This window comes from Amycolatopsis sp. TRM77291 (assembly GCF_054166285.1).
The window spans coordinates 4,408,375-4,464,618 of sequence record NZ_JBSZHF010000001.1; the positions used below are offsets into that span (position 1 = coordinate 4,408,375).

General features: G+C 69.9%; 55 protein-coding genes (1 of these 55 only partly in view). 17 read left to right on the forward strand and 38 right to left on the reverse strand.

The window, feature by feature from the left end:
• The first annotated feature begins 42 nt into the window (after positions 1-42).
• Both ACXIZN_RS20255 and ACXIZN_RS20260 read left to right on the forward strand, forming a co-directional pair.
• Complete coding sequence (locus ACXIZN_RS20255) at positions 43-513, forward strand: group II truncated hemoglobin (protein ID WP_457956233.1); 471 nt, start codon at positions 43-45, stop codon at positions 511-513.
• Between the two features lie 38 nt (positions 514-551).
• Positions 552-1,994: an aromatic amino acid ammonia-lyase gene (locus ACXIZN_RS20260; protein WP_457956235.1), complete on the forward strand. Its 1,443-nt coding sequence runs from the start codon at positions 552-554 to the stop codon at positions 1,992-1,994.
• 228 nt (positions 1,995-2,222) lie between these two features.
• On the opposite strand, the gene ACXIZN_RS20265 is transcribed toward ACXIZN_RS20260, so the two are convergent.
• Complete coding sequence (locus ACXIZN_RS20265; RefSeq protein WP_457956237.1) at positions 2,223-3,707, reverse strand: amidohydrolase family protein; 1,485 nt, start codon at positions 3,705-3,707, stop codon at positions 2,223-2,225.
• Between the two features lie 165 nt (positions 3,708-3,872).
• Entirely contained in the window at positions 3,873-4,898 is a 1,026-nt protein-coding gene (locus tag ACXIZN_RS20270; RefSeq protein WP_034322513.1) for a 6-phosphofructokinase, read from the reverse strand.
• A 282-nt stretch (positions 4,899-5,180) separates the two neighbouring features.
• Here ACXIZN_RS20270 and ACXIZN_RS20275 point away from each other — a divergent pair, with 282 nt between their 5' ends.
• A complete protein-coding gene (locus tag ACXIZN_RS20275; RefSeq protein WP_457956238.1) occupies positions 5,181-6,257 on the forward strand; it encodes a 3-deoxy-7-phosphoheptulonate synthase in 1,077 nt (358 codons plus the stop codon).
• Between the two features lie 96 nt (positions 6,258-6,353).
• Here ACXIZN_RS20275 and ACXIZN_RS20280 read toward each other — a convergent pair whose 3' ends face one another.
• The gene (locus ACXIZN_RS20280) at positions 6,354-6,839 is read right to left on the reverse strand and encodes a polyadenylate-specific 3'-exoribonuclease AS (protein WP_016332795.1); all 486 of its coding nucleotides are present in this window, start codon (positions 6,837-6,839) and stop codon (positions 6,354-6,356) included.
• Positions 6,840-6,859: 20 nt separating this feature from the next.
• The gene (locus ACXIZN_RS20285) at positions 6,860-7,621 is read right to left on the reverse strand and encodes a lysophospholipid acyltransferase family protein (protein ID WP_457956240.1); all 762 of its coding nucleotides are present in this window, start codon (positions 7,619-7,621) and stop codon (positions 6,860-6,862) included.
• 214 nt (positions 7,622-7,835) lie between these two features.
• Between ACXIZN_RS20285 and ACXIZN_RS20290 the strand changes: the two genes are divergently transcribed.
• Genes ACXIZN_RS20290 through ACXIZN_RS20300 form a run of 3 tightly spaced genes read left to right on the forward strand, consistent with a single transcriptional unit; the run spans position 7,836 to position 10,269 of the window.
• On the forward strand, positions 7,836-8,606 hold the full coding sequence (locus ACXIZN_RS20290) for an alpha/beta hydrolase (RefSeq protein WP_457956242.1): 771 nt from the start codon (positions 7,836-7,838) through the stop codon (positions 8,604-8,606).
• On the forward strand, positions 8,603-9,106 hold the full coding sequence (locus tag ACXIZN_RS20295) for a hypothetical protein (protein WP_457956244.1): 504 nt from the start codon (positions 8,603-8,605) through the stop codon (positions 9,104-9,106). The genes ACXIZN_RS20290 and ACXIZN_RS20295 overlap by 4 nt, the downstream gene beginning before the upstream one ends.
• Before the next feature lie 20 nt (positions 9,107-9,126).
• Positions 9,127-10,269 carry a glutamate--cysteine ligase gene (locus ACXIZN_RS20300; protein ID WP_457956246.1) on the forward strand — a complete coding sequence of 381 codons (1,143 nt, stop codon included), beginning with the start codon at positions 9,127-9,129 and terminating at the stop codon, positions 10,267-10,269.
• A 63-nt stretch (positions 10,270-10,332) separates the two neighbouring features.
• Here ACXIZN_RS20300 and ACXIZN_RS20305 read toward each other — a convergent pair whose 3' ends face one another.
• Genes ACXIZN_RS20305 through ACXIZN_RS20335 form a run of 7 tightly spaced genes read right to left on the reverse strand, consistent with a single transcriptional unit; the run spans position 10,333 to position 15,434 of the window.
• Complete coding sequence (locus tag ACXIZN_RS20305; protein WP_457956247.1) at positions 10,333-11,205, reverse strand: NUDIX domain-containing protein; 873 nt, start codon at positions 11,203-11,205, stop codon at positions 10,333-10,335.
• A gap of 4 nt (positions 11,206-11,209) precedes the next feature.
• Positions 11,210-12,169 carry an ROK family protein gene (locus tag ACXIZN_RS20310; protein WP_034322536.1) on the reverse strand — a complete coding sequence of 320 codons (960 nt, stop codon included), beginning with the start codon at positions 12,167-12,169 and terminating at the stop codon, positions 11,210-11,212.
• 16 nt (positions 12,170-12,185) lie between these two features.
• On the reverse strand, positions 12,186-12,605 hold the full coding sequence (locus tag ACXIZN_RS20315; RefSeq protein WP_126734868.1) for a hypothetical protein: 420 nt from the start codon (positions 12,603-12,605) through the stop codon (positions 12,186-12,188).
• Positions 12,602-13,744: an ArsA family ATPase gene (locus tag ACXIZN_RS20320; RefSeq protein WP_457956248.1), complete on the reverse strand. Its 1,143-nt coding sequence runs from the start codon at positions 13,742-13,744 to the stop codon at positions 12,602-12,604. The genes ACXIZN_RS20315 and ACXIZN_RS20320 overlap by 4 nt, the downstream gene beginning before the upstream one ends.
• Positions 13,745-13,758: 14 nt before the next feature.
• Positions 13,759-14,199 carry an SRPBCC family protein gene (locus tag ACXIZN_RS20325; protein WP_125675560.1) on the reverse strand — a complete coding sequence of 147 codons (441 nt, stop codon included), beginning with the start codon at positions 14,197-14,199 and terminating at the stop codon, positions 13,759-13,761.
• A 27-nt stretch (positions 14,200-14,226) separates the two neighbouring features.
• Positions 14,227-15,015, reverse strand: a complete 789-nt coding sequence (locus ACXIZN_RS20330) for a metallophosphoesterase family protein (protein ID WP_410653378.1) — start codon at positions 15,013-15,015, stop codon at positions 14,227-14,229.
• Between the two features lie 8 nt (positions 15,016-15,023).
• On the reverse strand, positions 15,024-15,434 hold the full coding sequence (locus ACXIZN_RS20335; protein ID WP_192745515.1) for a polyketide cyclase / dehydrase and lipid transport: 411 nt from the start codon (positions 15,432-15,434) through the stop codon (positions 15,024-15,026).
• A gap of 125 nt (positions 15,435-15,559) precedes the next feature.
• Here ACXIZN_RS20335 and ACXIZN_RS20340 point away from each other — a divergent pair, with 125 nt between their 5' ends.
• Positions 15,560-17,350, forward strand: a complete 1,791-nt coding sequence (locus ACXIZN_RS20340) for an AMP-dependent synthetase/ligase (protein ID WP_457956250.1) — start codon at positions 15,560-15,562, stop codon at positions 17,348-17,350.
• 68 nt (positions 17,351-17,418) lie between these two features.
• On the opposite strand, the gene ACXIZN_RS20345 is transcribed toward ACXIZN_RS20340, so the two are convergent.
• The 4 genes from ACXIZN_RS20345 to ACXIZN_RS20360 all read right to left on the reverse strand — a co-directional run bounded on the left by ACXIZN_RS20345 (position 17,419) and on the right by ACXIZN_RS20360 (position 21,658).
• A complete protein-coding gene (locus ACXIZN_RS20345; RefSeq protein ID WP_143055316.1) occupies positions 17,419-17,799 on the reverse strand; it encodes a hypothetical protein in 381 nt (126 codons plus the stop codon).
• A 106-nt stretch (positions 17,800-17,905) separates the two neighbouring features.
• Positions 17,906-19,003, reverse strand: coding sequence for an FAD-dependent oxidoreductase (locus ACXIZN_RS20350; RefSeq protein ID WP_457956251.1), 1,098 nt, complete (start codon positions 19,001-19,003; stop codon positions 17,906-17,908).
• Positions 19,004-19,068: 65 nt separating this feature from the next.
• The gene (locus ACXIZN_RS20355) at positions 19,069-20,016 is read right to left on the reverse strand and encodes a ferritin-like domain-containing protein (RefSeq protein ID WP_192745518.1); all 948 of its coding nucleotides are present in this window, start codon (positions 20,014-20,016) and stop codon (positions 19,069-19,071) included.
• Positions 20,017-20,413: 397 nt separating this feature from the next.
• Positions 20,414-21,658 (reverse strand): aminotransferase class I/II-fold pyridoxal phosphate-dependent enzyme, encoded by a 1,245-nt coding sequence (locus ACXIZN_RS20360; protein ID WP_457956252.1) that lies wholly within the window; start codon positions 21,656-21,658, stop codon positions 20,414-20,416.
• Between the two features lie 177 nt (positions 21,659-21,835).
• Between ACXIZN_RS20360 and ACXIZN_RS20365 the strand changes: the two genes are divergently transcribed.
• Positions 21,836-22,309: a hypothetical protein gene (locus ACXIZN_RS20365; protein WP_457956254.1), complete on the forward strand. Its 474-nt coding sequence runs from the start codon at positions 21,836-21,838 to the stop codon at positions 22,307-22,309.
• On the opposite strand, the gene ACXIZN_RS20370 is transcribed toward ACXIZN_RS20365, so the two are convergent.
• The 13 genes from ACXIZN_RS20370 to ACXIZN_RS20430 all read right to left on the reverse strand — a co-directional run bounded on the left by ACXIZN_RS20370 (position 22,310) and on the right by ACXIZN_RS20430 (position 34,255).
• A complete protein-coding gene (locus tag ACXIZN_RS20370; RefSeq protein WP_457956255.1) occupies positions 22,310-22,804 on the reverse strand; it encodes a hypothetical protein in 495 nt (164 codons plus the stop codon).
• Positions 22,801-23,289, reverse strand: coding sequence for a hypothetical protein (locus ACXIZN_RS20375; RefSeq protein ID WP_457956257.1), 489 nt, complete (start codon positions 23,287-23,289; stop codon positions 22,801-22,803). Before ACXIZN_RS20375 ends, ACXIZN_RS20370 begins: the two co-directional genes overlap by 4 nt.
• The gene (locus ACXIZN_RS20380; protein ID WP_457956258.1) at positions 23,289-24,524 is read right to left on the reverse strand and encodes an MCE family protein; all 1,236 of its coding nucleotides are present in this window, start codon (positions 24,522-24,524) and stop codon (positions 23,289-23,291) included. The genes ACXIZN_RS20375 and ACXIZN_RS20380 overlap by 1 nt, the downstream gene beginning before the upstream one ends.
• Positions 24,521-25,726 carry an MCE family protein gene (locus ACXIZN_RS20385; protein WP_457956259.1) on the reverse strand — a complete coding sequence of 402 codons (1,206 nt, stop codon included), beginning with the start codon at positions 25,724-25,726 and terminating at the stop codon, positions 24,521-24,523. Before ACXIZN_RS20385 ends, ACXIZN_RS20380 begins: the two co-directional genes overlap by 4 nt.
• On the reverse strand, positions 25,723-26,904 hold the full coding sequence (locus ACXIZN_RS20390; protein ID WP_457956260.1) for an MCE family protein: 1,182 nt from the start codon (positions 26,902-26,904) through the stop codon (positions 25,723-25,725). The genes ACXIZN_RS20385 and ACXIZN_RS20390 overlap by 4 nt, the downstream gene beginning before the upstream one ends.
• Positions 26,901-27,932, reverse strand: coding sequence for an MCE family protein (locus ACXIZN_RS20395; protein WP_457956261.1), 1,032 nt, complete (start codon positions 27,930-27,932; stop codon positions 26,901-26,903). The genes ACXIZN_RS20390 and ACXIZN_RS20395 overlap by 4 nt, the downstream gene beginning before the upstream one ends.
• Complete coding sequence (locus ACXIZN_RS20400) at positions 27,929-28,966, reverse strand: MCE family protein (RefSeq protein WP_457956262.1); 1,038 nt, start codon at positions 28,964-28,966, stop codon at positions 27,929-27,931. Before ACXIZN_RS20400 ends, ACXIZN_RS20395 begins: the two co-directional genes overlap by 4 nt.
• Before the next feature lie 304 nt (positions 28,967-29,270).
• The gene (locus ACXIZN_RS20405; RefSeq protein ID WP_457956263.1) at positions 29,271-30,605 is read right to left on the reverse strand and encodes an MCE family protein; all 1,335 of its coding nucleotides are present in this window, start codon (positions 30,603-30,605) and stop codon (positions 29,271-29,273) included.
• Entirely contained in the window at positions 30,602-31,450 is an 849-nt protein-coding gene (locus tag ACXIZN_RS20410) for an MlaE family ABC transporter permease (protein WP_034322613.1), read from the reverse strand. The genes ACXIZN_RS20405 and ACXIZN_RS20410 overlap by 4 nt, the downstream gene beginning before the upstream one ends.
• A gap of 1 nt (position 31,451) precedes the next feature.
• Entirely contained in the window at positions 31,452-32,237 is a 786-nt protein-coding gene (locus ACXIZN_RS20415; protein ID WP_125675589.1) for an MlaE family ABC transporter permease, read from the reverse strand.
• 92 nt (positions 32,238-32,329) lie between these two features.
• Positions 32,330-33,091, reverse strand: a complete 762-nt coding sequence (locus ACXIZN_RS20420; protein WP_457956264.1) for a glucose 1-dehydrogenase — start codon at positions 33,089-33,091, stop codon at positions 32,330-32,332.
• Between the two features lie 16 nt (positions 33,092-33,107).
• The gene (locus ACXIZN_RS20425; protein WP_126734885.1) at positions 33,108-33,992 is read right to left on the reverse strand and encodes a 3-oxoacyl-ACP reductase; all 885 of its coding nucleotides are present in this window, start codon (positions 33,990-33,992) and stop codon (positions 33,108-33,110) included.
• Between the two features lie 71 nt (positions 33,993-34,063).
• Positions 34,064-34,255, reverse strand: coding sequence for a ferredoxin (locus ACXIZN_RS20430; protein WP_007033756.1), 192 nt, complete (start codon positions 34,253-34,255; stop codon positions 34,064-34,066).
• A 102-nt stretch (positions 34,256-34,357) separates the two neighbouring features.
• Here ACXIZN_RS20430 and ACXIZN_RS20435 point away from each other — a divergent pair, with 102 nt between their 5' ends.
• The 4 genes from ACXIZN_RS20435 (at position 34,358) to ACXIZN_RS20450 (ending at position 39,357) form a co-directional block, all read left to right on the forward strand.
• Positions 34,358-35,539, forward strand: a complete 1,182-nt coding sequence (locus tag ACXIZN_RS20435; protein ID WP_457956265.1) for an acyl-CoA dehydrogenase family protein — start codon at positions 34,358-34,360, stop codon at positions 35,537-35,539.
• A 9-nt stretch (positions 35,540-35,548) separates the two neighbouring features.
• Positions 35,549-36,622: an acyl-CoA dehydrogenase family protein gene (locus ACXIZN_RS20440; RefSeq protein WP_457956266.1), complete on the forward strand. Its 1,074-nt coding sequence runs from the start codon at positions 35,549-35,551 to the stop codon at positions 36,620-36,622.
• Positions 36,619-38,130: a long-chain-fatty-acid--CoA ligase gene (locus ACXIZN_RS20445; protein ID WP_457956267.1), complete on the forward strand. Its 1,512-nt coding sequence runs from the start codon at positions 36,619-36,621 to the stop codon at positions 38,128-38,130. Before ACXIZN_RS20440 ends, ACXIZN_RS20445 begins: the two co-directional genes overlap by 4 nt.
• 129 nt (positions 38,131-38,259) lie before the next feature.
• Complete coding sequence (locus ACXIZN_RS20450) at positions 38,260-39,357, forward strand: alpha/beta hydrolase family protein (RefSeq protein WP_457956268.1); 1,098 nt, start codon at positions 38,260-38,262, stop codon at positions 39,355-39,357.
• On the opposite strand, the gene ACXIZN_RS20455 is transcribed toward ACXIZN_RS20450, so the two are convergent.
• Positions 39,309-39,914: a TetR/AcrR family transcriptional regulator gene (locus ACXIZN_RS20455; protein WP_457956269.1), complete on the reverse strand. Its 606-nt coding sequence runs from the start codon at positions 39,912-39,914 to the stop codon at positions 39,309-39,311. The two genes, ACXIZN_RS20450 and ACXIZN_RS20455, sit on opposite strands and share 49 nt — an antisense overlap.
• Before the next feature lie 65 nt (positions 39,915-39,979).
• Here ACXIZN_RS20455 and ACXIZN_RS20460 point away from each other — a divergent pair, with 65 nt between their 5' ends.
• Complete coding sequence (locus ACXIZN_RS20460) at positions 39,980-40,414, forward strand: SgcJ/EcaC family oxidoreductase (protein WP_457956270.1); 435 nt, start codon at positions 39,980-39,982, stop codon at positions 40,412-40,414.
• Here the strand turns inward: ACXIZN_RS20460 and ACXIZN_RS20465 are convergent.
• Genes ACXIZN_RS20465 through ACXIZN_RS20475 form a run of 3 tightly spaced genes read right to left on the reverse strand, consistent with a single transcriptional unit; the run spans position 40,398 to position 45,169 of the window.
• Positions 40,398-43,091, reverse strand: coding sequence for a bifunctional acetate--CoA ligase family protein/GNAT family N-acetyltransferase (locus tag ACXIZN_RS20465; RefSeq protein ID WP_457956271.1), 2,694 nt, complete (start codon positions 43,089-43,091; stop codon positions 40,398-40,400). The two genes, ACXIZN_RS20460 and ACXIZN_RS20465, sit on opposite strands and share 17 nt — an antisense overlap.
• A 1-nt stretch (position 43,092) precedes the next feature.
• Positions 43,093-44,265, reverse strand: coding sequence for an acetoin utilization protein AcuC (locus ACXIZN_RS20470; protein ID WP_457956272.1), 1,173 nt, complete (start codon positions 44,263-44,265; stop codon positions 43,093-43,095).
• Between the two features lie 55 nt (positions 44,266-44,320).
• Positions 44,321-45,169, reverse strand: coding sequence for a sulfurtransferase (locus ACXIZN_RS20475; protein WP_457956273.1), 849 nt, complete (start codon positions 45,167-45,169; stop codon positions 44,321-44,323).
• A 108-nt stretch (positions 45,170-45,277) separates the two neighbouring features.
• Between ACXIZN_RS20475 and ACXIZN_RS20480 the strand changes: the two genes are divergently transcribed.
• The 3 genes from ACXIZN_RS20480 (at position 45,278) to galE (ending at position 48,381) form a co-directional block, all read left to right on the forward strand.
• Complete coding sequence (locus ACXIZN_RS20480; RefSeq protein WP_126734895.1) at positions 45,278-45,997, forward strand: metal-dependent transcriptional regulator; 720 nt, start codon at positions 45,278-45,280, stop codon at positions 45,995-45,997.
• Positions 45,994-47,175, forward strand: a complete 1,182-nt coding sequence (gene galK, locus ACXIZN_RS20485; protein ID WP_457956274.1) for a galactokinase — start codon at positions 45,994-45,996, stop codon at positions 47,173-47,175. Before ACXIZN_RS20480 ends, galK begins: the two co-directional genes overlap by 4 nt.
• A gap of 252 nt (positions 47,176-47,427) precedes the next feature.
• Entirely contained in the window at positions 47,428-48,381 is a 954-nt protein-coding gene (gene galE, locus ACXIZN_RS20490; RefSeq protein ID WP_371878894.1) for a UDP-glucose 4-epimerase GalE, read from the forward strand.
• Here the strand turns inward: galE and ACXIZN_RS20495 are convergent.
• The 3 genes from ACXIZN_RS20495 to ACXIZN_RS20505 form a co-directional block, all read right to left on the reverse strand.
• Positions 48,356-49,420: a DUF4192 domain-containing protein gene (locus tag ACXIZN_RS20495; protein ID WP_457956275.1), complete on the reverse strand. Its 1,065-nt coding sequence runs from the start codon at positions 49,418-49,420 to the stop codon at positions 48,356-48,358. The genes galE and ACXIZN_RS20495 overlap by 26 nt on opposite strands.
• 148 nt (positions 49,421-49,568) lie before the next feature.
• The gene (locus ACXIZN_RS20500) at positions 49,569-50,423 is read right to left on the reverse strand and encodes a M23 family metallopeptidase (RefSeq protein ID WP_126734898.1); all 855 of its coding nucleotides are present in this window, start codon (positions 50,421-50,423) and stop codon (positions 49,569-49,571) included.
• A gap of 432 nt (positions 50,424-50,855) precedes the next feature.
• On the reverse strand, positions 50,856-52,667 hold the full coding sequence (locus tag ACXIZN_RS20505; protein ID WP_457956276.1) for a Xaa-Pro dipeptidyl-peptidase: 1,812 nt from the start codon (positions 52,665-52,667) through the stop codon (positions 50,856-50,858).
• A gap of 82 nt (positions 52,668-52,749) precedes the next feature.
• Here ACXIZN_RS20505 and ACXIZN_RS20510 point away from each other — a divergent pair, with 82 nt between their 5' ends.
• Complete coding sequence (locus ACXIZN_RS20510) at positions 52,750-54,315, forward strand: DUF4139 domain-containing protein (RefSeq protein ID WP_457956277.1); 1,566 nt, start codon at positions 52,750-52,752, stop codon at positions 54,313-54,315.
• A 78-nt stretch (positions 54,316-54,393) separates the two neighbouring features.
• Here ACXIZN_RS20510 and ACXIZN_RS20515 read toward each other — a convergent pair whose 3' ends face one another.
• The 3 genes in view from ACXIZN_RS20515 to ACXIZN_RS20525 are tightly spaced (at most 47 nt apart) and all read right to left on the reverse strand, a layout consistent with a single transcriptional unit that may run on beyond the window.
• Positions 54,394-54,825 carry a CBS domain-containing protein gene (locus ACXIZN_RS20515; RefSeq protein WP_126734901.1) on the reverse strand — a complete coding sequence of 144 codons (432 nt, stop codon included), beginning with the start codon at positions 54,823-54,825 and terminating at the stop codon, positions 54,394-54,396.
• Between the two features lie 47 nt (positions 54,826-54,872).
• The gene (locus ACXIZN_RS20520; protein WP_457956279.1) at positions 54,873-55,355 is read right to left on the reverse strand and encodes a hypothetical protein; all 483 of its coding nucleotides are present in this window, start codon (positions 55,353-55,355) and stop codon (positions 54,873-54,875) included.
• On the reverse strand, positions 55,352-56,244 hold the 3' portion of the coding sequence (locus ACXIZN_RS20525) for a neutral zinc metallopeptidase (protein WP_457956281.1). It continues 40 nt past the right edge of the window; 893 of the gene's 933 nt are visible here — the last part of the coding sequence; its start codon lies beyond the right edge, outside the window; the stop codon is at positions 55,352-55,354. The genes ACXIZN_RS20520 and ACXIZN_RS20525 overlap by 4 nt, the downstream gene beginning before the upstream one ends.

Genomic DNA, 56,244 nt, shown 5'->3' on the forward strand with positions numbered 1-56,244 from the left:
CCTTGCCGGACCGGAAGATCAGCGCCGCTGGGAGGACCCTACGTGACCGAGACGCCGACGTTGTACGAATGGGCGGGCGGGCTGGCCGCCTTGCGACGGCTGACCACCGTCTTCTACGGCCACGTGCTGAAGGATCCGTTGCTCGAACCGGTCTTCCGCGACATGGACCCCGGCCATCCCGAGCACGTCGCGGTCTGGTTCGCCGAGGTGTTCGGCGGCCCGGAGACCTACAGCCGCGACCACGGCGGCCACCGGCACATGGTCGGGCGGCATCTCGGCCGCGCCATCACCGAAGAGCAGCGCCGCCGCTGGGTGAACCTGCTCTTCGACGCCGCCGACGAGGCCGGGCTGCCCGCCGATCCGGAGTTCCGCTCCGCGTTCGCCGCGTACGTCGAATGGGGCAGCAGGCTCGCGGTGATGTTCTCGCGACCGGGCCGCGAGGTCACCGTCCCCGAGCCCATGCCGAAGTGGGACTGGGGCAACCGGCCGCCCTGGCAGCCGCCCTCGGCCTGAAGGCGTTCATAGTGGGGCGGTCGTGAAAGGAGGCCGCCGTGATCCGGGTGGACGGCCGGACCCTGCGCTGCGCGGACGTCGTGACCGCCGCAGGCACTGAGGGTCCGCTGGGCATTGACGTGTCGATCGCCGCACTGCGCGGCGCGGAAAGCGCGTGGAAACTCGCCGACGAGCTGAGCACGCGCCGCATCGTCTACGGCCGCACCACCGGCGTCGGCGCCAACAAGGAGGACCCGGTCGGCGAGGGCGAATCGCCGGATCACGGGCTGCGGCTGCTGCGCAGTCACGCGGGTGGCAGCGGCGACGTCATGTCCCCCGGCCAGACCAGGGCGATGATGCTCATCCGGCTCAACCAGCTGCTGGCCGGACGTTCGGGGCTCAGCCCCGAGCTGATCGGGGCGCTGGCCACCGCCGTGCGGACCGGCGCGCTGCCGCTGGTGCACCGGCTGGGCGCGATCGGCACCGGCGACCTCGCGCCGCTCGCGGAGACCGCGCTCGCCCTCACCGGCGAACGGCCGTGGCTGGCGGGCAGCGTGCCTCCGGTGCCCGTGCGGGCCGGTGACGCGCTCGCGTTCATGAGCAGCAACGCCGCGACGCTGGCCGAAGCGACCCTCGCGGCGATGCGGCTCGACACCCTGACGCGGGCGAGTCACGTCGTCGCCGCGCTCACCTACATCGCACTCGACGGAAACCCGGAGGCCTACGCGACCCCCGTCCACGAGGCACGTCCGCACGCCGGGCAGGTCGCGTGCGCGGCGGAGATGCGGCGGCTGCTCGGGATGGAGGGCACGCCCAAACCCGGCAGGCGGATCCAGGACCCGTTCGGCCTCCGCGCCTTCCCGCAGGTGCAGGGGCCCGCGCTCGACGCGATCCACTACCTGCGCGACGTGCTCGCGGTGGAGATCAACGCCAGCACCGAGAACCCGATGATCTCCACGGTGCACCAGGACGCCTACCACCACGCGCATTTCCACACCGCGTACGTCTCGACCGCGCTCGACCAGGTGCGCGCGACCGTCCACCAGGTCGCCGAGCTGTCGGTGGCCCGGCTGGGCGACCTGGTGGAGCCGGAGTTCACCGGGCTGCGGCCGTTCCTCGCGGCCGGGCCGTCGGGCAGCTCGGGCGTGATGATCCTGGAGTACGTCGCGCACGACGCGCTCACCGAACTGCGACAGGCCGCGCTCCCGGCGACGCTGGGCACCGCCGTCGTCTCACGCGGGATCGAGGACCACGCGAGCTTCTCCACCCAGGCCGCGCGGGCGGCGACCGCGGCGGGCTCGGCGTACCAGCAGGTGCTGGCGTGCGAGCTGGTCGCGGCCGTCCGGGCGCTGCGGATGCGGAAGGCGGACCTCGTCTCCCTCCCCGCTCGGGACGCCTACGAGGCGGCCGCGGCGGTGCTCGATCCCAGCGTCGAGGACCGGCCGCTCACCGAGGACATCGCGCGCGCCGTGTCCCTTTTGGACACCCTCGCGCGGATCTGACTCCCCGCGTTTCGTCCTCTGGATGCGGTAGTTGGTATCACGAACTACCGCATCCAGAGGACGAAACGCGGGAGGTCAGATCCGCGCGAGGGTGTCCAAAAGGGACACGGCGCGCGCGATGTCCTCGGTGAGCGGCCGGTCCTCGACGCTGGGATCGAGCACCGCCNTCCTCTGGATGCGGTAGTTGGTATCACGAACTACCGCATCCAGAGGACGAAACGCGGGAGGTCAGCAGCAGCAACCCCGCCGGGCGAGGGCGTGGACCCGGGCGCTCGTGGCCGCCGTCGGCCGGTTCGCGGCGACCTCGACGGCGTCGAGCATCCGCCGTCGCTCCGCCCTGTCGAGGATCCGGCCGCGGGTGATCACCGTGTCGATCTTCGCGACGTTGCGGATGTCGGCGGCCGGGTTCGCGTCCAGCAGCACGAGATCCGCCTCCTTCCCCACCGCCACGGTGCCCGACGTCGCTTCCCGGCCGAGGAACCTCGCCGCGTCACCCGTGACGGTCTTCAGGGCCTGCACCGGGGAAAGCCCCGCTTCGACCAGGAAGGCGAGTTCCTCGTGCAGCCCGCTGCCGGGGAAGGTGTACGGGTTGAGGCAGTCGGTGCCGCCGACGAGCCCGACGCCCGCTTCGTGCGCGACGCCGACCAGCCGCAGCGTCTCCTGGTAGTAACGCTCATGCAGGACGACGTCCTCAGGTGTCTTGGGCGCGAACCGTTCGATGCCCTTGGCCCAGCTCTCGCGGACGTCGGCGGGCACGTACTTCAGCCGCGGGTCCTGCTGGTGGGTTTCGGCGGGCTGCGTGACCACCCGGTTGATCGTCAGCGTCGGCGAATGCCAGGTGCCGTTGCGCCGCAGCCTGCCGAAGTAGGACTGTGCCCGGCCGTGGTCATACGTGGTGACCGACTCGAACTCCAGCCGCCGTGCCAGGTCGAAGAAGGCACGCGGCGCCGCGGGGTCGTAGGGCGTCTCCGCCAGCCTGCCGAGGATCTCGTCGCGCCGGGACGAGCAGTGGATGGACACCCCGAAGTAGTGCTCGAGGCTGTGCTGGCCGAGGTCGCTCACCTCGAGGTGCGACAGCTTGTACGGCCAGTGCCCGGAGAACCGGAGGCCCTGCGCGCGGGCTTCGTCCGCGAGCGCGCGCACGGCGCCGGACCCGAGGTAGGAGTAGATCTTGACGAATTCGGCGCCCGCGGCCTTCTCCGCGCGGACGACGGCTCGCGCTTCGGCCGCCGTCGACACGTGGAGCACCGGTGGCGCCAGCAGCGTGACCGGCCCGTCGACGATCCCGCTCGCCAGCACCATGCGCGGGCCGAGCAGTTCACCGCGTTCGATCTTGGCCTTCGTCTCGCGGTTCTCCGCGTACCCCCACATCTCGCGGACGCCCGTGACACCGTGGATCAGGTGCAGGGGCGGGACGATGTCTTCGAGGTCCGCGCTGTGGGTGTGCATGTCCCACAGTCCCGGGACGAGGTATTTGCCGCGGCCGTCGATCACCCGCGCGCCACCGATTTCCGGCAGCTCGGCGGAGCCGCCCACCCGGACGATCCGGTCGCCGGCGAGCACGACCGAAACGCCCGGCCGTGGCGCGGCACCCGTGCCGTCGATCAGCGTGACGTCGGCGATGACGACGAGCTCGCCGAGGCCGGCGCCTGCCGTGCCGGGCAACAGCCCGGCGAACGCCATCCCGGTCCCCCCGGCGGCAAGCAATCTCAAGAACTCGCGCCTACTGGATCCCGCACCCGCCATGAGAACCGCCGTCCCTTTCACCCGGATCCCCAGATGGCCGATTCAACTTGCCGCGGCGGCGGGGCCGCAAGAAAAGGAAGGCCCCTTACCCGGATTCAGCACAAAGTAAGGGGCCTTCTCATCGAACCGGGCTCAGCCGAAGAAGACCTCGGCCTCTTCGTACCGCTCGACCGGGACGGTCTTCAGCTCGGCGGTGGCTTCGGAGAGCTTGACGCGGACGATGTCCGTGCCGCGCAGCGCCACCATCACGCCGAAGTCACCGTCGGCCACGGCGTCGACGGCGTTGAGGCCGAACCGGGTGGCGAGCACGCGGTCGTACGCCGTCGGGGTGCCGCCGCGCTGGACGTGCCCGAGCACGACCGCGCGGGACTCCTTGCCGGTGCGGGCGGCGATCTCGTCGGCCAGCCAGGTGCCGATGCCGCCGAGCCGGACGTGCCCGAAGGCGTCCTTCTCCCCGGTCAGCAGCTTCTCCTCGCCGCCCTCGGGCAGCGCGCCCTCGGCGACCACGATGATCGGCGCGTACTCCTTCTCGAACCGGCGCTCGACCCACGAGACGACCTGGTCGACGCTGAAGTGCCGCTCCGGCACCAGGATCACGCTCGCGCCGCCGGCGAGACCGGAGTGCAGCGCGATCCAGCCCGCGTGCCGTCCCATGACCTCGACGACCAGGGCCCGGTGGTGTGATTCGGCCGTGGTGTGCAGCCGGTCGATGGCCTCGGTGGCGATCGAGACGGCCGTGTCGAAGCCGAAGGTGTAGTCGGTGGCGCCGAGGTCGTTGTCGATCGTCTTGGGCACCCCGACGACGCCGACGCCGTCGTCGGTCAGGCGCTTCGCGACGCCGAGGGTGTCCTCGCCGCCGATCGCGATCAGCGCGTCGACCTGCTGCTCGGCGAGCACGGCCTTGATCTTGTCGACCCCGCCGTCGACCTTGTACGGGTTGGTCCGCGACGACCGCAGGATCGTGCCGCCGCGGGTCAGGATGTCCTCGACGTCGTTCAGGCCGAGCGGGCGGCTGTCCCCGGTGAGGGGACCGTTCCAGCCGTTGCGGAACCCGACGATGTCCCAGCCGTGCACCTCGATGCCCTTGCGCACCACAGCGCGGATCACCGCGTTGAGCCCCGGGCAGTCGCCACCGCCGGTCAGCACACCGACACGCATGAGAAGCCTCCGTCTTGTGTTCCGTAGAGATGACAGTCACATGTCCCGCCGCCAGCGTAGCGGGAGTTCTCTGGATCGGTGCAGGGCGGACCACCTCGGGAATCGGTCCACGCCCGCGGTGTGCTAGCTTGGCCCCGTGCAGCGCTATTTCTGGTTTACGAAGCCGGCCCCGGGTGGGCACGGCCGCGTGAACCTGCGCTGACCTCCACCCCGAGCCGGAATCACACCGGCTCGGCGAGTTCCCGCGGGTCGGTATCCCTTTCGAAAGGAACCAGACCCGCGATGTCTCCCTCCGCTGACACCCTGATCGCCCTCGACGGGCACCGCACGGCGGCCATCAACCCGCTGCTGTCGCCCGCGATGCTGCGGCACGAGCATCCGATGACGGCGGAAATCGCCGATACCGTCCTAGCCGGGCGGGCCTCGGCCGTCGACATCCTCGACGGCCGGGACGACCGGCTCCTCGTCGTCGTCGGGCCCTGCTCGGTGCACGACGCGGACGCCGCGCTCGACTACGCCCGCCGCCTCGCCGCCAAGGCCGAAGAACACCGCCGCGACCTGCACATCGTCATGCGGGTCTACTTCGAGAAGCCGCGGACCACGCTCGGCTGGAAGGGCCTCATCAACGACCCCGGGCTCGACGGCACGTACGAGGTCAACCACGGCCTGCGGATGGCGCGCAAACTGCTGCTCGACATCTCCGCGCTCGGCCTCCCGGTGGGCTGCGAGTTCCTCGACCCGATCACCCCGCAGTTCATCTCCGACACCGTGACCTGGGGTTCCATCGGCGCGCGGACCGCGGCGAGCCAGGTGCACCGGCAGCTGTGCAGCGCGCTGTCGATGCCGGTCGGGATCAAGAACTCGACCGAGGGCGACGTCCAGGTCGCCGTCGACGCCACCCGCGCGGCCGGCGCCAGCCACGTCTTCGCGGGTATCAACCCCGACGGGCTCGCCGCCCTGATCACCACGGCGGGCAACGAGGACTGCCACGTCATCCTGCGCGGCAGCTCGGCGGGCCCGAACTACGACCCCGCGACGGTGGCCGACACGCTGGCGCGGCTGGCGAAGTCGGGACTGCCCGAGCGCGTGATCATCGACGCGAGCCACGGCAACAGCGCGAAGGACCACGTGCGGCAGGCCACGGTCGTCCGCGAACTCGCCGATCGGATCGGTGCCGGTGAGCGGGGCATCGCGGGGCTGATGCTGGAAAGCTTCCTGGTGGAGGGGCGGCAGGACCTGACGCTGGGCTCGGCCGCTTCGCTGACCTACGGGCAGTCGATCACGGACGCGTGCCTCGGGTGGGACACGACGGCGGAGCTGCTGGACACCCTCGCGGAGGCCGTCGACTCCCGCCGGTAGCGACTCGCTGCCCCATGCCGTGAAGGCCTCCTTCCCTACCTTGAGCGTAGGGAAGGAGGCCTTCACGGACCCATCAAGCGGGCTGCCGGGAAGCGCCTACCGGTGCCAGTAGGACTCGATGATCTGCCACCGCTGGTAGTTGTGCCGCGCGTCGGCCAGCGCGTCGTGCTGGTCGTCCGGGGCCGAGGGCAGCTTCGGCTTGCCCGCGTCCTCCCAGCGTTGCCGCAGGTCACGCGTGAACCGCGGCAGCTGGCGCGGCAGCGCGGGCATCGGCCCCCACAGCTGCGCCAGCGCGACGTGGTCGTAAGCGGCGAACCAGGCCCACAGTTCGATCCCGCCGGGCGGTTTGCCGAAGAACTCGAGCAGATCCGTGCGGATCTTCTCGCGGCTGCGCCACGCCGGGTCGGCGGGCGACGGGAGTTTCGGGAGCACGTTGTCGCGAACCCAGGGGCCGGCCTTGCCGGGATCGAAATCGGTCGAGACCGCGTAGAACTCGCGTCCTCTTTCGTCCACGACACCGATCGACACCAGATCGATGGTCACGCCGTCCTCAATGAATTCGGTGTCGTAGAAAAAGCGCACCGGAGAACCCTAGTGGGGCCTCAGCCGACCTTGGTGTCCGGGATACGGGCGACGTCCTTGGCGGACGGCTGCGCGGGCACCTTGGGGCGGAGCCCCGCCTCCTCGGCGGCGAGCAGTTCCTTCGCCTTGGCGGCGTAGATGTCGACGTACTCCTGGCCGGAGAGCTCCATGAGCGCGTACATGATCTCGTCGGTGATGGACCGCTCGATGAAGCGGTCGCCGGCGAGGCCCTCATAGCGCGAGAAGTCGAGCGGCTTGCCGAAGCGGATCTCGAGGCGGCGCGGCCACCACATCTTCGAGCCGATCGGGTTGACCTTGTCGGTGCCGATCATGGCGACCGGGACCACGACGCCGCCGGATTCGAGCGCGATCCGCGCGACGCCGGTCTTGCCCTTGTACAGGCGGCCGTCCGGGGAACGGGTGCCTTCGGGGTAGATGCCGAGGAGGTGGCCCTCGCGGACCAGCCGGGTCGCGGTGTCGAGCGCGGCCTGCGCGGCGTTGCCGCCGGAGCGGTCGATCGGGAACTGGCCGACGCCGGTGAAGAACCACTTCTTCAGCAGGCCCTTGAAGCCCTTTTCGGTGAAGTACTCCGATTTGGCCGGGAAGGTCACCTTGCGCTTGACGCGCAGCGGCATGAAGAAGGAGTCGGCGACGGCGAGGTGGTTGCCGGCGAGGATCGCGCCGCCGTCGTCGGGGATGTTCTCCGCGCCGACGACTTTGGTGGGCCACAGCGCCTTGAGCAGTGGCCCGATAAACACGTGTTTCATGAGCCAGTACAGCACTGCGAAAACTCCTCCTAGCACCTCGACCCCCGCGCCCGATGGTCAAGACTACGAATCGCGCACCCCAGGCACAACGAAGTCCACCCGGTTACCCGCACCCAGCGACGGATCTCACATCCGATCCGGCCCGATTCCGCCGGTGGCCGGGGGCCCACAAGCCGCTCCGGTCGTGCGAACATAGGAGACCTACCCAGCTCTCACGGAAGGCGATCGCATGGCCGTCCTCGCCGGCGCGGAACCGTTCGCTCACACCGGTTCGACCGAAGCAGGGTTCCTGCTGTGCCACGGATTCACCGGCACCCCCGCGAGCATGCGGCCCTGGGGAGAGCATCTGGCCGAAGCCGGTTACACGGTGCGCTGCCCGCTCCTTCCCGGGCACGGCACCCGGTGGCAGGACATGAACCGGACCGGCTGGGAGGACTGGTACGGCGCGGTCCGTGAAGAGCTGCTGGCGCTCTTCGCGACCTGCGAGACGGTGTTCGTCGCCGGGATGTCGATGGGCGGGACGCTGACGCTGCGGCTCGCCGAGGAGTTCGGCGACCGGATCGCCGGCATCGTGCTGGTGAACCCGTCGATCCTGACGCTGCGCCGGGACGCCAAGCTGCTGCCCGTCCTGTCGAGGATCCTGCCGTCGGTGCCGGGCGTGGCGAACGACATCGCGAAGCCCGGCGAGACGGAGCTGGCCTACTCGCGGACCCCCGTGCGCGCCGCGGCCAGCCTGGCGAAGCTGTGGAAGCTCACCCGCGCGGATCTGCGCAAGGTGACCCAGCCGGTGCTCCTGCTCCACTCGGCCGTCGACCACATCGTGGAGCCGGTCAACTCCCGGGTGATCCTGGACGGGATCGGCAGCGACGACGTCACCGAGGTGGTGCTGGAGAACAGCTTCCACGTCGCCACGCAAGACCACGACGCGGGCCTGATCTTCACGCGTACGGTGGACTTCGCCCGGTCCGTGCGCCGGGCGGGACAGGTGGACGCCGGATGAGCAGAGGCAAGGACGGGCCGGAGGACGTCGACGCGACGTTCGCCGAGATCGTGGCCGACCTCCGTGCGGAGGGCGTCGGCCTGTTCCCCGACGACGACGTGGAGAAACCGGCCGGGAAGACGGCGGAGAAGCCCGCCGAGAAGACACCCCGGCCCGAGCCGTCGGAGGCCGAACCCGAACCGGGCTGGCGCGGCGGCGGCACCAGCTGGGACAAGACCCTCTTCGAGGACGACCCCGCCGGGCCGAGCGACGACGAGGGCCATTTCGTGCCGCCGGAGCCGCCTCCCCTGCCGCGTCCGCGCAAGGGCGCGTTCATCGTCCTGCTGTTCTTCGTGCTCGGCCTGCTGCTCCTGATCGCGCCCAACCTGATCGGCATGGGCACCCGGCTCGGCACGCCCCTCGGCATCCTCGCCCTCGCGACCGCGATCGCCCTGCTCCTGCTGCGGGTGCGTCAGGGGCCGCCGCCCGGCGCGGATCCGAACAACGGCGCCCAGGTCTGATCTGCCGGACAATTCGGAAGATGAAGATCGACTTCACCCCCTCGCGCCGGTCGACGGTCGGCGCGGAATGGGAACTCGCCCTCGTCGACCGGCGGACCGGTGAGCTCTCGTCGGTCGCGGAGCAGGTGCTCGACGCCGTCCGCCCGGACGGCGAGGAGGAGCATCCGAAGATCAAGCAGGAGCTGCTGCTCAACACCATCGAGGTGATCAGCGGGATCTGCGACACGATCGCCGAGGTCAAGGCCGATCTGAACGACTCGCTGGACGTCGTGCACTCGGTGCTCGACCCACTGGGCGTCGAGCTGTTCTCGGCGGGTTCGCATCCGTTCTCGACGTGGTACCAGCAGAAGGTCACCGACAAGGAGCGCTACGCCAAGCTCATCGACCGGACCCAGTGGTGGGGACGGCAGATGCTGATCTACGGCGTCCACGTGCACGTCGGCGTCGACCACCGAGACAAGGCCCTGCCGATCCTGGACGCGCTGCTCAAGTACGCGCCGCATCTGCAAGCGCTTTCGGCGTCTTCGCCGTACTGGGGCGCGGAGGACACCGGGTACGCCTCGAACCGCGCGCTGATGTTCCAGCAGCTGCCGACGGCCGGGCTGCCGTTCCAGTTCCGGAAGTGGACCGAACTGGAGAGCTACGTCGACGACATGTTCACCACGGGCGTGATCGACCACTTCTCGGAGATCCGCTGGGACATCCGGCCCGCGCCGCATTTCGGGACGATCGAGATGCGGGTGTGCGACGGGCTGCCGACGCTGGAGGAGGTCGGGGCGATCTCCGCGCTGACCCAATGCCTGGTCGACGATTTCAGCGCGCGCCTGGACGACGGCGAGATCCTGCCGACGCTGCCGCCGTGGCATGTCCAGGAGAACAAGTGGCGCGCGGCGCGCTACGGCGTCGACGCGATCGTCATCCTCGACGCGGCGGGCAACGAGCGGCTGGTCACCGACGACACCTACGACCTGCTGAACCGGCTGGAACCGGTCGCCCGGCGCCTGGACTGCACCGACGAACTGCGGTCGGTGGAGACGATCCTGGCTTACGGGCCCAGCTACCTGCGTCAGCGAGCGGTGGCGAAGCAGTACAACGGCAGCCTCCGCGCCGTCGTCGCTTCGCTCATCGCGGAGATGCGGGACGGAAAGATCGCGCGCCCCTGACCCCTCCCGCATTTAGTCCTCTAAATGCGGTAGTTGCCCACACAAAGGACCGCATTCAGAGGACTAAATGCGGGAGTCGAGGTGCCCCAAAAGGGTGCCGGGGCCGAAGGTCGTGGCGCCCAGAGCCTCGACGCGGGACCGCAGCTCACGATCCGCGGTCACCACGACGACGTGGTCGTCCGGGCCGGCCGTCCGGGCCTCCCGTGCGACCGCCACGATCCGGGAGTCCCCGTCGGACTCGGCGTCCACGACCTCGACGCCCGGCACGGCCGCGACTCCCCGCGCCTTGCCCTCGACGACCAGCACGACCTTCGGCCACCACGACCATCCACCGCCGCCGGGCAGCGCCGGATCGGCGAGCCCGGTCTCGGACAAGGTCGCGAGCTTGTCCCGCAACCGTTCCGCGGCGCCACGCCGGTCGCGCCACCAGCCGTCCGGCCGCGACCCGACGACGTTCGCGCCGTCGACCACCAGTACCAGCCTGCGATCCAAGTGTTCCCTCAATCCCGGCCACGCCGCCGCGAAATCCCGGTGCAGCCGGAAGTCCGCGACCTCGGCCGCCCGGACCCACCGCAGTTCCGCGCTCTCCGCACTCGTCACCCTGGCCGCGAGCGGGCCGATCGGCGCGGCCAGGACCGTGGTGTACCGCCAGTTCCCGTGGTCGACGTGCGACGCAGCCAGCGCGCGGACCCGCCCGGGCGGGATGTCGGCCTCCTCGTGCGCCTCACGGGTGGCGGCCTCGCGCGGGCTTTCCCCCGCCTCGACGGCGCCCCCGGGTAGCGCCCAGGTGCGTCCATGATGGACCCACCAGGCCCGCCGCTGCAGCAGGACACCGCGCGCGGGATCGGACAGCAACAACCCGGCGGCGCCGTTCAAACCCCAGTGAAGATGCCCGAAGTCGCATTTCACGAAGCCGTTGCCGTCCTGCCGGGTCACGGCTTCAGCCTGTCACACCGACCTCGGCGCCGGGAGCCTTCGCGGCGTCGACGGCGAGCGCGGCGGCACCGACGATCGCCGAATCGTCGCCGTGGTGCGCGGCCCGGATCCGCGCCAGCGGGCGGTGCCCGGCGCCGGTGATCTTGCCCGCGTAGCGTTCGCGCGCCTCGTCGAGGAACAGCGGCGCCGATTCGGACACCCCGCCGCCGATCACGATGATCTCGGGGTCGAAGACGTCGGCGACCAGGGCCAGGCCCTCGGCCAGCCACTTCGCCAGCTCCGTCATCGCGCGCTGGGCGATCGGGTCGCCGTCGCGGGCGGCACCGGCGACCCGGCGGCCGGTGACCGAGCCGGGGTCTCCCCTGGTCTCGCGCGCGAGGACGGTCGAGCGGCCGGGATGCCGCGCGAGCAGCTCCACCGCCGTGGCGGCCAGCGCCGTCCCGCTGCAGTACCGCTCCCAGCAGCCGTACTTCCCGCACGGGCAGGGCCTGCCGCCGGGAACGACGGTCAGGTGCCCGAGTTCCGGTGCGACACCGTACGCGCCCCGGTAGATCTTGCCGTCGAGCAGCAGTCCCGCGCCGATCCCGGTGCCCAGTGCGATCAGCGCGGCGACATGAGCGCCGCGGGCGGCCCCGAAGCGGTATTCGCCGACCGCGGCGGCGTTCACGTCGTGTTCCAGGGTGACCGGCAGGCCGACCCGCTTTTCGATGCGCTCGGCGACCGGCGCGGCACGCCAGGACAGATGCGGCGCGAACATCACCGTCCGCCGGTCCTTCGCGACGAACCCGGCGACCGCGAGGCCGACACCGGAGACGTCGTGCCGGTTGCGGAGGTCTTCGACGACCCCGGCGATGGCGTCCTCGAGCGCGTCCTCACCGCTGGGCGTCCCGACCCTGGCCGTGTCCATCAGCGAGCCGTGCTCGTCCACCACGCCGGCGCGCACACTCGTGCCCCCGACGTCCACCCCTACCGTCAGCAACTCAGTTCTCCCGGTCCGGCTGCCAAGCGTCGCGCCTGGTCACCGTGATGTGCTGGACCCGCGAAGCTCCCACCTGGACATCTTCGGCCGTGGGCTCCTTCCGCGCAGGCTGGAACCCCGGCATGTGCACGCCGGCCTCGGGTTCCCATCGATCGGCGAGCACCGCCCGCAGCAGCGCGACGAGCTGCGCGGCCTGCTCCATCAGGCGGGCCACGAACTCGGGCCGCTCCCCCCGGAAGATCCCGACGATCGCGCAGAGCGGGCACCATTCGCCGGAATCGTGGTCGGTGCAGCCGTGCCCGGCGGAGATCAGCCCCTCCAGCCACGGCGCGGCGTGCTCGACGACCAGCTCGACCAGCAGGCGGATCTCTTCGACCAGGTCGAGCGGCGCCGATCCGGTGTTCTCGTCGTTCTCGCTCACCCGGGTCCCCGGTTCCCGGCCAGGTTCACGACCAGGCCGTGCGCGTCGGATTCCGCACCGGTGATCCGGCACGGGCGCAGCATCTCCGGCAGCGCGATCAGCCGCCGGAAACCGTCCACGGTGACGGCGAGATCATCGTCCACTCTGGCCAGGTCCACTTCGGAGTCACGGTGCAGCGGCACCGCGATCCGCAGCTCGTAGCCACTGTCCGATTCGGACACCCGCAACAGCGGGGTCACACCTTTTTCGTCTCCCGCCAGGGGATCCAAGCCCTGGTAGAGCTCGTACGCGATCTCCCGCAGCGCCTCGATCCCCACCGGCTCGACCGCGCGATACTCGACGGGCTTCACCTGCCCGGGCCCGAAGCCCGCGTCGGCGAGTTCGGCGAGGACGGTGTTCTGCTGCGCGCGCCGGGTCCGCATCCAGGTGGCCGCCGCGCCGCGCCAGAACCCGGGCGCGGGCATCAGCCGGTTGACGATCAGGCCGTCGACCAGGATTCCGCGCAGGGCAAGGGAACTGAGGGTCCGGCGGGCTTCCGCGACGACTACGCGCTCCGGCGTCAGCACGAGCCGCACGGTCGTGGTGGCCGGGTCGGTCAGCAGGGAGCGCAGCGACTCCAGATGCGCGCCCAGCCGCCGCACCGCGGCCGCCGTCCGCCGCGCGCCCGGTTTGAACATCCTCGACAGGTAGCCGGAGACGGCTTCGGGCAAGGCCAGCAGGCGCAGCGTTTCCGCGGTCGGTCCACAGTCGACGACGACCGTCTCCCAGGGACCGTGCTCGGCGAGGCGCTGCACTTCGGTGAGGGCGAGGAGTTCGTCGACGCCGGGCACCACCGTGAGCTCTTCGGCGTCGAGCGAGTCGAGACCCGCTCCCGCGAGCGCGATCTGGAGTTCCTGCCGGAGTTCGCGCCAGGTGCTGTCGACGAGGCCGCGGGTGTCGATCTGGGCGGCGTGCAGAAGCGTGTCCACTTCGGACGGTTCGCCGCCGAGCGCGAGGCCGAAGGCGTCACCGAGGGAATGCGCCGGGTCGGTCGAGACCACGAGCGTCTTCCTGCCCCGCCCGGCCAGTGCCGCCGCCGTCGCCGCGGCCAGCGTGGTCTTGCCGACACCCCCCTTGCCGGTGAACAGCAGGATCCGCATGCCTACCCTTCGACTCAGGATGCTTCAGCGCGCTTCTTGAGCTCCTTGAGCGCGGTGTCCATGACCATCTTCTCGGCCTTGCGGCGCAGCAGCCCGATCATCGGCAGCGCCAGCTCGACGGACAGCGTATACGTGACCTTGGTGCGGCCGGCGCCCAGCGCTTCTAGGGCGTAGCGGCCGTTCTGGGCCTTCTGCATCTGCCCCTTGACCAGGTGCCAGCTGACTCCGTGGCCGTCGGCGTCCCAGTCGTACTCGAGGGTGTAGACGTCCTTGATGGGTCCGGCGTCGAGGGTGAGTTTCACCTGCTTGGCGCGGCCGTTGTCGTCCTCGGCGAGGACCTCGGTCTCCCGGACGGCCTTGGCCCATTCCGGGTACGCGGGGAAGTCGGCGATGACGGCCATCACCCGCGCGGGCTCGGCGTCGACCTCGATGGACTGCGTGGACTGCTCGGCCATGCCCCGAACTCTAGCCGGGACCGACCGTCACCAGCGAAGCACGTAGGGCTGAGAGGTCTCTTTGAAGTGACCGACGTTACGGCATTCGGTCCTGCCGAGCCTCGTCCGCGGGGTCAGCGGCTGGTGGACGTGCCCGAAGACCGACCAGCGCGGCCGCTGCTCGCGGATGAGATCCACCAGCGCCGCGGACCCGATCTCGGAGCGCCGGGCGATCACGTCGTAGGTCAGTTCCGGGACGGCGGGCGGGATGTGGGTGCACAGGACGTCGACGTTCTCCAGCCCGGCGACCGCGACGTCGTACTCCTCGCGGGTGCGCAGATACGGCCGCCAGAAGCCGTTGCGGCGCGGGACCACGTTCGGCGGGAGCAGCGCGCCGCCGATGAACCCGAAGCGGAGCCCGCCGAATTCGGCGACCTCGCCGTCGAGGACGGTGATGCCGTCGCCGGCGAACTCGGGCCACAGGGACGGGTCGTCGACGTTGCCGGGGGTCGCGAACGTCGGCGCGGTCAGCGCTCCGAAGAGGACGGCGTACTGGTCCTGGATCGCCTCGCCGACGGCGGCGGCGGGATCGGCCAAAGTGGCCCACAACGATCGCGAGAAGGCAACGGTCTCATCACGAGTGCCCTCACGCCGCAGCCGCGCGAACTCGCCGACCTTCTCGGCGCCGAACAGCGCGCCCATGATGCCTTTGTCGTGCTCGCGGTAGTCGACGAAGTCCAGCAGGTCGCCCAGCACGATCAGCGCGTCGGCGCCGTCGCCCGCGCGTTTGAGCGCGTCGGCGTTGCCGTGCACGTCCGACACCACGTGAACCCGCATGCTCTCCCCTACTCGGCCCGGGGACCGACCCCGGGCTCGCGCCCGTCCTCGAGGACCTCCTTGAGCCCGAGCGCGATCGCCTTGGCGGCACGGGCCCTGCGATCGAACTCCCGCCGCAGGTCACGGGCCTGGAGCGGACGAGGCTCCCCGTCCGGACCGGCGGGCGTGGCGCGCAGGAAGTAGTGCAGCAAAGTGCCGTCGAGCACCGGCTCGAGCCAGACCTCCATGGTACCGATCAAGGCGCCGCGCACGGTCCAGCGCAGTCCTTGGTCGCCACGGTCGGTGTAGACCTCCAGGACGAGGTCCGGCCAGTAACGTGACCAAGATCGCGGATCGGCGAAGGCGGCGGCGACGGTGGAGGGCGGGACCACGATGAAGGTCTCGTCGACGATGTCGAGAGCTGGCGGCGCCTGGTTCACAGCGGCAGAATGTCATGCCCTGGGTATGGCCGATTCGTCAGCATGGTCTTAAGGTGCACGGCACGCTAAGTTGACTGGCGGGTAACACCGGTCACACCACTTGCACGCGAACACGGAGGTTCCTCGTGCGCGAATACAGCGCCCCCGCCGCCAATCCGGTGACCGACGACGAGAATCTCGCCGACGTCGTCTGGGCGAACGCGGAGCGGTTCTCCGATGTCGTGAGTTTCCGCCGCCAGGTCGACGGTACCTGGTTGGACGTCACCGCCAAAGACTTCGCCGCCCAGGTTCTGGCCGTGGCCAAGGGAATGGCCGAGGCGGGCATCGCTCCGGGCGACCGGGTCGGGCTCATGTCCAAGACCCGCTACGAATGGACCCTGATCGATTTCGCGATCTGGGCCGCCGGCGCGGTCACCGTCCCGATCTACGACACGTCCTCGGCCGAGCAGGTCCACTGGATCCTCTCGGACTCGGCCGCGAAGGCCGTGTTCGTCGAGACCGACGAACACGTCGCGACGCTGGAGACCGTCAAGGGCCGTCTCGACGCCCTGGAGCACACCTGGCAGATCGAGGGAGGCGCCGTCGAGCGCCTCACCGAGCAGGGTGCCGGGCTCAGCGACGACGACCTCCACGAGCGGCGCCGCACGGTGAAGGCCGGCGACCTGGCCACGATCGTGTACACCTCGGGCACGACCGGCCGCCCCAAGGGTGTCGAGCTGACCCACCGGAACCTCCTCGCCGAGATCCGCGCCGACATCGCCGCGTTCCCGCAGCTGATGGAGCAGGGCAACTCGCTGCTGGTGTTCCTGCCGCTCGCGCACGTCCTCGCCCGCGCCATCGCGGTGACCGCGCTCAGCGCGCGGGTGACCCTCGGGCACACCTCGGACGTCAAGAACCTCGTCGCCGACCTCGGCACCTTCCGGCCGACGTTCGTCGTCGCCGTGCCGCGGGTGTTCGAGAAGGTCTACAACGGCGCGAAGCAGAAGGCGCACGGTGACGGCAAGGGCAAGATCTTCGACGCAGCCGAAGCCACCGCTGTCGCGTACAGCCAGGCCCAGGACACCGGCGGCGCCGGGCTGGGCCTCAAGATCAAGCACGCGCTGTTCGACAAGCTGGTGTTCACGAAGCTGCGCGCGGCCCTCGGCGGCCGGTGCGTGGCCGCGGTGTCCGGCGGTGCCCCGCTCGGCGTGCGGCTCGCGCACTTCTTCCGCGGTATCGGTGTCCCGGTGTTCGAGGGTTACGGCCTGACCGAGACGTCCGCCGCCGCCTGTGTCGGCACCCAGGACGGTTTCCGCGTCGGCACCGTGGGCCGCCCGGTCGCCGGCACCTCGGTGCGGATCGCCGAAGACGGCGAGATCCTGCTCAAGGGCGACGTCGTCTTCAGCGGCTACTTCAACAACCCCGAAGCGACCGCCGAAGCGCTCGAAGACGGCTGGTTCCACACCGGCGACCTCGGCGAGCTGGACCGGGACGGGTTCCTCAAGATCACCGGCCGCAAGAAGGAGATCATCGTGACCGCGGGCGGCAAGAACGTCGCCCCGTCCGGGCTCGAGGACACCATCAAGGCCAGCCCGCTGGTCAGCCAGGCGATGGTCGTCGGCGACCAGCGGCCGTTCATCGGCGCGCTGATCACCATCGACGAGGAGTACTTCCCGTCGTGGAAGTCGCAGCACGGCAAGCCCGCCGACGCCTCGGTGTCCGACCTGGCCGACGACGCCGAGCTGCGCGCCGAGATCCAGACGGCCGTCGATCAGGCCAACAGCGCGGTTTCGCAGGCCGAGGCGATCAAGAAGTTCACGATCCTCTCGAAGGACTTCACCGAGGCCGGCGGCGAGATCACGCCGAGCCTGAAGCTGAAGCGCAACATCGTGAACAAGAACTACGCGACCGACATCGAAGCCCTGTACAAGAAGTAGCTCTTTCGCACGTGAAGGCCCCCTTCGCTGCGTCTAGCGCAGTGAAGGGGGCCTTCACGTACTTCTGGCTACCAGTTCTGGTAAGTCCCGGTCTGCGGTCCGTTCGCGTTCGCGTCCTTCACGAGACCCCGGAAGCCGGCGCCACCCTTGTTGCACAGCGACTGCGTGTTGACCGAGACGCCGGTGGCGTTGGCGCGCTGCACATCGTCGTCGATGAGCAGCCCGCCGCTGACCACCTGCAGGATCACCTCGTCACCGTTGCGCATGCTCTTGCCCTGCGCGTGGATGCACCCGTTGTCGTTGTTACGCCACAGGTACACCTGCCTGCCGAACGAGCTCGCATAGCCCACCTGCGTGTACGTGGCGGCGTGTGCGGCCGGCGCGCTCACCACGGCCAGCCCCGTCACCGCGAAGGTGGCGAGCAGGAGCGCACGAACCTTGTTGTACATCATTGACCCCCAGGGGTGATTTGGTCGGTACGCCGCGTACCGTACTGATGATCAACAAGCGTCACCTGGGAATCTTGCGGCGTATGACCGGTATCACAGGGGTGGTTCACCCGGTGATCTTCGCGTCCCATTCGATGTGGTGCCGATAAAGCCAATTCCGATCCCGGTCGGACGTCGTCCCCGACGACACCGCCGCGCTGTTGGCCACCAGCTCCTCCACCCGCGCCCGCCGCAGCCGTTCGTAGGCCGCGAAAGCCGTTGGCGCGTCGGGAAGATCCCGCAGACACTGCGCCAGCACGACGCTGTCCTCCAACGCCATCGACGCGCCCTGCCCCGCGGCGGGCGAGGCCGCGTGCGCCGCGTCGCCCACGAGCACCATCGACTCGGTGAACCACACCGGCGTCGAGGGGACGTCATAGGAATGCCCGCCGAAGACGTCGTCTCCGGTGGACTCGATGATTTCGGCGGCGGGCAACGGTTCCCCCTCGAAAGCGGCGAAGGCGACCGAGCGCCATTCGGCCGGTGACAGGCCGGAGCGCACTCCCTCGGCCGTCGGAAGCCGCGCGAACCAGTACGTCGTGCCGTCGGGCGTGCTCGTGTAGCCGAAGAAAGCGTGCAGGCTCTGAATCATCCGATAGAGGGACGGCGCCTGCGGGATGCCGGGGTCGGTCGTGTAGCCGTAGACGACGTCGAGGCCTGTCGAGCGTGGAGGCGGGCAGTCCGGGTCGATGATGGTCCGGACGACCGAGCGCAGCCCGTCGGCGCCGATCAGGATGTCGCCCTCGGCCACGGAACCGTCCTCGAAGCGAGCGGCCCCCGGCGTGGCGGAGACCAGCCGTTTCCCGCGCTCGAAGGCGATCCCGCGCGAGATCGCCTCCTCCTGCAGCACGCGATACAGCGCCGCGCGGGTCATCGTGCGCGGCCCGGCGAGACCGTCGATGTCGAACGACCGCCGCTCGACGGTCCGCCCGTCCGGCGTCACCAACTCCAGGCCCACCGCCTCGAAGGACTTGTCGATCACCGGCCCCTCGGCGCCGATCGCGCGCAGGGCGTCCATGCCGTTGTGCATGATCGTCAGGAACGCGCCCGCGTCTTCGCCGCCGGACGGATACGCCTCGTGGACGCTCGCCTCGATCCCGGCCCGCTGCAACGCCATCGCGGTCACCGTGCCCGCGATACCGCCGCCGATGATCACAGCCTTCACCGCTGACCCCCTGTCGTGTCGCCGTCACCCGAACCTACCGGGAAACGGCGACCCGACGGAGAGGGTTACGCGCCGCCGCTGGCGACGATGTCGCCGTTGACCCCCTTGGGGAAGAACCCGCCCTCCTTCACCGGGCCGGGGTTCAGGTAGACCACGTTCAGCACCCGGTCCGCGCCGCGGCCGAAGCAGATGCCGTTGGCGTCGGCGGGCACGATGTTGGCCTGGTTGCCGAGCAGGATGCCCTGGTCGTCGTCGCCGGGACCGTCGAGGGTGTCGCGGGCGTTGGAGATCTTGGCCGCCGCGTCACCGAGGCCGCGGTCGAACAGCGAGGTCCGGATGGTGGCGGCGTGATAGGCCTCGGCCGCCAGGATGCCCGCGGCCGCGTCCAGGAACGTCTTGTTGGTGATCAGCGGCGCGGCGCCCTTGTAGGCCGTCACGCCGACGTCCTCGAACAGGAACGCCGCCAGCAGGAAGTTCTTCTCGTTGGCGAACGGGTCGAACTGCTGGTACTCGCTGATCAGCCCGGCCGCGCGGGCGGCGGCGGTGAAGCTGTTCTTCAGGTCGATCTCGGGCCGAGACACCGCGGCCTCGCCCAGCGCGCCGCGCAGGAACTTGACGTGCGCGACCTCGTCGCCCGCGATCTCCTTCGCGAACTGGTGCAGCGTCTTGTCGTGGAACATGACCTTCTTGCCGCCGACGACGCCACCCTGGGCGCCGACGCCGCCGGTGAGGTCGTCCGGCAGCCCGCGGCCGTGGACGGCGAAGGAATAGAACTCGGCTTCGAGGTACTCCAGGTTGAGCGCGAAGTTGAGCACGGCCGCGTCACTGGGGGCTTCCGCGGCGGCAGCGGCCTCACCCGTCGCCGATGCGGACGAAGTGGCCTGCACCCCGAGGTAGGTCGCGCCGACCACACCGAGCCCCGCCGCGCCCGCGGCCTTCAGGAACCGGCGGCGATCCGTGCGGTTCTCGGCGCTGCGCGAGATCAGGGTACGAACGAAGGGCTTTCCGAACACGAGTGGTTCCTCTCGTCTTTGCGGTGCACACCCACCCACTCGGACGTTCGGAACCACCCGTGACCCGGATTGGAGAAGATCTCGAACCTATTTCTTCGTCACCGTCTTGATCGAGAAACCCAGATCAAGGGCTCGCGAGTGGCCGCGTCACCTCAGCCGGTGTCGCGAAAGCCACTTTCGGGACGTCAGATGTCGCGAAAGTGGCTTTCGCGACACGCCACCCTTGCCTAGATCTCGAACTTATTTCTTCGTCGCCGCGGCAAGGCGGACGCAGACGGCGAGACCGCGGATGGCCTCTTCGACCTCGGCCAGCTCAGNGTCGCGAAAGCCACTTTCGGGACGTCAGATGTCGCGAAAGTGGCTTTCGCGACACGCCACCCTTGCCTAGATCTCGAACTTATTTCTTCGTCGCCGCGGCAAGGCGGACGCAGACGGCGAGACCGCGGATGGCCTCTTCGACCTCGGCCAGCTCAGGGTACGTCGGCGCGATGCGGATGACGGCGTCCTCGGGGTCGTCGCCGTACGGGTGGGTCGCGCCGGCCGGGGTCAGGGCGATCCCCGCCTCCTTGGCCAGCCGCACGACCTCCTTGGCGGTCCCGGACGGCACGGTCAGCGAGATGAAGTACCCGCCGGTCGGCTTGGTCCAGGACGCGAGGCCCGATTCGCCCAGTTCCTTGGTCAGGATCTCGTCGACGGCCGCGAACTTCGGCCCGATGAGCTCGGCGTGCTTGCGCATGTGCTCGCGGACGCCGTCCTCGTCGCGCAGGAACAGCGCGTGCCGGAGCTGGTTGACCTTGTCCGGGCCGATGGTCCGCTTGCCGATGAGGCCGGTCCACCAGGCCAGGTTCGCCTCGGAGGCGCCGAAGAAGCCGACACCGCCACCCGCGTAGGTGACCTTCGAGGTGGAGCCGAAGACGAACACGCGGTCGGCGTTGCCCGCCTCGGTGGCCAGCGCGAGCAGGTCCGCCAGCCGCGCCTCTTCGTCGGTGAGGTGGTGCACGGCGTAGGCGTTGTCCCAGAAGATCCGGAAGTCCGTGGCGGCCGTGGTCATCGTCGCCAGGCGGCGCACGGTGTCGTCGCTGTAGGTGACGCCGGTCGGGTTGCTGTACTTCGGCACGCACCAGATGCCCTTGACCGCGGCGTCCTCGGCGACGAGGCGCTCGACGACCTCCATGTCCGGGCCGGTCTCGGTGAGCGGCACCTGGATCAGCTCGATCCCGAAGCGCTCGGCCAGCGCGAAGTGACGGTCGTAACCCGGCACGGGGCACAGGAACTTGACGCTCGGCTCGTCGGCCCAGCGGCGCCCGGCGCCCGGGAGCTTGCTGAGGAAGGCCTGCACGATCGAGTCGTGCATCAGCTCCAGGCTGGAGTTGCCCGCGGCGAGCAGCTGCTCGGCCGGGACCTGCAGCGGCCCGGCGAAGATGCGGCGGAGCTCGGGCAGGCCCTTGAGGCCGCCGTAGTTGCGGACGTCCGTGCCGTCTTCGGCCTTGCGCACGTCTCCAGGGAGGGCGAGCAGCCCGTCGGCGAGGTCCAGCTGGCGAGGGGACGGCTTGCCGCGGGTGATGTCCAGGGAGAGGCCACGGTCGACGAGGGCCGCGTAGTCGCGGCGGGCGCTCTCGACATCGACAGGTGCAGTGGTCATGCCTAACGCTAAACCCGGGCGCGGTCCGCCGTGAGACGAGGGTGGTCCTAGGGCAGGCGCGCACAAGATCCGATAACGGTTCCGGCGTGTTTTTCAGCGATCGTAACGAGGCCAAATCCCCTATTTTCCCATCACCTTTTCCCGCATTCTCGGCAGTACGAGGAAAAGGGGAGGGAAATGGGAGCGAAGAGATGGGCGGCGGTGACGCTGATGGCGGCGGGCGCGCTGGCCGCGTGCGCGGTACCGAATCAGGGAACGGCACTGCCCGCCGTCACGGTGACCGCTCCGCCGAACACGATCGTGATCCAGCCACCCGCGGTCGCCGCCCCGCCGCGGACGGTTTATGTCACACCCGCGGTCCCCGTGGCGCAAACGGTGATCGCCTTCTACGACGCGATCAACCGGCGTGATTTCCTCACCGCGTGGAATCTCGGCGGGCAACGGCTGGCGAAAGGCGGCACTTATGCCTCCTGGGCCAGTGGATACGCGTCGACTTCCTGGGCCGCCGTCACCGTGCGGAGCGTGAGCGGGAACACCGTGTATGTCGACCTTTCGGCCCGGCAGACCGACGGTTCGCTGCGTACTTTTTCCGGTTCCTACACCGTTTCCGGCGGCGTGATCACCGGCGCGAACATGAAACGCCTCTCGTGATCACAGCGGAGTCAGCTGGGAGATCTTCCACCGGCCGTCCACGCGCTGCGCGGTGACCGAAAGCTGCGAGACCGTCGACTGCGGCGCGCCGCCACCGGCGGTCATCGTCTGCTGGTCGAGGAACAGCAGCACCTCGGCTTGGTCCCCGCGCAGGGACCGGACACCCAGCGACCGGACCGTCGTCGTCCGCACGAGCTTCTGTTCCTCGGCCCGTTTCCGCGCCGACGCGAACTGGTGCCGGTACTGCCCGGTCGCCTCGCCGGTCAGCACCTCGCCCGCGGCCCGCTCGGTGCGCGCGAGGTTGCTGTAGTCGTAGGAGAAGACGGCCTTCACCCCGGCGCCGACCTGGTCCGCGACCTCGGCCGTGGCGGCCTGGTCCACCAGCGCCGCGTTGCCGTCCGAGCCCAGTGAGGACGCCTGGAGGCCGAACCACACGGCGCAGCCGGTGGCCACCACGATGATCGCGAGCAGGATCCGCGGGATGCGTCCGGTCATGATCCCGCCGCCTGGACCGCGCTGACCTTCCAGCCGCCCTCGACCCGCTGGTAGTCCACGGTCAGCCTGCTCACCTTGGGTGCGGCCGAGCCGCCGCCGGTGCTGACCCGCACGTCCAGCACGGCCATCAGCCGCGCCGTCCCGGCGGCGGCGTCGAGTTCGGTGACCGCGGCCTGTTTGAGCTCGGCGGTGGCGACGGTCTTGCTCGCGTTCGCCCGGTCGATCTGGATCTGCCGGTCGCCGGTGAGGTCCTTGCCGAGCCGTCCCGTGGTGACGCCGAGCCAGCGGTCGACGTCCTTGGCGCCGCTGCGGTAGTCGATCGTGTTGAGCACTTCGAGCTGGCCGGACGCGGCGGCCAGGACGGCTTCGCGTTCTCTGCCCCTCGCCAGGCCGTCGTCCCGGGCGGCGCTCCACCACGACCAGCCGAACCAGGCGGCCGCGAGGACCGCCAGCGCGGCGACGACGGTGAGGGCACGGGTGAGCACTACTTGCCGCCCAGCAGCGCGCCGAGCCCGCCGGGCGCGGATCCGGAGAGCAGGCTCAGCACGCCCGGCAGCTGGGCGGATTCCGCCGCCTGCGGGGTCTGCTTCGGCCGCTCCGGAACCGCTGGCGGCTTCCCTGCGTACGGAGCGTTCTGTGAGCCGCGCACGCCGGTGGGGCTTCCCGGCGGCTCGGCGCAGTACGCGTGGGTGTTCACCGGCGCCTCGGTGGTGTCGTTGGCGGGACGCTGTTTCGTGCCCTCGTACCCCTTCGTGCACGAGACCGGGTCGAAGAAGTTGAACACCACGCCCAGGTGACCGGTGCCGTCCGGCGACGTCGAACGCGAGAACGCCGAGATGATCGGGTACGCGACGAGCAGTTCCTCGATCGCGTCGGTGCGTGCGGACGTGATCTGGGCGGTCGTGAGCGTGTTCGCGAACAGCACGCCGAGGTCCGTCCCGGAGACCGCGAGCACGTCGCTGATCTGGCGGCTCAGCTTCGGCGCCTCGTCGATCACGCGCCGCAGGTCCGGGTCGGAGGTCTTCAGCTGCGCGGCGATCGTCTTGAGCCCGCTGGAGAACTGGGTGATGTTCTCCGCCTGCCGCCGCTGGGTGTCCAGCACCGTCCGGGAATTGGCGAGCAGGCCCTGGGTGTCGGGCAGGTACTGCGTCGCGGTCGCGGTGAGCGAACCGGTGCTGTTCAGCAGCTGCCGCAGATCCGGGCCGGCGTTGGCGAACGCCTCGTAGGTCTCGTCGACGACGGTCTTCAGCGATTCCGGCTTCACGCTCGACACCAGTTTGTCCAAATTGGACAACACGGTCTCCGGCCCGAGCGGGATCGAGGTCTTGTCGCGTTTGATGACCGATCCTTCGGCGAGGTACGGCCCGTTTTCGTGCATGGGCAGCAGGTCGACGTACTGCTCCCCCACCGCCGACCGGTTCGCGACCGCGGCCTTGGTGTCCGCGGGGATCTTCGGCGCGCTCGAATCGATGTCGAGACCGAGGTCGATACCGTGTTCGGTGAGCGTCATCGACGCGACCTTGCCGACCGCGACACCGCGGTAGGAGACCTCGGCGTTGACGAAGATCCCGCCGGAGTCCACGAGCTGCGCGGTGACGAGGTAGCCGCGGGTGCCGAAGAGCCGGTCCAGCCCGGCGTACTTGCCGCCCGCGTAGACGACCGAAACCACCGCGATGACGACGAACGCCGCCAGCTGGATCCTGGTCTTGCGCGTGATCACCTGCCACCTCCGAGCAGCGGCCCGAGGATCCCGCCCAGTACGCCGCCGAGCACGTCACCCTGCGGTGTCTGCGGAGCCTGCGGGAGATCACCGGCGGGAAGCGGCAGCACAGGTGGCGCGGCACCGTTGTTGAACGGGATCGCGCCGGGTGTGCCCGTCCCCTGGGTGCCCGGCAGCTGGATGATCGGCTGCGACGAGTTGTTCATGTTCTCCAGGAACGTGTCCAGCTTCAGGTCGATCTTCGCTTCGACGTTCGCGTAGTCGCCCTTGATCACGTTGCCCGCGTAGTCCGGGAACGGGTACGTGAGCAGGATCCGCAGGGCCGTCGGCAGGTCTTGGCCGGCGTCGGCGAGCTTCTTCAGCGTGGGCTGCAGCGCGCGCAGGTTCGCGACCAGCGTGTCCTTGCTCGCGTTGATCGTCTCGGTCGCGACCCCGGACAGCGTGTTCAGCGATTGCAGCATGCCGACGAGCTGGTCCCGTTGCTCGGTCACGACCTTGAGCCCCGGCGAGAGGTTGTCGAGCGCGTTCGTGAGGTTCTGCGTCTGGCCGACGAGGGTCTTGGACAGCTTGTCGAGACCGTCGATGGCGCGCAGGATCTCGCCCTTGTGCCCGTCGAGTTCGGTGGCGAGCTTGTCCACTTGGGACAGCAGGGAGCGGACCTCGGCCTCGTTGCCGGTGAGCGCTTCGTTGAGTTCGTGGCTGATCTTCTGGATCTGCTCGACGCCGCCACCGTTGAGCAGCAGGGAAAGCGCGCCGAGGACCTCTTCGACCTCGGGGTTGCGGTTCGTGCGGTCCAGCGGGATCTTCGCGCCCTCGGCGAGCGTTCCCTCGGGTTTCTCGGGGGCGTGCAGGTCGACGAACTTCTCCCCGAGCAGGCTCGACTGCCGCAGCTCGGCACGAGCGTTCGCGGGCAGCGCGATGTCGCCGTTGACGACCATGCTCACCCACGCCGAGCGCGTGTCCGGCGCGAGATCGATCTTCTCGACGCGGCCGACCGGGACGTCGTTGACCTTCACACTCGCCTGCGGCACGAGGTCGAGTACGTCGGAGAACTGCGCGGTGAGCCGGTACGGGTGGTCACCGAGATCCGCACCGCCCGGCAAGGGCGTGTTGTACAGCCCCGAAAAACCGCCGTCACTGCAACCGGCGAGCACCAGGACGCCCGCCATCACTCCCGCGATCTTCTGCCGTTGACGCCTCATTTCGGGATTCCCTTGGTCATGACGTCGACGAGCGGGAGCGGCAGTGGTGGCAGCTCGCCGCTTTGCAGTGAGGCCAGTACCTGCGGCACCGACGGGAGTTTCAGCGTGCCGTCGAGGACGGGCGCGAGCTGCTTGCAGATGTTGCCCAGCGCGTCCGGGATCGGCTTCGGCGTGCTCGCGCTGATCAGGCGGCACACGGTGAGGATCGGCGGATGCGTCAGCTCGTTCAGGTTGTCCCGCACCGCGATCGTGCCGGACGCGGCGTCGTAGGAGTTGATGAAGTTGGTCGCGCCGGTGGGCGCGATGTCGATCACCTCGGCGAGCGAGGCCCGCTGGTCCACGAGCACCTTCGTCAGTCCCGCCAGTTTGTCCACATTGGACGAGAGGAGGTCCTTGTTCTCCGCGACGAACTTCTCGACGTCGCCCATCGCCGTCGCCAGTGAGGTCAGCGCGGCGCCCACGTCGGCGGAATCCGCGGCCAGGAAACCGCTCACGTCCGCGGCCCGGCGGTAGAACTCGTTGAGCTGCTTGTCGCTCTCGGCCAGCGCGCCGGTGAAGGAGTTCAGGTTCTGGACCGTGGTGAACAGGTCGCCTTTGGAACTGTCCAGCGTCTTGGCCAGCTCGGACAGCCGCGTGACCGTGGTGTTGAGGTTCTTGCCGTTGCCGTCGAGGTTCGCCGCGGCGGTGTCGAGCACGTCGGACAGCGCGCCGTTCTTGTTGGCGCCGTTGGGTCCCAGGCTGGTCGAAAGCTTGTCGAGACTCGTGTAGAGGTCGTCGAGCTCGGCCGGGGTCGCCGTCTTCTCCTTGGCGATCACCGTGTCCGAGGCCATTTCGGGGCCGCTCTCGTACGCCGGGGTCAGCTGGACGTACCGGTCGCTGACCAGGCTCGGCGCGACGACGACGGCACCCGCGTCGGCCGGGATGGGGGTGTCGCCGTCGATCCGCATGTCGACCCGGACCGCCTCACCCTGCGGTGTGACCCCGGTGATCTCCCCGACCTTCACCCCGAGCACCCGGACCGACGAACCCGCGTAGAGCCCGACCGTCTTCCCGAAGTAGGCACTGATCCGCGTCCCGCCCGGCTCCTTGAACACCAGCCACAATCCGGCGGTCAGGAGCAGCACGAGGACACAGGCGAACGCGACCCAGTCGTAGACCGTGCGGGTGCGAGTGCTCATCGTCCGCCCACCCCCTGGTTCGGTGCCGCGATCGGCGGGGTGCAGCCCTCCGGGTTCACCTGGAACGCGCCCGCGATGATCGTCGGCGGCAGCAGCCCGCACAGGTAGCCCTCGAACCAGCGCCCGTTGCCGGTCGCGTTGGCGCCGACGCGGGCGAACGGCGCCATCAGCGCGAGACTGCGGCTGAGGTTGTCCTGGTTACGCTGCAGGATGTCGGTGACCTTGCCGAGTTTCTCCAGTGTCGGCTTCAGCTGTTGCCGGTTGTCGGCGACGAGACCGGACAGCTGCGCCGAGACCTGTTGCGTGCCCTTGAGCAAGGTGCTGATCGCGTCCTTCCGGTTCTGCAGTTCGGCGAGCAGGAGGTTGCCGTCGTCGAGGATCCGTTTCAGCTGCGCGTTGCGGTCGGACAGTGTTTTGGAGACCTTGCTCGTGTTGGCCAGCAACGTCTTCAGGTCACCGTCGCGTGAGGACACCGTCCTGGACAAGGAGGAGAGCCCGCTCAGCGCGTCCTTGAGGTACTGCGGGCTGTCCTTGAGCGCGTCGGAAAGGACGGTGAAGCTCGTCGCCAGCTGCGCGGTGTCGATGTCGCCGACCGTGCCGGACAGCTCCTGGAACGCGTCCTGCAGCTCGAACGGCGTCCGCGTGCGGTCGAGCCCGATGGTCGTGTTCGGGTCCTGGCTGCCTTTGCCCTTCGGCGTGAGCGCGAGGAACTTCTCGCCCAGCAGCGTCTTGATCTCGATCGACGCGGCGGTCGCGTCGCCGACCCGGACGTCCTTGACCCGGAACTTCACCAGCACCTTCTTGCCCGCCAGCTCCACCGAGCTGACCTGCCCGACCTTGACCCCGGCGACCTGGACCTCGTTGTCCGGCGCCAGCCCGGCGGACTCGCCGAAGTACGCGGAGTACGTCGTCCCGCTGCCGAACAACGGGATCCGGTCGGAGAAGTACGTCGTCGCCGTGACCAGCACGATCAGGATGAGCGTCACGCCGCCGACCACGGCCTGGTTGCGTTCCTTGAGCGGCTTCACGGCCCGCACCTCTCCGGTCGCTGCGTGCCGGGCAGCGGCGTGATCGGCAGTTCGATGTCGAGCGACTTGATGCCGATGCTGCCGGAGATCCCGCACAGGTAGTAGTTGAACCAGCTGCCGTAGCTCAGCGTCCTGGTGAACTTCTGCAGGTTGCCCGGCAGCACCTGCAGGAGGTGGTCGAGCAGCTGTTCGGAATCGCCGAGGTTCTGCGACAGCGCGCCGAGCTGGACGACGTCGTCCTTGAGCGCCGGGCGCGCATCGGCGAGCAGGCCGGTCGTGGCGACGGTGAGGTCGCCCAGCGCCTTGACCGCCTCCCCGATCGGCTGCCGCTGCTCGGAGAGCCCGGTGACGAGCCGCTGGGTCTGGTCGATCAGCTCGCCCAGCTGCGGCGAGCGTTTCTCGACCGTGCCGAGCACGGTGTTGAGGTTGGCGATGACCTCGCCGATGATCTTGTCCTTGCCCGCGATGGCCGACGTGACCGACGCGGTGTGCGCGAGGAGGCTGGTGATCGTGCCGCCCTCGCCCTGGAAGACCTGGATGATCTCGTAGGAGAGTTTGTTGACGTCCTCGGGGTTCAGCGCGCGGAAGAGCGGCTTGAACCCGTTGAACAGCACGGTCAGGTTGAGCGCCGGTTTGGTGCGCTCGGGCGGGATGACCCCGCCGCGCGGCAACGACTTCTCGTCCCCGATGTCGGTGCCGAGCGAGAGATACCGCTGGCCGACGAGGTTGCGGTACTTGATCGTCGCGGTCACCGACGCCGGCAGCCGGTGCGAGGTCTGGACGTCGAAGTGGACCTGGGCGAGGTTTTTCTCGCCTTCTTCGACCTCGATCTTGCCGACCTGGCCGACCTTCACGCCGACGATGCGGACGTCGTCACCCTCTTTGAGGCCGGACGCGTCGGTGAACTTGGCCGTGTAGCCGGAGGTCTCGCCGAAGTTGGTGTTCGCGATGGTGGCGCCGAGGATCGCGGTGAGCAGCACCGTCACCACGGCGAAGACGAGGATCTTGACCAGATCCGGGATGAAGGACCTCATCGGGCGCCCCTCCCGTCCGCGGTGGGGTGAGCGCGTTGCGAAAGCCACTCACGACCCGCCGCAGCCACCACAAGCGTGTCGCGAAAGCCACTTTCGGGACACGTAACGTCCCGAAAGTGGCTTTCGCGACACGCTTGNGAACTGGGGAAGTCTGCTGGTGGGGCCGCTGTACCGCGGGGCGGAGGTGGAGCTGCGATGAGGGCTGTGCTGAACGTGGGGTCCGGGTCCGTGAAGGCCTCCTTCCCTACCTTGAGAGTAGGGAAGGAGGCCTTCACGGACCCGGACCCCACGTTCAGCACAGCCCTCATCGCAGCTCCACCTCCGCCCCGCGGTACAGCGGCCCCACCAGCAGACTTCCCCAGTTCGGCACCTGGTCCGGCGTCGTGCCCATCGCCGGCGACACGAGCAGGTCGATCAGCCGCTGCTCGTCCGGCGAGTTCACCACGGAACCACCCGCGTTCCCGCCCGCGGGAATGGTCCCGTTCGACGGCAGCCTGCCGTCGGGGTCGCGCGGCGGCGCGGGCTTCGAGGATCCGTCGTCGATGGCGCCGTCCGGCGGGTACTGCGGCCAGCGGCCCGGCGGCGGCACCTCCGGGTAGCACCGCGGCCCGCGTTTGTCGTTGTACTTCGGCTCGTCGACCCCGGGCAGGTATTTGCCCCGGCTCGGCGTGAACTCGATCGTCACCCGGCTGACCTCGGGATGCGCGGTGCCCTTGCCGAACGCGAGTTCCGCGCGCGGCACCGACCCGGCGAGCTGCTTGAGCAGGCACGGGTATTCCGGCGCGTATTTCGCGAGAACGTCCAACGTGGGCTGAAGGTTGGTGGTGAGGCGGATCAGGTTGTCCTGGTTCACCTTCAGGAAACTCGTCAGATCGATCGAGGCCGCGGTCACCGTCGAGTACACGTCGGCGAGCCCGCGCTGGCTATCGACCAAGGTCTTGCTCGTGGTGGTCAGATCCGAAAGCGCGGCCAGCAGATCCGGCGCGGCCTTGTCGTAGATCTTGGCGGCGTCGGCGATCCCGGTGATGTCGGCCTTCAGGTCGGGCAGCGACGGGTTCACCTTGCCGAGGTAATCCGAAAGCCCCGCCATCGTCGCGCCGAGCTGCTTGCCCTGACCGTCCAAAGCGGACGCGACGGCGTTGAGCGTGCTGGCCATCTTCTCCGGCTGGACGGCCTGCAGCAGCGGCATCACGTTGCCGAGCACGGTTTCCAGCTCGATCGCGCTGCTGCTGCGGTCCTGCGGGATGACGTCGCCCTCGGCGATGTGCCGCTCGGGCTTCTCCGGGATCTGCAAAGCGACGTACCGTTCGCCGAACAACGTCTTCGGCAGCAGCCGCGCGGACACGTTCGACGGGATGACCGACGTCTTGTCCGGCTGCAGCGCCAGATCCATCGTCGCCCGATCGCCGTGCGCCTGGATCGTCCGGACCTCGCCGACGACCATCCCCCGCACCTTCACGTCCGCGCCCTCGCGCATCTGGTTGCCGATGCGGTCGGTCTCCAGTTTCACCAGCGTCACCGTGGTGAAGGCCTTCTGGTAGAAGGCGATGGTGGTGACGAAGAACAGCACGACCACCACGAGGAAGATCAGCCCCAGCACCTGGTGCCGGAGCCGCTGCAGCAGAATCCTCCTGTTCACCCGGAAATCCTCACCGTCGTCGTGGCGCCCCAGATCGCGAGGCTGAGGAAGAAGTCGAGGACCGAGATCAGCACGATCGACGTCCGCACCGCGCGCCCGACCGCGACGCCGACCCCGGCGGGCCCACCGCTGGCGGTGTAGCCGTAGTAGCAATGCGAAAGGATCACGAGCACGCTGAAGATGATCACCTTGAGGAACGACCAGAGCACGTCCTCGGGCGGCAGGAACAGCGTGAAGTAATGGTCGTAGGTGCCCGCGGACTGGCCGTAGAGCCAGATGGTGATCTGCCGCGAGGCGAGGTACGACGAAAGCAGGCCGACGGCGTAGAGCGGGATGACGGCGGTGACGCCGGCGATCACCCGTGTCGTCACCAGATACGGCAGGCTCGGCACGCCCATCACTTCGAGCGCGTCGATCTCCTCGGAGATCTTCATCGCGCCGAGTTGCGCGGTGAACCCGCAGCCGACGGTGGCCGAGAGCGCGAGCCCGGCCGAGAGCGGCGCGACCTCGCGGGTGTTGAAATAGGCGGAGATGAACCCGGTGAGCGCGGCGGTGCCGAGCTGGTTCAGCGCCGAGTAGCCCTGCAGACCGACGATGAGGCCGGTGAACAGCGTCATCCCGATCATCACGCCGAGCGTCCCGCCGATCACCGCGAGCGCGCCGGTGCCGAAGCTGACCTCGGTCAGCAGGCGGAAGATCTCGCGGCCGTAGCGCCGGATGGTGCGCGGGGTCCAGGCCAGCGCGCGGAAGTAGAACGACAGCTGGCCGCCGAAGCCTTCCAGCATCGCGCCGGGACGCGCGATGATTTCGAGCGTCCGGTCGGAGACAGCGGGTTCGCCTGCCATGTCACATCGCCTTCGGCGGGACGATCCGCAGGTAGATCGCGGTCAGCACGACGTTGATCAGGAACAGCAGCAGGAATGTGATGACCACGGCCTGGTTCACCGCGTCGCCGACGCCCTTCGGCCCGCCCGCCGGGTTCAGCCCGCGGAACGCCGCGACCACCCCGGCGACGAAACCGTAGAGGAGCGCCTTGATCTCGCTGATCCACAGATCCGGCACCTGCGCGAGCGCGTTGAAGCTGGCGAGGTACGCGCCGGGGGTGCCGCCCTGCATGACGACGTTGAAGAAGTAGCCGCCGAGCACGCCGACGACGCTGACCAAACCGTTCAGCAGCACCGAAACCACGATGGCGGCGAGCACGCGGGGCACGATCAGGCGCTGGATCGGGTTGACCCCGAGGACTTCCATCGCGTCGATCTCTTCGCGGATCTTGCGGGCGCCGATGTCGGCGCAGACCGCGCTCCCGCCCGCGCCCGCAACCAGCAGCGCGGTGATCAGCGGGCTCGCCTGCTGCACGATCGCGAGGGCGCTCGCCGCGCCGGTGAACGACTGCGCGCCGATCTGCTGCGTCAGCGAGCCCAGCTGCAGCGCGATGACGGCGCCGAACGGGATCGCCACCAGCGCCGTCGGCAGGATGGTGACACTGGCGAAGAACCAGCACTGCTGGATCCATTCGCGGAACTGGAACGGGCGCTTGAAGATCGCGCGCAGGACCTCCCACGACAGGGTCGCGAGCCTGCCGACCTGTGTGAGCGCACCCGTACCGGGGACGGACACCGTCGCTCCCACAGAACCTCCCAGCTCGCCTGCCCCGAGTCTTACTCCACCTGTCAACGCCCCATTGCGTTAGCGGTGTTCACTTTGCTCTCGGCACCTCCGCGTCAGAACTTGAGAGCGTGCGTGGCCGTGGCGCCGCCATCGGCGACGAACTCGGCGCCCGTGCTGTACGAACTTTCGTCACTCGCCAGGAACAGCACGAGCTTCGCGATGTCCTCCGGCTGCCCGACGCGGCCGAGGGCGACCTTCTTGCCCACCCACGACATGTCGACTTTCTGCCCGCCCGCGGCGGCCGCGACCATCGGGGTGTCGATCGCGCCGGGATGGACCGAGTTGACCCGGATGTTCTTCGCGCCGAGTTCGAGCGCGGCGACCTTGGTCATCCCGCGGATCGCGAACTTGCTCGCGGTGTAGGCGACGAGGAACGGCATCCCGGCGAGCCCTTCGACTGAGGACACGTTGACGATGGAGCCGCCTCCGGCCCCGGTCATCGGTTCAACGACCGAACGCATCCCGAGAAACGCCCCGATCTGGTTGACCCGGATGACGCGTTCGTAGTCGGCGAGCGTGGTCCTGCCCAGTTCCGAGAAATGCAGGATGCCCGCGTTGTTGACCAGCACGGTCGGCGGGCCGAACTCCGAGACGGTGCGCTCGATCGCCGCGTCCCATTCGGCCTCGTCGCCGACGTCGAGATGCTGGTAGACCGCGGATTCACCCAGATCGGCCGCGAGTTTCTTGCCGTCGAGGTCGTTGATGTCGGCGATCACCACGCGCGCGCCCTCGGCGACGAACAGCCGCGCGGCCGCCTCGCCCTGCCCGCGGGCGCCGCCGGTGATCAGCGCTACCTTGCCGTCGAGCCTGCCCATCGTCATCTCCTCCGATTCACGGCAGCGACATGATCTCGGACGCGGAGAACATCCGTTCCGGGTCGCGGTCGGCGAAGTAGCCGCCCACGCTGGTGGCGAGTTCTTCGGGGGTCCAGGTGCCGTTGACGGTGTCGAACCGCTGTTCCACCGACGGCGGCCGCATCAGCGCGACCATCCCGCCGTAGACGAGGAACACCTGGCCGTTGACGCGATCGGCGTCCGGCGAGCAGAGGAAGGACACGAACGGCGCGACGTGGTCGACCGACAGCGGGTCGATCCCTTCCGGCGCGTCGGCTCCGAAGACTCCTTCGGTCATCGCCGTGCGGGCACGCGGGCAGATCGCGTTGGCGCGGACGCCGTACCGCGAAAGACCGCGCGCGGTGGAGACGGTGAGCGCGGCGATGCCCGCCTTGGCGGCGCCGTAGTTCGGCTGGCCGGGCGCGCCGAGCAGGAACGACTCCGACGCGGTGTTGACCACGCGGCCGTACACCGGCACTCCGTCCACTTTGGACTTATCGCGCCAGTACGCCCCGGCGTTGCGGGAAAGCAGGAAATGCCCGCGCAGGTGGACGCGGAGCACGGTGTCCCATTCGTCGTCCGACATCGAGAACAGCATCCGGTCGCGCAGCACGCCCGCGTTGTTGACCAGGACGTGCAGCCCGCCGAAGTGGTCGACGGCGGCGGTGAGCAGCGCGTCCGCGGTCGCGGACTCCGACACGTCGCCGGTGACCGCGACGGCCTTGCCGCCCTCGGCCTCGATCTCGTCGGCCACCGCCTGCGCCGCGGCAGACACGTCGTTGACCACCACCGACGCTCCCGCCGCGGCCAGCGCCAGCGCCTCGGCCCGGCCGAGTCCCGCGCCGGCCCCGGTCACGATGGCCGTCCTGCCGTCCAAGCTCACTCCAGGCCTCCTTACCTCTCCGCACACAGTAGAATCTGTTCTTGCTCGATGCAAGCAGCAAATAAACGGTGCTAACCACGTATGAGCAGGGCGTTTTTCGGGCAGCTCGCCACGGCCTGAGTAACACGTTCTACTTGGTTCTGCGGAACTTCCGCCGACGCGAGGACAAGCTCCTCGTCGTCGTCGAGATCGAAGACCTCGGGCGCGAAGCCGACACAGATCGCGTTCGCCTCACAGAGCGAGCGATCGACGTCGATCTCCATATTCCCTCCTCGCCGCCACACTGGTACAACTAGAACAGGTTCTACCTTACCGCCGCGAGCGGCCATGGCACCAGTAACGAGCACCGACGGCAGAGGTGACGGATGCGGATCGACTACACGCCGGAGCAGCGGGCGCTGGCGGCGGAACTCAGGGAGTACTTCGCCGGGCTGATGACCCCCGAACGCCGTGAAGCCCTGGCCGGTGACGGTGGCGAGTACGGCGACGGCCTGGTGTACAAGGAAATCGTCCGCGATCTCGGCAGCGCGGGCTGGCTCGCGATCGGCTGGCCACGCGAGTACGGCGGGCAGGACCGGCCGATGCTCGACCAGCTCGTCTTCACCGACGAGGCGGCCGCGGCGGGGGTGCCCGTCCCGTTCCTCACGGTGAACACCGTCGGGCCGACCATCATGCGCTACGGCACCGAAGAACAGAAGGCGTTCTACCTGCCGAAGATCGCCGCCGGCGAGCTGCACTTCGCGATCGGCTACTCCGAGCCGGGCGCGGGCACCGACCTGGCGTCCCTGCGCACCCGCGCGGTCCGCGACGGCGACGACTACGTCATCAACGGCCAGAAGATGTGGACGAGCCTGATCGAGTACGCCGACTACGTCTGGCTGGCCGCCCGCACCGACCCCGACGCCCGCAAGCACAAGGGCCTGAGCATGCTGATCGTGCCGACCTCGGCCCCCGGTTTCTCCTGGACGAAGGTGCACACGGTCGCCGGGCCGGGCACGAGCGCGACCTACTACGACGACGTGCGCGTGCCGGTCACCTCCCGGGTCGCCGGGGAGAACGAGGGCTGGCCGCTCATCACGAACCAGCTCAACCACGAACGCGTCGCGCTGACCTCGGCCGCCCCGATCCAGACATCGCTGCGCGAGGTGCGGAGCTGGGCGCAGACCACGAAACTGCCGGACGGTTCCCGCGTCATCGACCAGCCGTGGGTACGGCTGCACCTGGCGCGGATCCACACGCACGCCGAGTACCTGAAGCTGCGGAACTGGCGGATCGCCTGGGCGGCCGCGAGCGGCGACCTCGGCCCGGCGGAGGCGTCGGCGACGAAGGTGTTCGGCACGGAGTTCGCGACCGAGGCGTACCGGCTGATGATGGAGGTCCTCGGCGCGGGCGCCGTGGTCCGCGAGGGCTCCCCCGGCGCCCAGTTGCGCGGCCGGATCGAACGGCTGCACCGGTCTTCGCTGATCCTCACCTTCGGCGGCGGGACCAACGAGATCCAGCGGGACATGATCGCCGCGACCGCCCTCGGCCTGCCCGTCACGCGCTAGGAGATATCGATGGACTTCACGCTCACCGAAGCGCAGCAGGATCTCGCTTCGCTCACGCGCCGGATCCTGACGGACAAGGTCACTCCCGACGTGCTGGGGCCGCACGGTTCCGGCGGCTTCGACGCTCCACTGTGGACGGCGCTGGCGCAGGCCGGGGTGCTCGACGCGGCGCTGCCGCAGTCGGTCGGCGGTGGCGGGTTCGGGCTGCTGGAGCAGTGTTCCGTGCTGGCCGAGATCGGGCGCGCGGTCGCGCCCGTCCCGTATCTGACGTCCGTCGTGATGGGCGCGGCCGCGGTCGCGGAATTCGGCGACGGGCGGCTGGCCGAGCGCTGGATCGTCCCGGTCCTGCGCGGTGACCACGTCCTCGCGGTGGCGCTGCCGGACTACGGCGTGCCCTGCGGGTTCACCGCCGAGGCCGACGGTGACGGCTGGCGGCTGACCGGAGCGCAGACCGCGGTGCCGTCGGGGGCGTTCGCGCACGGGTTCCTCGTCGAGGCCGCCATCGACGGCGGACGGCAGGTGTTCCTGCTCGACCGGGACGCCGTGACGGTCTCGCCGCAGCGGACGGTCGACCACGCGGACGCGGCGCTCGTCGAGCTGTCCGGCGCGAAGGCCGCCACGTCCTTGGGCGACATCGGTGAATGGCTGCGGCTACGGGGCACGGTCGGCGTCTGTGCGCAGCAGCTCGGCGTGGTCGAACGGGCACTGGAGCTGACCGCGGCGTACGCGCGGGAGCGCAAGCAGTTCGGCAACCTCATCGGGAGTTTCCAGGCGGTGCGGCAGCGGCTCGCCGACGCCTACGTCGACGTCGAAGCCGTCCGGCTGACGTTGTGGCAGGCGGCCTGGCGGCTGAGCGAAGGGCTTCCGGCGGCCGAAGAGGTCGCGACGGCGAAATTCTGGACGGCCGAGGCCGGGCACCGGGTCGCGCACACCGCCGTGCACGTCCACGGCGGGGTCGGCATCGACGTCGACCACACCCTGCATCGCTACTTCGTCGCGGCGAAACGGCTCGAGTTCACGCTGGGCGGGGCGACCGCGCAGCTGCGGGGACTCGGCGACCTGCTGGCCGCGGACCCGGCATGACCCCCACGGTCACGGAACTCCTGCTCGCGCGGGCGGAGGACCGCTCGACCGGCCTGCTGTTCGAAGACCGGCGCTGGACCTGGGCCGAGCACGTCCAGGCCTGCGCCGGGCACGCCGCCGCGCTCGCCGGGATTCTGCGGCCCGGCGGGCACTTCGGGCTGCTGGCGGACAACGTTCCCGAGTTCTCGTTCCTGTTCGGCGGAGCGGCGCTCTCCGGCCACGTGCTGGTCGGCCTGAACCCCACGCGCCGGGGCGCGGCGCTGGCCCGCGACATCGCACTGGCCGACTGCGAGCTGGTGTTCGCCGAGGAGAAGTACCTTCCGCTGCTGTCCGACGCCGGTGTGCCGGTGCTGCCGCTGAGCGAGCTGGAGCCGGTGCCGTCGGTTGCCGAGCCGGTGGCCGCGAAGCCGGAAGACCTGCTCATGCTGATCTTCACCTCCGGCACCAGCGGGGACCCGAAGGCGGTCCGGTGCACGCACGACAAGATCGCCTATCCCGGCGAGATGCTGGCCACCCGGTTCGGTCTGTCCACACAGGACACCGTGTACGTGTCGATGCCGATGTTCCATTCCAACGCCATCATGGCAGGCTGGTCGGTCGGGCTCGCCGCGGGCGCGGGGATCGCGTTGCGGCGGCGGTTCTCGGCGTCCGGTTTCCTGCCGGACGTCCGGAAGTTCGGGGCGACGTACGCCAACTACGTCGGCAAGCCCCTGTCCTATGTGCTCACCACTCCCGAGCAGGACGACGACGCCGACAACCCGCTGAAACTGGTCTACGGCAACGAAGGCGCGGAAGCCGACCTCGCCGCATTCGGCAAGCGATTCGGCTGCCACGTGGTCGACGCCTTCGGTTCGACCGAGGGCGGCGTGAACTTCGGACGGGACGCCACCACCCCGGCCGGTTCGCTCGGCCGGCTGCTCGACGGCGTCGCCGTCCTCGACCCGGAGACCGGGAAACCCTGTCCCCCGGCGGAATTCGACGCGCGCGGGAAACTGCTCAATGCCGCCGAGGCGGTCGGCGAACTGGTCAACACCGGCGGCCCCGGCTTCTTCGCCGGGTACTACGGGGATCCGGCGGCCGAGGCCGAGCGGATGCGCGACGGGATGTACCACACCGGCGACCTGGCGTATCTCGACGCGGACGGCTACTGCTACTTCGCCGGGCGGCTCGGCGACTGGCTGCGCGTCGACGGCGAGAACCTCGGCACGGCCCCGATCGAACGCGCGCTCCTGCGGCATCCCGACGTCAGGGAGGCCGCCGTGTACGGGGTGCCGGATCCGCGGGTGGGCGACCAGGTGATGGCCGCCCTGGTCTGCCGGTCGCCGATCGACGCCGACGAGTTCGCGGCTTTTATTGCCGCGCAAGGCGATCTGGGGCCGAAGCAGCGGCCCCGGTTCGTACGGACGCTCGACGAACTCCCGCGGACCGCCACGCACAAGGTCCTCAAACGCGACCTGGCCGCCGACGGGACCCGCGACGCCCACGAGCTCCACTACCCCCGCATTTAGTCCTCTCGATGCGGTAGTTCGCGTTGGCAACTACCGCATCCAGAGGACGAAATGCGGGATGGATCTCAGGGTCGGGAAGGGTGATCTTCCCGATGCCCGGGGCCGGGCGCGCTGCCTACGTTCGGTGCCATGAAACGAACAACGCGCCGGATCGGCGTACTGGCGACCGCTCTCGCCCTGCCCGCCGTCCTCCTCGCCCCGCCCGCGTCGGCGGCGCCCGTCCGCTTGAGTCTTCCCGCGCCGACGGGCCCGTACGCCGTCGGCAGTACCGACCTCCATCTCGTCGATCACTCCCGTCAGGACCCGTGGGTTCCCGGTGTGCCAAGGGAATTGATGGTCACCGTGCGGTATCCGGCTTCGCCGAGCGGGAAGCCGAAGGCACCGTACATGGCACCAGGTGTCGCGAAGGTCGTGGCCGAGGGCGACGCCGTCAAGCTGGGTATGGCGGCGGATCAGCTCGACTACCGCTTCCCCACCCACTCCCGGATCGGCGCGCCCGCCATCGGCGGCAAGCGGCCTGTCGTGCTGTATTCGCCCGGCGGCACCTTGTCGCGTTCGCACGGCACCACCCACCAGGAACAACTCGCGAGCGAGGGCTACGTCGTCGTGGCCATCGACCACACCCACGAAGCGGAAGCGGTGGAGCTCCCCGGCGGCCGCGTCGCGAAGAAATCCTTGCCACCGTCGAGTATCGAGGTGTCGAAGCGCGTGATCGACACTCGTGTCCGGGACACGCGCTTCGTGCTCGACTCACTCGGACTGAGCCAGGCCGGCATGTTCGGCCACTCCGCCGGCGGGTTCACCGCGGGCGAGACGATGGTGAGCGACCGGCGCATCGTCGCCGGGGCGGATCTGGACGGCAGCATGGCCCACTCGCAGTCGCAGCGGATCTTCGGCCGCGTCGCCGACGAGGGGCTGGACCGGCCGTTCCTGTTGATGAGCGCCGGTGACCACAGCGCCGCGTCCGACGCGTCCTGGCAAGAGTTCCTCCGCAACCAGCGTGGCTGGACGCGCGAAGTGCGGTTGCCGGAGGGAGAGCACTTCAGTTTCACCGACTACCAGACGCTGTTGCCGCAATTGGGCAACGCCCCGGCCGCGTTCGTGGGCACCATCGATCCCGCGCGCAGCGTCGCCACGCAGCGCGCTCAGCTCTCGGCGTTCTTCGGTAAGACACTGCGTCACCGAAGCAGCGACCTGACCAAGGTTTCCTTGAGCCAGGCTTCGTAGTCGTCGTGACTCCACCCGGCCTCGGCGACGAGGCTGGTGTGGACGTCGGCGCTCATCAGGGCCACGGCGACGTCCGCGGCCCGGGGCACCACCGCGCGTCCGCTCTCGCGGATACGGCCGACGACCATCTCGACGCCGAGCCGGTTACGCCGGGCGCCTTCCGCCTGGGTCGCGGCGATGTCCGGATCGACGGCGGCGCCGGAGCTCAGCATCGCGACGATGTCACCGCAGCGTTCCCGGACCTGGCGGGCGACCGTGGCCAGCAGGCCGAGCAACGCGACCGGATCCTCGGTCCGCTGCGCCTCGGCGACGAGGTCGGGGATCCCGGCCTCGTCGTCGAGGAGGTCGACGAGCCCGCCGAGGACCCCGGCCTTCGAACCGAAGTGCGCGTAGATGGTCTGCGGGGACACCCCCGCTTCCTGGGCGATGAGGCGGATCGGTGTCCGCGCGTACCCGCGCTCGGCGAAGAGGCCGCGGGCCGCCGTCAGGATCGTGCGCAGCGTCAGCGCCTCACGGCGGTCGCGCAGCCGGACGATGCCGGGAAGGTCCGCGGGCATGTATACTCCTCGAAAGTTGGAACGTTGTTCTAACTTATGGATCGTCGTTACAGGAAAGGATAGCGATGACCACCGAGGAGATCATCACCGCGCTGGAACGCGCCTGGAACGCGGGCGACGGCGAGGCGTGGGCCGCGAATTTCGCCGAGGACGCGGATTTCGTCGACGTAGTCGGCCGCATCCAGCGCGGCCGCGCGACGATCGCGCGCGAGAGCCAGAACATCTTCGACACCGTCTACCGGGGCAGCACGCTGCGGATCCGCCAGGTGTCGAGCCGCCCGCTCGGCGGCGGGTTCGATCTCGTGCACACCGCCACCAAGCTGACCATCCCCGCCGGTCCCCTGGCCGGGGACGCTGAGGCGGTGCAGTCGAAACTCGTCCACGACGGGCTGATCGTCGCGTTCCACAACACGATCAGGCGGGATATCGCGGCGTTCGCCGGCCACGACGCGGACCTAGCGGCCCGCTCGCCCCAGGAGTGGCTCAAGCAGGGGCGTTGATCGGCCGCAGCCGTCGCGGCCCCGTGTCGGGCCGGGACGGTGGCGGGCCCAGCACGATCCTCGCGTTGGCGACGAAGGCACCGTCCGGTGACGCCAGAATCGGGTCGAGCGTCATCGAGCGGACCTCGGGATTGTCCTCGGCGAGCGCCGCGACGCGCAGCACGATGTCCTGGAGCGCGGCCAGATCCGCCGGTTCGTCGCCGCGGTACCCGGTCAGCAGCGGCGAAGTCCGCGGTTCGCGCAGCAATGTGGCGGCGTCGACGTCGGTGAGCGGGACCGCCCGGTAGGCCCTGTCCCCCAGCAGCGTGCTGACCAGGCCGGAGAGACCGAACGACACGAGCGTGCCGAACGACGGATCGTCCTGCAGCCCGACCACGCATGAAATGCCCTTGGGCGCCATCCGCTGGACGTAGACCTCGTCGTCGCCGGAGATCTCCCGCAGGTCGAGATACGCCCGGCGCACTCCGTCCACAGAGGACAGATCGAGCCGCACGCCCGCCAGGTCCGGCCTGCCGCGCAGCCGTTCGTCGACGGCTTTGAGGGTGACCGGGAAGCCCAGCTCCTCAGCCGCCTTCACCGCTTCGTCCGCGGACGTCACCACCCGGAACGGGACGACGTCGATGCCGTAGCAGCCCAGGAGCCGGACCACGTCGTCGTCGGACAGCAGCGTCGTCTTGCCGTCCTCGCCCGCCAGCAGTTCGGCGACGATCACCTGCGCCTGTTCGGCGTGCAGCCCGGCGGGACGCACCAGGTTTCCCTGCGGCCGCTGCCGCCAGGCCGCGTAGCGCACGACCCGCGCGAGCGCGTTCACCGCGCGTTCGGGGCTCGGGTACGACGGGACCGAACCCCGCGTCGGCACGCCGTCCTCGGACAGCACGGCGAGTTCGTCCGGCACGCCTTCGACGGCGAGGAAGGTCGACACGATCGGCTTGTTCTTGTCCATCTCGACGACGGCCTCCCGCAACGCGCGGGCGTACGCGGTGCCAGGGATCGCGAGCGGCGGCACGAAGACCACGACGAGCGCGTCGGTCTCCGGTGAGTTGAGCGCCTCGCGTACGGCCGCGGCGAATTCCTCCGGGCTCGCCTGCGGCCCGACGTCGACCGGGTCCGAGGTCAGCCGGAGGCCGTGCGCCCGCGCGGTGTCCGCGGCGAGCAGCCCGATGGCGCTGGAATTGCCCACGATGGCGATCCGCGGCCCGGCGGGAAGCGGCTGGTGGGCGAAGACCAGCGCGGTGTCGAAGAGCTGCGCGAGCGTGTCGACGCGGACGACACCCGCCTGCTCGAACAAGGCCTGGACGCTGGACTCGTCGACCTCCGCCGACGTCGCGGCGAGCTGCGGGCGGACCGCGTGCCTGCCGGATTTCACCGCGACCACCGGTTTCGTCCGCGCCAGCCGCCGGGCGAGCCGCGCGAACTTGCGCGGATTGCCGAACGATTCCAGGTACAGCAGGACGAGGTCGGTCGCCGGATCGGTCTCCCAGTACTGGAGCAGGTCGTTGCCGGAGACGTCGGCCCGGTTCCCCGCCGAGACGAACGTCGACAACCCGAGGCCGCGCGACTCGGCGTCCGCGAGGATCGCGGTGCCCAGCGCGCCGGACTGGCAGAAGAACCCGGTGCGGCCGCGCGCGGGCAGGCGGGGCGCGAGGGTGGCGTTGAGGCGGACCGAGGCGTCGGTGTTGAGCACGCCCAGCGCGTTCGGGCCGACGACCCGCATCCCGTGCGCCCTGGCCTCACCGACCAGCCTCAGCTCGGCGTGCAGCCCGTGCGGCCCGGCCTCGGCGAATCCGCCCGAGACGATCAGAAGGGTCTTGACCCCCTTGGCCAGCGCACCGTCCAAAACGGACTCGACGGCCTCGGCGGGCACGGCGACCAGCGCGAGGTCGACGTCCTCGGGGATGTCCACGACGGACGGATAGGCACGGACGCCGCGGACGGACTTGTGCTCAGGGTTGACCGGGTAGACGGTGCCGGCGAAGTCGGCGCTGAGCAGGTTCGTGAGGGCGACGTAGCCGATCTTCGTCGGATCGGTGGACGCGCCGATCACCGCGACCGACTTCGGGTGCAGCAGATTGTGCACGCTGCGCGCCTCGGCGGCCTGTTCCCGGGACCGGGCGACCGCGAGCGACTCTTCGGTCGGGTCGATGTCGAACTCCAGGTGCAGCACGCCTTCTTCGATCTCGCGGCTGACCTGGTAGCCCGCGTCGCGGAACACGCGGACCATCGCCGCGTTTTCGGCGAGTACTTCGGCGACGAAGCGGCGAAGCCCGCATTCCGAAGCGGCGGCGGCCAGATGTTCCAGCAGGATCGACCCGAGCCCGCGGCCCTGGTGGGCGTCGTCGACGACGAACGCGACCTCGGCCGACGGCCCGTGTTCGAGCCGTTCGTACCGGCCGACCGCGACGATGTCGTCGCCCAGCAGCGCGACGAAGGCGACCCGGTCGTGGTGGTCGACGACGGAGAACCGTTCGAGGTCGCGCTGCGGGATCCGCGGATAGGCGCCGAAGTACCGGAAGTAGCGGGTCCGTTCGGACAGCCTGCCGTGGAAGGCGACGAGCCCGTCGGCGTCGCTGGGGATCACCGGGCGCAGGTGCACCGTGCCGCCGTCGGAGAGCAGGACGTCGGCCTCCCACTCGCGCGGGAAGTCGTACGGGTCGCGTTTGGTGTCCTCACTGGCCATGTCAGTCCCTCGGATCGTCCGGATCGAGGCCGTGCAGCGGGAAGATCGCGCGGCGGGTGTCACGGATGGCGATGTCGACCGGCTCGTCCGCTCCGTCTCCCCACGGGACGAACGTGGTCTCGCGGCCGTCGGACATGCCGGCCGGAAGCTCTGCTCGCGGCGCAGCCCTGGAGATCGACGCGACCCAGTTCGGCGGCAACGAGGTCGCCGGGTCGACGTCACGGCCGAGCACGGTCGCGAGCAGATGGGTCCAGGAGCGCGGCACCACCCGGATCAGCTGGTAACCACCGCCGCCCACGGCGAGCCAGCGGCCACCGGCGTGCGCTTCGGACAGCTCACGCAGCCGCCGGTAGATCGCGCGATGACCGTCCACCGACAGCGAGAGGTCGGCCAGCGGGTCTTCCTCGTGCGAGTCGACGCCGCACTGGGTGACGAGGATCTGCGGCCGGAACTGTTCCAGCAGCGACGGCACCACCGCCTCGAACGCCCGCAGCCAGCCGCCGTCACGGGTGCCGGGCGGCAGCGGGACGTTGACCGCCATGCCCTCGGCCCCGCCCTTGCCGATCTCCGCCGAATAGCCCGTTCCCGGCCACAACGTGAAGGGATGCTGGTGCAGGGAAACGGTCAGCACACGCGGATCGTCGTAGAACGCGGTCTGCACGCCGTCACCGTGGTGCACGTCGGTGTCGACGTAGGCGACACGGTCGAAACCGTGGTCGAGCAGCCACGAGATCGCCACCGAGCAGTCGTTGTAGACGCAGAACCCCGACGCCTTGCCCGGCATCGCGTGGTGCAGCCCGCCGGCGATGTTCACCGCCCTGGTCGCCTCGCCCTCGGCGATCTTCCGGGCGGCCAGCAGCGTCGAGCCCACCACCAGCGCGGAAGCCTCGTGCATCCCGGTGAACACCGGGTTGTCCTCGGTGCCGAGCCCGTGCGCGAAGTCGGCACCGGTCATCGGCGCCTGCCGCACGGCCTCGATGTACTCGCCGAGGTGCACGCGGCGCAGCTCGTCTTCCCCGGCCGGGCCGGGGACGAGCAGCTCTACGCCGTCGAGCACGCCGAGCTCGGTGGCGAGCCGGATGGTCAGTTCGAGCCGCACCGGATTGAACGGATGCTCGCCGCCGAGGTCGTAGCCCAGCAGCGAGGAGTCCCATACGACGGCCGGTGCTCGCATGGTCCGAACTCTAGTGCCCGGACGCGGCTCGTGCGTCGTTCCGGACGCCCGCGGGTCAGCCGGGCAGGTCCCCGGTGGCCACCGGGCGCTCCGGATCGCGCGACCAGTGCGACCACGAACCCGCGTACAACGCCGCCGGCTCCGGGTGGCCGGCGACCTCCAGCGCGAGCACGACGGACGAAGCGGTGACGCCCGATCCACAGTAGACACCGACCGGGGTCTCCGGGGCCACGCCGAGACCTTCGAACCGCTCGGCCAGTTCCGAGGCGTCGCGCCAGCGCCCGTCCTCGCCGAGATGCCCGGAGAAGGGCGCGTTGACCGCGCCGGGGATGTGCCCGGCGCGCGGGTCGATCGGCTCGGTCTCCCCCGCGTACCTGGGCCTGGCCCGCGCGTCGAAGAGCAAGCCGTCCCTGGCGAGCGTGGCCGCCTCGGCCGCGTCCAGCACCGGCATGCCGCCGGGCTTCACGACGATGTCCCCCTCCTCGGGCGAAGGGACCTCGTCGGTTACGGGGCGCTCCTCCTCGACCCAGGCCGCGAACCCGCCGTCCAGCACGGCGACCTCGGCGTGCCCGGCCCAGCGCAGCAGCCACCACGCCCTGGCCGCGACCGAACCATCGGCGTCGTCGTAGACCACGACCGGGTGACCGGTGCGGACCCCGGCCGCCCGCAGATGCCGCTGCAGCGTCTCCGGCTCGGGAAGCGGATGACGGCCGCCGTCGCCCGGCTCCCCGGCGAGCGCCGTGTCGAGGTCGACGTACACCGCGCCCGGGAGATGCGCCTCACGGTAGGAATCGGCGCCGGGCGGGCCGGCGAGCCGCCACCGGACGTCGAGCACTACGGAGCGTGCCGATTCCGGCCCGGAGAGCCGCGCGGCGAGTTCGCTGGTGGTGATCATGGGGCGCATGGGGCCATCTTCCCGTGCCTCACGGCTCCCCGCCCAGCTTGGGGGACTTTTCCCGCCTCGATGCTTGTTCTCCCCACGCCTGCGTCGCTGTCGGTGCCAGCGACTACGATGAGCAACGCGGACGAAGGGGACAGCGTGAACGATCTCATCGACACCACAGAGATGTACTTGCGTACCATCTACGAGCTCGAAGAAGAAGGTGTCGTCCCGCTGCGGGCCCGGATCGCGGAGCGGCTGCAGCAGAGCGGCCCGACCGTGAGCCAGACCGTCGCCAGGATGGAGCGCGACGGACTGGTCGTGGTCGCGGACGACAGGCATCTGCAGCTGACCGAGCACGGTCGCGAACTCGCCATCGCGGTCATGCGCAAGCACCGGCTGGCCGAGCGCCTCCTGGTCGACGTCATCGGCCTGGAGTGGGAGCACGTCCACAACGAGGCCTGCCGCTGGGAACACGTGATGAGCGAGGCCGTCGAGCGCAAGCTGGTCAAGCTGCTCGACCACCCCACCACGTCGCCCTACGGCAACCCGATCCCGGGGCTCGACAAGCTCGGCGACGGCGAACCCGCTCCGCCCGCCGAAGCCGACCTCGTGCGGCTCGACGAGTTCGCCCGCATGGGCGGCGGCGAGGTCGAGATCCGCCGCATCGCCGAACACGTGCAGCTGGACGAGACGCTGATGACGGAGCTCAAGTCGGTCGGCATCGTGCCCGGCAGCCGGGTCAAGGTCGGCAAGACGGCGCCCGGCGGCACCATCGAGGTCACCGGCGGGAGCAGCACCGCGCAGGTGCCCGTGTCGGCGCTGCACGCCGTGCTGGCGCAGGCCAGGTGAGCGCCGCGTCCGACGCCGCGGAGACCTTCCGGACCCTCCACGGCCGGGCTCCGGCCGGGGTCTGGTCCGCACCGGGCCGGGTGAACCTGATCGGTGAGCACACCGACTACAACGACGGTTTCGTGCTGCCCTTCGCCCTCCCGCACCGGCTCGCCGCCGCGGCGACGCCGCGTGAGGACGGTGTGCTGACCGTGGCCACGCTCGGCTCGGACGGCAGGGTCCAGGAATCCGGCCCGCTCACGGTCGCCGGCCTGCGGCCCGGCTCGGTCGAGGGGTGGGCCGCGTATCCGGCGGGAGTCGCGTGGGTCCTGCGTGACCAGGGCCTCGGCGGCGGCGCGGACGTGGCCATCGCGGGGAACGTGCCCTCGGGGGCGGGGTTGTCCTCCTCCCACGCGCTCGAATGCGCCGTCGCGCTCGCCCTGCTGGGGCTGGCGGGTACCACTCCGGGCACCGGCGGGGTTTCGCCGAGCCTGCACGAAGTGGCCCGCTGGGTGCAGCGTTCGGAGAACGACTTCGTCGGGGCGCCGACCGGCCTGCTCGACCAGACCGCTTCCCTGTGCTGCACGGAATCGAACGTGCTGTTCCTCGACGTCCGCTCCGGCGAGCTGGAACAGGTGCCGTTCCCGCTGGAGGAATCCGGCGTCCGGATCCTGATCATGGACACCCGCACGAAGCATTCGCACGCCGAGGGCGGCTACGGCGAACGCCGCCGGGGCTGTGAACGCGCCGCCGAACTGCTCGAGGTGAAGGCGCTGAGGGACATCGACGTCGACGGGCTCGACGCCGCGCTCGGCAAGCTGCCCGACGAACTCGTGCCCCTGGTACGCCACGTGGTGACGGAGAACCAGCGCGTCCTCGACACCGTGGACCTGCTGCGGGCGGGCCGCATCACCGAGATCGGTCCTCACCTCGACGGCTCGCATGCGAGCATGCGCGACGACTACCGGATCTCCACCCGTGAACTCGACCTCGCCGTCGATTCGGCCCGAGAAGCCGGGGCGCTCGGCGCGCGGATGACCGGCGGCGGCTTCGGTGGTTCGGCGATCGCGCTGGTCCGCGAGTCCGATGTGGACGCCGTCGGGCGAGCGGTGAAGGCCGCGTACGAAGCGGCGGATCTGCGCCACCCCAGGCTGTTCACCGCCGTGCCGTCGCGCGGCGCGGGCCGCGACGAGCTCTAGCGAGGGGTCTGCCCCGTGATGCCGAGGCGTGCCGCGAAGGCCGCTTCGGCGTGACTCGCGTGTCCAGGCCCGCAACACGCGTGCTTGGGGACGTAACTCGCGTGCTTGAAGGCGTAACACGCTGAGGCCGGGCTCCGTGGACCGCACCCCGGGGCGCGGCCGGTGGCCGGGGGCGAGGACACTGAGCCGCGACCGCATCCGCAGCAGAAAGGCGCGAACGTGACCGACGAACCGACCAAGACCCTCAAGCTGATGGTGACGGGCGGAGCCGGTTATGTGGGCAGCGTCTGCGCGGCCCGCCTCGTCGAGGCCGGGCACGACGTCACCGTGGTCGACGACCTCTCCACCGGGCACGCCGACGCGGTGCACCCGGACGCCACCTTCGTCGAGGGCGACGCGGCCGAGGTCGCCCGGCGGATGCTCGGCGACGGCTTCGACGGTGTGCTCCACTTCGCCGCCAAGTCGCTGGTCGGCGAGTCGATGACGGATCCGGCGAAGTACTGGGAAGGCAACGTCCTGACCTCGCTCCGCCTGCTCGAAGCGATGCGCGACCACGGCACGAAGCGGCTGGTGTTCTCCTCCACCGCGGCCACCTACGGCGAGCCAGAGTCCTCCCCCATCCCGGAGACGGCGCCGACCCAGCCGACCAACACCTACGGCGCGACGAAGCTGGCCATCGACCACGCGATCACCTCGTTCTCGCGTGCCCACGGCATCGCCGCCGTCAGCCTGCGCTACTTCAACGTCGCCGGCGCCTACGGCTCCTTCGGCGAGCGGCACACCACCGAAACCCACCTGATCCCCCTCGTACTCCAGGTCGCCACCGGGGATCGCGAGCGGATCCAGATCTTCGGTGACGACTACCCGACCGCGGACGGCACCGCCATCCGCGACTACATCCACGTGGTCGACCTCGCCGACGCGCACCAGCTGGCCCTCCGCCACGCGGCCGAGGGCGAACACCGCATCTACAACCTCGGCAGCGGCACCGGTTTCTCGGTGCTCGAGGTGATCGAAGCGTGTCGCCGCACCACCGGCCACGAAATCCCCGCCGCGGTCGCTCCGCGCCGGGCGGGTGACCCGTCGGTGCTGGTGGCCTCCAGCGAGCGGGCCGGGGACGAACTCGGCTGGAAGCCCGAGCGCACCGACCTCGACGGCATCGTCGCCGACGCCTGGGCGTTCACCCGGTCCCGCCGGAACGCCTGAGGCCGATTTCGGGCGGTCCTCCGGCTCGCTGCCGCAGGACCGCTCCGGACAGCTCGGACGGCGCCACCATCGCGTGCAGGGCCGCGGTCAGCAGCCTCGCCAGCCCGTGATCTGGGTCCGCTTCGGTGGCCCTGGCCAAGGCGATCCCGGCGGTCGCCAGGTCTCCCCGGACATAGGCGGCGTGTGCCTTCAGGACGAGTGCCTCGGCCATTTCGGGCGCCGGGAGTTCCCTGGCCAAGGTGAGCCAGAGGTCCTCCGCGACGCGGGCGAGCCGTGAGTCCGCCGGCGCGGCGGTGAGCACACAGGCGTCCCGGACCTCGACCAGGGAAAGCGCCCAGGCCAGCCGGACCGCCTGGTCGTCGGTGATCGCCAGGTCGCCGCCGTCCGCCCGGGTGAGCGCGGCGTTCACCTCGGCGACTCCCGCCTGGACGGGATCCCGGCCTCGCCACGGCGGGTCGGCCATCCTGGTGAGGAGATCGGCACGCCGGGCGAGCGTCTCCGGCGCGACGGGATCGAAGAGGCGCTCGAGCTCGTCCCGGCTCGCGTGGGTGATCTGCCCCGCACCGGTGACGACCGCGGCGGCCACCGAGTCGCGCGGGTCCGGCAGGAGTCCACCACAGGTCTTTTCCTGGTAGCAGCCCCAGCGCACGCCGGGGGCGATCCGCGGCGTCCACACCGAATGCTTCAGCGAGATCTCGTACTCGGCCAGCACGGCTTCCAGGCGCCGGACGAACCGCCGGCGTGGTGGCCGCCCGGCCTTGTTCGCGGTGCCACCGCCGATCACCGCGACGGTGGCACCGGTGTGGCCGGTCACGGCGAGCCTGACCGCGAGTTCACGGGCCTCGTCGTGTTCCAGGCCGGGCGGCGGCAGGTCCGCTCGCATGACGAGGCCCTGCTGCATGCGTCCCGGGCCGCGCAGGCCCAAGACGACGACGGAGTCCTCGGGGTGGAAGCCGAGGAGGTACGGGATCGCGGCGAGCAGGTCCGCCGGATCCGTCAGATCGACCTTGGTCCTGCCGGTCGGAGTGGATGTGGTCATGCCCCCACCCTGCGGCGGGAATGGGGCCGCAGGGTGGGGGCACGACAATCTGTGGACAGCCGGGACCGTTGTGGACAACCGACGCGGGCCGGGCGCGGGGACGCCGATCCTGTCGGTGGGGTGATCTACAGTGCCCGGCCCCGCTGGGTCAGCCGCAGTGTTCGAACGGGCTCTCGTAGGTGTTCGACCCGACCGAGCCGCCCCACTTGACGCAGGTCGCGGCGGCCGTCTTCTTCACCGGTCCCGCGTAGTAGGTGAAGCTGCCGGAGTCGGTCACGCGGGCCGAACCCTGGACTTCGAGGAACGCCGAAACCGGCGAAGCGGTACCGAGCGAAACCGCCTTCAGCGTGGTGACGCAGTTGGCCTTGGTCGACGCGTTGTAGAGCAGGTACGCGGTGCCGGACCCGTTCGCGAGCGCCTGCGAGTCGACGACCGAGAACCCGCTGCCGCACACCTCGGTGGCCGAGTACGGGTTACCACCGCACGAGTTCTTGCTGGTGAAGTTGGTGTGGCCGTAGTACGGCACCGCGACCCCGTGCAGCACCGCCTTCTGCGCGACCCCGTTGAGCCGCTGTTCGAAGTGCAGGTGGGGGCCGGTCACGCCGCCGGTCGCCCCGGCCGTGCCGATCTGCTTGCCGAGGCTGACGGCCTGGCCTACCGAGACGGACTGGGTCGACAAGTGCGCGTACCGGGTACGCCAGCCGCCGCCGTGGTCGATTTCGACCCAGCGCCCGTAGCTCGTGCTGCCCTCGTTGGCGACCCGGGTGACGGTGCCGCCCGCCGACGCCAGCACCGGCATCCCGGTGATACCCGACTTCTGGAAGTCGACCGAGTTGGCCGGGCTGTGCCCGCTGAACGTCGCCGCCGTGACCGTGACGCCGCATTTGAACGGGACCTGGAAGTTCGGGGCGGCCGACGCCTGCGTCGTACCGGCGAGGGTCAGGCCGAGCGCGGGGATGACGGCGGCCGCGGCGAGCACTGCGAAACGGCGCAACCTGGACATGGAGACCTCCATCAGGTGGGGAAGCCGGACGGCCCGAAGCAAAGCCGGAGGAAATACATTTTCCGTACAAGCGCGAGGTCGGGTCGGGGTTTTCCGGCAGCCACGCGCCCGCATCGCGTGTCGCGAAAGCCACTTTCGGGACATCAGGTGTCGCGAAAGTGGCTTTCGCGACGCCTGCGAGGCCGTCGGTCAGGCAGTGCACACGGCAATGCCCGTCGTCGGCCGTGCGTGTTCCGTGTCGTCCGGGCTTGGTTACCCAGTGGATTCTGGCTGGGGTCGGTGGCCACGGTGTGACGTTGCGAAAGCCACTTCCGCAACGCTGGAGGTTGCTTTCGCGACACGCCCTCCGCCACAGCCGGGGCGTGACGTAGTGAAGGCCTCCCTCCCTACCCTCAAGGTAAGGAAGGAGGCCTTCACGGAAAGCCGGCCCGCTCAGCCGAAGGCGGCTCGCAGCGCGGGCTTGCCACCCGCCACCGGCAGCACCAGCGAACTGCGGTTCAGCTCGACCGAGACACCGGCGCCCGGCTTCGGCCGGAGCGTGTAGTCGTGATCGCTGGACGCCACCAGGAACTCGATCTTGTGCCCGGCCGCGAGCAGGTAGTCCTTCGCGACCAGTTCCACCTCGACCTTGTAGTTCTCACCGGGGGTGATCGGGTCGGTGCGGGCGGGGTCGCGCCGGTTCTGCGGGTCGGTCCAGCCGCGGGTGATCACCTTCGCCGTCCCGTCCGGAGCACGGTCGAGGAGTACGGCGGTCACGTTCGCGGCCGGCTTGCCGAAGGACAGCGACAGGTCGGTCTTCACGGTTCCGGAAAGCCGCACGGGCTGCTTCGCCGCGGTGGTCGAGTACAGCAGCCGGTTGCCCGACGAGGCCGCGGCCGCCAGCTGTTCGATCGTCTTGCTCGCGTCGTCCGCCAGCGTCTCGACGGCGGCCTTGCCCGGAACGGGGTTGCGCGTGTCGAGCTTGCCCTTCGAAGAGCCGCCGGGCCACGGGTAGAGCTTCACGTCCTGGGTGCCGGGCAGCGGCCACTCCGGCTCGTCCACCCACGACTTATCCTCACGCTGGATGGTGGCCTTCGGCTCGCGCTCGATGCCGTTGTCCACGTCGTAGAGGTAGTGCGACATCCACTTGTTCAGCGTGGCGAGCCAGACGTCGCGGCGGAGGCTGTACGGATCGGAGTGCCCGGCCTGGTGCAGCCAGATCTTGTGCTCGACGCCGCGCGCCTTGAGCATCTCGTACCAGCGGGTGCCCTGGTCGGTCTTGACGTTCCAGTCGCCGAGGCCGTGCACCACGAGCACCGAGGCCCGCACCTTGTTCACGTCGTTGCGGTAGTTCCGCGCGTCCCAGAAGGGGCTGTAGTCACCGGTCACCCGGTCCTGGTCGACCGCGATGCCGTCGATGAGCGGACGGCAGACGGCGCGATCCTGACGCGTGTAGACGTAGTCCGCGAGCACGTCCGCGTCCTCGCCCTGGAACCCGCCCGCCGCGACGACGGCGCCGTCGTTGCGGTAGTAGTCGTACCAGCTGGAGATCGCCGCGATCGGGACGATCGTCTCCAGCCCCTCCACGCCCGTGCTGGCCACCGCGTTGGGCAGCGTCCCGTTGTAGGACACGCCCATCATGCCGGTCTTGCCGGTGCTCCAGTCCGCGACCGCGGCCTTGCCCGCCGCGTCCCGTGCCGTCGCGCGGCCGTTCAGCCAGTCCACAATGGACTTCGCACCGATGGTCTCGTTGACGTCGCCGCTGCTCGGGCAGCCGGTGGACTGGCCGCTGCCGAGCGACTCCCCGTACACCACCGCGAAGCCGCGGGCGGTGAAGTAGTCCTGGTAGCGCCAGCTGATCGGCGCCGCGTTCGGGCCGACGGTCTTGGTCGCGATCCGCGGGCCCGCCGGGGGACGCTTCGCGCCGGGCACGTACAGCTCGACGTCGACGTTGTGGTTCGCGACGTCGTTGCCGCCCGCGTAGTACGGGCTGGCCTGATAGACGACCGGGACCTTCATGCCCTGCTGCGTCGCGCGAGGCCGCACGACCTCCGCGTGCACGAGGTCGTCCTTGCCGTCACGGTCGCTGTCGACCGGCGCGGTGACCCAGACGTTCTCCCGGATGACGTCCGCCGGGTCGAACACCGGCTGGGCTTGGCCGCCGGAGAAGACCGGTGACGGCGGCGCGTCGGCTTGAGCGGGCAACGCCGTCGCCGGAAGGACCAGGACGGCGGTGAACAGGGCAGCGAGCCTGGCGACTCTCACAGGACCCCCAATGGCGGGCGGGCAAGACCCAGGTGAGGTTTCCGGCCACCCGAACAGGTGTCAAGAGACTAACGTCGGAGGCATGCCGAGCACCCTGGAAGCACCGATCGTCGCCGTCACCGTCTACCCGCACCATGCCCGGATCACCAGGCGGGCTTCGGCTGCCCTCGACGGCGAAACGCGCTTCGCCTTCGCGGGCCTGCCGTGGAACCTGGACACCGACTCGGTCCGCGTCACCGGTTCCGGCCCGGCGGTCATCGCCGGGGTCGACGTCGCCGTCGAGCGCCATCCCGCGCCCGCGGACGCGTCCCTGCGCGCGTTGACCGAGCAGCGGCGCGCCGATCAGGCGGTGGTCGACGAGGTCACGGACGCCGTCGCCGCGGAGACCGCGAAGGTCGATCTGCTGACCGGGCTGGCGACACGCAGCGGCAAGAGTTTCGCGAAGGCGCTCGCGGCGGGCACGGCGGAACCGCCCCGGGTCGCCGAAGTCACCGACGCGCTCGGCACGCAGTTGGCCGAGGCGCTCGGGAAGCGCCGCGAACTCGGCATCCGCCTCGCCCGGCTCCGAGACGACCTCAAGGCGCTCGACCGCGAGATCGAGGCGAAACAAGGAACGTCCGAAGTGGACAGCGCGACGGTCACGGTGGAGCTGGAGCCCCAGGAGGACGGCGCGGAGATCGGCCTCGAACTGTCCTATGTGGTCGCGAACGCGAGCTGGGAGCCGGGTTACGACGTGCGCGTCCGCGGCGAGGACGTCTCGCTGACCTGGTACGGGCGGATCACCCAGCACACCGGTGAGGACTGGCCCGAATGCGAACTGGCCCTCTCCACCGCGCGGCCGGCGAACACCGTCGAGGTGCCCGAACTCGACCCGTGGTTCCTCGACCGCGTGCGTCCGGTCCAGCCGTTGATGGCGCGCGGAGCGTACGGCGGCGCGTCCCCCGCGGGCGGGGGAATCCCGGAGTCCGTGGGCATGGCGGCTCCCCCCGCGCCCGCGATGGCGGCGCGGACCGCGTCCGTCGAACAGGGCACCACCGCGGTCACCTACCGGCCCGGCCGCCCCGTGGCGGTCCCCTCGGGGGCGCAAGGTCACCGCACGACGCTCGCGCAGCTGGAGCTGACCGCGAAACTCGGTTACGTCACCGCTCCGGTGGTGTCGCCGGAAGCGTTCCTGCGGGCGACCGTGGTCAACACTTCGGAGCACACGCTGCGGCCGGGGAAGGCGTCGGTGTTCCACGAGACGGAGTTCGTCGGCATCACCCGGTTGGACGTCTGGGCGCCGGGCGAGGAAATCGAACTCGCCCTCGGCGTGGACGACCGGATCCGGGTCGAGCGCGAGCTCACGCACCGCACGGCGAGCAAGGCGACGCTGTCCGGGGTCCGCAAGCGGGAAGCCGCCTACACCACGACGATCGTCAACCACAGCCCGCGCGAAGCGGTCGTGACCGTGCTCGATCAGGCGCCGGTCTCCCGGGACGACGCGATCACCGTCCGGGACGTGCGCACCACGCCGGAGCCGGCCGAGCGGACCGAGCTGGGCGAGTTCACCTGGCGGCTGACGCTCGCTCCGGGCGCGAAGAGCGTCGTGACGCTCGGGTACCGGGTGGACGTCGCGAAGGGCGTCGAGCTGTCGGGGTGGCGAGAGTAGCCGTCCCGACCGCGATGAAGGGGCCTTTCCTCGCAAATCTCGCGAGGAAAGGCCCCTTCATGCACTTGGCGGCGGTGATCAGCCCTGCGAGATGTACGCCTCCAGCTGTTCCTGGCTCTTCTCCAGCTGCTCCATCCGGGTCTTCACGACGTCGCCGATGCTCACGATCCCCGCGAGCCTGCCGTCCACCACGACCGGGACGTGCCGGATGCGGCGTTCGGTCATCAGGACCGAAAGCTGATCGACCGAGTCCTCGGGGGTGCAGCTCGCGACCATCTTCGTCATGATCGCGGACACCGATCCGTCGAGCAGCTGGGGTCCGCGCTCGTTGAGCCGTCGCACCACGTCCCGTTCGGAGACGATCCCGACGATCGCGCCGTCGGCGTCGACGACCACCAGCGCGCCGACGTTGTGCTCCGCCAGTCTTTCGAGCAGTTCGGTGACGTTCGTCTCCGGCGAGACGGTCGCGACGGCCGCCCCCTTGGTCCGCAACAGATCGGAAATCCGCATACGCGCTCCTCCCGGATGGGTGACCTGAGTCACTCCAGGTTATGGCTTCACCGCCCTGCGCGAAAGTCCGGAGAGTCCGGTTCGAGACCGAGCCTGGTCGCGAGCGCGCCGTACGCCTGGATGATCCCGGTGCCGTACGGGTCGTCGCCGAGCGCGCCGAGGGTGCTCCGCCCGAGCTCCCACTGGGCCTTCGCGGACTCGTGATCACCGAGTTTGCGGTAATCCTCGGCGAGGTTCAGGTGCAGCGACGGGTAGAAGCCGCGCACGGCCAGCGTCGCGTGGTACTCCTTGGCGCGTTCGTCGGTGAGCGAATCGGCCGCCGCGAGGGCGCGCAGATCCCAGGCGAGTTCGTCGGCCGGGTCGTCGCAGACGTCGGCCATGTAGTGCGCGAGCGCGCACCGGTGCAGCGGGTCGCCGTCCTCGCCGATCCGTTCCCACAGCGCCGCGAACTTCTCGCGCGCTCCGGTGCGGTCACCGGAGATGTGCAGCTGGAGACCGGTGTTGATCTCGGCCATCACCTCGTCGGTCATTTGACGTCCGAGGCCGGGGACGCCCACGTGTTGCACGCTGACGTCGTTTTCGCGGAGTACCCGGCCTTCGCCCATTTCAACTGGTTACGACGGCTGCCGTGGGTGTCGCTGTCGTCGGCGCGGCCGTAGTCGTCGAGGGCGGCGTCGGCCAGTGCCCTGCTGATCGACCCGCGTCCCGCGGCGGCGGCGAGGGCGAGCGCGCCGAAGCAGTTCGCCTGCAGTTCGATGCGGCGCACCAGTTCCTTGTCGGCAGGGCTGTCCTCGTTCGGCGACGACATCTTCTCCGCGGCGGCCGACAGGATCCCGCTGGACCGCTGGACGTGATGCCCGTACTCGTGGGCCATCGTCGCGAGGTGACGGGACCGTTCGAGGCCCGCATCGCCCAGCATCCACTGAGTGGGCGCGTAGATCGTGGTGTCGCCGCCGCAGTAGTAGGCGACGGCCTCGTTCTCGCCCGGTGCCTTCCCGCAGGCGCTGGTCTCGGGCAGCGTCACCTGCACGGTCACCGGCAGCGCCGGCTCGTTGGCCTGGTCCAAGGCGGGTTTCCAGGCTTCGGCCAGACACGACACCAACGTCTTGTAGTACGTCTCCAGTTTCGCGGGCTCGCGGCTGAGCGCGGGCAACCGGCAGGTGACCGCGCCGAGCGCGACCCCTTCGGCCAGCAGCGGGTTGGTCTCGAGTTCCCGCACCTCCTTGGGCGCGGGCTTCGCCTTCCCGGCCGGTGCCTTGGCCACTTCCGAGGCGTACGCGCCGGGCACGGGGAGAGCTCGACCGTCGACCGTCCGCGGTCCGCCCGCCATCGCCATCCCGGTGACGGTCAGCGCGGCGACGATGAGCAGACCGACCACGGCGCTCCCCGTGTTACGCGGGCGTTCCGGACGAGGTGGCG

Bases quoted from the DNA above. Each gene is read 5' to 3' on its own strand.
- ACXIZN_RS20270 (WP_034322513.1), bottom strand. From the start codon at position 4,898: ATGCGTGTCGGTGTGCTGACCGGCGGTGGCGACTGCCCGGGGCTCAAC.
- ACXIZN_RS20275 (WP_457956238.1), top strand. From the start codon at position 5,181: ATGTCTCCCTCCGCTGACACCCTGATCGCCCTCGACGGGCACCGCACG.
- ACXIZN_RS20290 (WP_457956242.1), top strand. From the start codon at position 7,836: ATGGCCGTCCTCGCCGGCGCGGAACCGTTCGCTCACACCGGTTCGACC.
- ACXIZN_RS20295 (WP_457956244.1), top strand. From the start codon at position 8,603: ATGAGCAGAGGCAAGGACGGGCCGGAGGACGTCGACGCGACGTTCGCC.
- ACXIZN_RS20300 (WP_457956246.1), top strand. From the start codon at position 9,127: ATGAAGATCGACTTCACCCCCTCGCGCCGGTCGACGGTCGGCGCGGAA.
- ACXIZN_RS20320 (WP_457956248.1), bottom strand. From the start codon at position 13,744: ATGCGGATCCTGCTGTTCACCGGCAAGGGGGGTGTCGGCAAGACCACG.
- ACXIZN_RS20325 (WP_125675560.1), bottom strand. From the start codon at position 14,199: ATGGCCGAGCAGTCCACGCAGTCCATCGAGGTCGACGCCGAGCCCGCG.
- ACXIZN_RS20330 (WP_410653378.1), bottom strand. From the start codon at position 15,015: ATGCGGGTTCACGTGGTGTCGGACGTGCACGGCAACGCCGACGCGCTC.
- ACXIZN_RS20345 (WP_143055316.1), bottom strand. From the start codon at position 17,799: ATGTACAACAAGGTTCGTGCGCTCCTGCTCGCCACCTTCGCGGTGACG.
- ACXIZN_RS20360 (WP_457956252.1), bottom strand. From the start codon at position 21,658: ATGACCACTGCACCTGTCGATGTCGAGAGCGCCCGCCGCGACTACGCG.
- ACXIZN_RS20365 (WP_457956254.1), top strand. From the start codon at position 21,836: ATGGGAGCGAAGAGATGGGCGGCGGTGACGCTGATGGCGGCGGGCGCG.
- ACXIZN_RS20370 (WP_457956255.1), bottom strand. From the start codon at position 22,804: ATGACCGGACGCATCCCGCGGATCCTGCTCGCGATCATCGTGGTGGCC.
- ACXIZN_RS20385 (WP_457956259.1), bottom strand. From the start codon at position 25,726: ATGAGGCGTCAACGGCAGAAGATCGCGGGAGTGATGGCGGGCGTCCTG.
- ACXIZN_RS20390 (WP_457956260.1), bottom strand. From the start codon at position 26,904: ATGAGCACTCGCACCCGCACGGTCTACGACTGGGTCGCGTTCGCCTGT.
- ACXIZN_RS20400 (WP_457956262.1), bottom strand. From the start codon at position 28,966: ATGAGGTCCTTCATCCCGGATCTGGTCAAGATCCTCGTCTTCGCCGTG.
- ACXIZN_RS20410 (WP_034322613.1), bottom strand. From the start codon at position 31,450: ATGGCAGGCGAACCCGCTGTCTCCGACCGGACGCTCGAAATCATCGCG.
- ACXIZN_RS20420 (WP_457956264.1), bottom strand. From the start codon at position 33,091: ATGGGCAGGCTCGACGGCAAGGTAGCGCTGATCACCGGCGGCGCCCGC.
- ACXIZN_RS20430 (WP_007033756.1), bottom strand. From the start codon at position 34,255: ATGGAGATCGACGTCGATCGCTCGCTCTGTGAGGCGAACGCGATCTGT.
- ACXIZN_RS20435 (WP_457956265.1), top strand. From the start codon at position 34,358: ATGCGGATCGACTACACGCCGGAGCAGCGGGCGCTGGCGGCGGAACTC.
- ACXIZN_RS20440 (WP_457956266.1), top strand. From the start codon at position 35,549: ATGGACTTCACGCTCACCGAAGCGCAGCAGGATCTCGCTTCGCTCACG.
- ACXIZN_RS20445 (WP_457956267.1), top strand. From the start codon at position 36,619: ATGACCCCCACGGTCACGGAACTCCTGCTCGCGCGGGCGGAGGACCGC.
- ACXIZN_RS20450 (WP_457956268.1), top strand. From the start codon at position 38,260: ATGAAACGAACAACGCGCCGGATCGGCGTACTGGCGACCGCTCTCGCC.
- ACXIZN_RS20455 (WP_457956269.1), bottom strand. From the start codon at position 39,914: ATGCCCGCGGACCTTCCCGGCATCGTCCGGCTGCGCGACCGCCGTGAG.
- ACXIZN_RS20460 (WP_457956270.1), top strand. From the start codon at position 39,980: ATGACCACCGAGGAGATCATCACCGCGCTGGAACGCGCCTGGAACGCG.
- ACXIZN_RS20465 (WP_457956271.1), bottom strand. From the start codon at position 43,091: ATGGCCAGTGAGGACACCAAACGCGACCCGTACGACTTCCCGCGCGAG.
- ACXIZN_RS20470 (WP_457956272.1), bottom strand. From the start codon at position 44,265: ATGCGAGCACCGGCCGTCGTATGGGACTCCTCGCTGCTGGGCTACGAC.
- ACXIZN_RS20475 (WP_457956273.1), bottom strand. From the start codon at position 45,169: ATGCGCCCCATGATCACCACCAGCGAACTCGCCGCGCGGCTCTCCGGG.
- ACXIZN_RS20480 (WP_126734895.1), top strand. From the start codon at position 45,278: ATGAGCAACGCGGACGAAGGGGACAGCGTGAACGATCTCATCGACACC.
- galE (WP_371878894.1), top strand. From the start codon at position 47,428: ATGGTGACGGGCGGAGCCGGTTATGTGGGCAGCGTCTGCGCGGCCCGC.
- ACXIZN_RS20495 (WP_457956275.1), bottom strand. From the start codon at position 49,420: ATGACCACATCCACTCCGACCGGCAGGACCAAGGTCGATCTGACGGAT.
- ACXIZN_RS20500 (WP_126734898.1), bottom strand. From the start codon at position 50,423: ATGTCCAGGTTGCGCCGTTTCGCAGTGCTCGCCGCGGCCGCCGTCATC.
- ACXIZN_RS20510 (WP_457956277.1), top strand. From the start codon at position 52,750: ATGCCGAGCACCCTGGAAGCACCGATCGTCGCCGTCACCGTCTACCCG.
- ACXIZN_RS20515 (WP_126734901.1), bottom strand. From the start codon at position 54,825: ATGCGGATTTCCGATCTGTTGCGGACCAAGGGGGCGGCCGTCGCGACC.
- ACXIZN_RS20520 (WP_457956279.1), bottom strand. From the start codon at position 55,355: ATGACCGACGAGGTGATGGCCGAGATCAACACCGGTCTCCAGCTGCAC.